General features: G+C 73.1%; 55 protein-coding genes and 1 pseudogene (1 of these 56 cut by a window edge). 37 read left to right on the top strand and 19 right to left on the bottom strand.

Annotation, left to right across the window (positions count from 1 at the left end):
* From AB0M16_RS32205 to AB0M16_RS32175, 7 genes are all read left to right on the top strand, one after another.
* Nucleotides 1-630, top strand: partial view of a DUF3152 domain-containing protein gene (locus AB0M16_RS32205; RefSeq protein ID WP_365349281.1) — the 3' portion only. Its footprint begins 150 nt before the window's first position; only the last 630 of its 780 coding nucleotides appear in the window; its start codon lies beyond the left edge, outside the window; it ends in the stop codon at nt 628-630.
* A gap of 113 nt (nt 631-743) precedes the next feature.
* On the top strand, nt 744-1,607 hold the full coding sequence (locus tag AB0M16_RS32200; RefSeq protein WP_365349279.1) for a tryptophan 2,3-dioxygenase family protein: 864 nt from the start codon (nt 744-746) through the stop codon (nt 1,605-1,607).
* Complete coding sequence (kynU, locus tag AB0M16_RS32195) at nt 1,600-2,808, top strand: kynureninase (protein ID WP_365349277.1); 1,209 nt, start codon at nt 1,600-1,602, stop codon at nt 2,806-2,808. The genes AB0M16_RS32200 and kynU overlap by 8 nt, the downstream gene beginning before the upstream one ends.
* A gap of 157 nt (nt 2,809-2,965) precedes the next feature.
* Nucleotides 2,966-3,835, top strand: coding sequence for an alpha/beta hydrolase (locus tag AB0M16_RS32190; RefSeq protein ID WP_365349275.1), 870 nt, complete (start codon nt 2,966-2,968; stop codon nt 3,833-3,835).
* A 102-nt stretch (nt 3,836-3,937) separates the two neighbouring features.
* Nucleotides 3,938-5,260 carry a histidine kinase gene (locus AB0M16_RS32185; protein ID WP_365349273.1) on the top strand — a complete coding sequence of 441 codons (1,323 nt, stop codon included), beginning with the start codon at nt 3,938-3,940 and terminating at the stop codon, nt 5,258-5,260.
* The gene (locus AB0M16_RS32180; protein WP_365349271.1) at nt 5,257-5,919 is read left to right on the top strand and encodes a response regulator transcription factor; all 663 of its coding nucleotides are present in this window, start codon (nt 5,257-5,259) and stop codon (nt 5,917-5,919) included. Before AB0M16_RS32185 ends, AB0M16_RS32180 begins: the two co-directional genes overlap by 4 nt.
* A gap of 9 nt (nt 5,920-5,928) precedes the next feature.
* The gene (locus AB0M16_RS32175; protein WP_365349269.1) at nt 5,929-7,140 is read left to right on the top strand and encodes a cytochrome P450; all 1,212 of its coding nucleotides are present in this window, start codon (nt 5,929-5,931) and stop codon (nt 7,138-7,140) included.
* A 114-nt stretch (nt 7,141-7,254) separates the two neighbouring features.
* Here AB0M16_RS32175 and AB0M16_RS32170 read toward each other — a convergent pair whose 3' ends face one another.
* Both AB0M16_RS32170 and AB0M16_RS32165 read right to left on the bottom strand, forming a co-directional pair.
* The gene (locus AB0M16_RS32170; protein WP_365349267.1) at nt 7,255-8,829 is read right to left on the bottom strand and encodes an ABC transporter permease; all 1,575 of its coding nucleotides are present in this window, start codon (nt 8,827-8,829) and stop codon (nt 7,255-7,257) included.
* Nucleotides 8,826-9,725: an ABC transporter ATP-binding protein gene (locus AB0M16_RS32165; RefSeq protein ID WP_365349265.1), complete on the bottom strand. Its 900-nt coding sequence runs from the start codon at nt 9,723-9,725 to the stop codon at nt 8,826-8,828. Before AB0M16_RS32165 ends, AB0M16_RS32170 begins: the two co-directional genes overlap by 4 nt.
* An 89-nt stretch (nt 9,726-9,814) precedes the next feature.
* Between AB0M16_RS32165 and AB0M16_RS32160 the strand changes: the two genes are divergently transcribed.
* A complete protein-coding gene (locus tag AB0M16_RS32160) occupies nt 9,815-10,399 on the top strand; it encodes a MarR family transcriptional regulator (RefSeq protein ID WP_365349263.1) in 585 nt (194 codons plus the stop codon).
* On the opposite strand, the gene AB0M16_RS32155 is transcribed toward AB0M16_RS32160, so the two are convergent.
* Nucleotides 10,396-11,532 carry a hypothetical protein gene (locus tag AB0M16_RS32155; RefSeq protein ID WP_365349261.1) on the bottom strand — a complete coding sequence of 379 codons (1,137 nt, stop codon included), beginning with the start codon at nt 11,530-11,532 and terminating at the stop codon, nt 10,396-10,398. The two genes, AB0M16_RS32160 and AB0M16_RS32155, sit on opposite strands and share 4 nt — an antisense overlap.
* Nucleotides 11,533-11,568: 36 nt before the next feature.
* Nucleotides 11,569-12,357: a diacylglycerol kinase gene (locus tag AB0M16_RS32150; RefSeq protein WP_365349335.1), complete on the bottom strand. Its 789-nt coding sequence runs from the start codon at nt 12,355-12,357 to the stop codon at nt 11,569-11,571.
* 194 nt (nt 12,358-12,551) lie between these two features.
* On the opposite strand from AB0M16_RS32150, the gene AB0M16_RS32145 reads away from it, so the two are divergent.
* Complete coding sequence (locus AB0M16_RS32145; RefSeq protein ID WP_365349259.1) at nt 12,552-13,835, top strand: adenylosuccinate synthase; 1,284 nt, start codon at nt 12,552-12,554, stop codon at nt 13,833-13,835.
* Nucleotides 13,836-14,010: 175 nt separating this feature from the next.
* Here the strand turns inward: AB0M16_RS32145 and AB0M16_RS32140 are convergent, their stop codons facing one another.
* Nucleotides 14,011-14,841, bottom strand: coding sequence for an oxidoreductase (locus AB0M16_RS32140; RefSeq protein ID WP_365349257.1), 831 nt, complete (start codon nt 14,839-14,841; stop codon nt 14,011-14,013).
* An 87-nt stretch (nt 14,842-14,928) separates the two neighbouring features.
* Here AB0M16_RS32140 and AB0M16_RS32135 point away from each other — a divergent pair, with 87 nt between their 5' ends.
* A complete protein-coding gene (locus tag AB0M16_RS32135; protein WP_365349255.1) occupies nt 14,929-15,864 on the top strand; it encodes a LysR family transcriptional regulator in 936 nt (311 codons plus the stop codon).
* On the opposite strand, the gene AB0M16_RS32130 is transcribed toward AB0M16_RS32135, so the two are convergent.
* A complete protein-coding gene (locus AB0M16_RS32130; protein ID WP_365349253.1) occupies nt 15,861-17,741 on the bottom strand; it encodes a serine/threonine-protein kinase in 1,881 nt (626 codons plus the stop codon). The genes AB0M16_RS32135 and AB0M16_RS32130 overlap by 4 nt on opposite strands.
* A gap of 324 nt (nt 17,742-18,065) precedes the next feature.
* Between AB0M16_RS32130 and AB0M16_RS32125 the strand changes: the two genes are divergently transcribed.
* On the top strand, nt 18,066-19,019 hold the full coding sequence (locus AB0M16_RS32125) for an NADP-dependent oxidoreductase (RefSeq protein ID WP_365349251.1): 954 nt from the start codon (nt 18,066-18,068) through the stop codon (nt 19,017-19,019).
* A 48-nt stretch (nt 19,020-19,067) separates the two neighbouring features.
* Here AB0M16_RS32125 and AB0M16_RS32120 read toward each other — a convergent pair whose 3' ends face one another.
* Nucleotides 19,068-19,565 carry a MarR family transcriptional regulator gene (locus AB0M16_RS32120; RefSeq protein ID WP_365349249.1) on the bottom strand — a complete coding sequence of 166 codons (498 nt, stop codon included), beginning with the start codon at nt 19,563-19,565 and terminating at the stop codon, nt 19,068-19,070.
* A gap of 96 nt (nt 19,566-19,661) precedes the next feature.
* On the opposite strand from AB0M16_RS32120, the gene AB0M16_RS32115 reads away from it, so the two are divergent.
* Together AB0M16_RS32115 and AB0M16_RS32110 are read left to right on the top strand one after the other, a co-directional pair.
* Nucleotides 19,662-20,123 (top strand): MarR family transcriptional regulator, encoded by a 462-nt coding sequence (locus AB0M16_RS32115; RefSeq protein WP_365349247.1) that lies wholly within the window; start codon nt 19,662-19,664, stop codon nt 20,121-20,123.
* Nucleotides 20,124-20,223: 100 nt separating this feature from the next.
* On the top strand, nt 20,224-21,111 hold the full coding sequence (locus AB0M16_RS32110; RefSeq protein WP_365349245.1) for a glycoside hydrolase family 19 protein: 888 nt from the start codon (nt 20,224-20,226) through the stop codon (nt 21,109-21,111).
* Here the strand turns inward: AB0M16_RS32110 and AB0M16_RS32105 are convergent.
* The gene (locus tag AB0M16_RS32105; RefSeq protein ID WP_365349243.1) at nt 21,108-21,578 is read right to left on the bottom strand and encodes a MarR family transcriptional regulator; all 471 of its coding nucleotides are present in this window, start codon (nt 21,576-21,578) and stop codon (nt 21,108-21,110) included. The genes AB0M16_RS32110 and AB0M16_RS32105 overlap by 4 nt on opposite strands.
* The gene (locus AB0M16_RS32100; RefSeq protein ID WP_365349241.1) at nt 21,579-22,205 is read right to left on the bottom strand and encodes a DJ-1/PfpI family protein; all 627 of its coding nucleotides are present in this window, start codon (nt 22,203-22,205) and stop codon (nt 21,579-21,581) included.
* A gap of 258 nt (nt 22,206-22,463) precedes the next feature.
* On the opposite strand from AB0M16_RS32100, the gene AB0M16_RS32095 reads away from it, so the two are divergent.
* From AB0M16_RS32095 to AB0M16_RS32085, 3 genes are all read left to right on the top strand, one after another.
* On the top strand, nt 22,464-23,825 hold the full coding sequence (locus AB0M16_RS32095; protein ID WP_365349239.1) for an aspartate aminotransferase family protein: 1,362 nt from the start codon (nt 22,464-22,466) through the stop codon (nt 23,823-23,825).
* 88 nt (nt 23,826-23,913) lie between these two features.
* Nucleotides 23,914-24,618, top strand: a complete 705-nt coding sequence (locus AB0M16_RS32090; protein ID WP_365349237.1) for a GntR family transcriptional regulator — start codon at nt 23,914-23,916, stop codon at nt 24,616-24,618.
* A gap of 108 nt (nt 24,619-24,726) precedes the next feature.
* Nucleotides 24,727-25,380 carry a hypothetical protein gene (locus AB0M16_RS32085; RefSeq protein WP_365349235.1) on the top strand — a complete coding sequence of 218 codons (654 nt, stop codon included), beginning with the start codon at nt 24,727-24,729 and terminating at the stop codon, nt 25,378-25,380.
* A 225-nt stretch (nt 25,381-25,605) separates the two neighbouring features.
* Here the strand turns inward: AB0M16_RS32085 and AB0M16_RS32080 are convergent, their stop codons facing one another.
* On the bottom strand, nt 25,606-26,352 hold the full coding sequence (locus tag AB0M16_RS32080; protein ID WP_365349233.1) for an SLATT domain-containing protein: 747 nt from the start codon (nt 26,350-26,352) through the stop codon (nt 25,606-25,608).
* 258 nt (nt 26,353-26,610) lie between these two features.
* Between AB0M16_RS32080 and AB0M16_RS32075 the strand changes: the two genes are divergently transcribed.
* The 3 genes from AB0M16_RS32075 (at nt 26,611) to AB0M16_RS32065 (ending at nt 28,331) form a co-directional block, all read left to right on the top strand.
* Nucleotides 26,611-26,946 carry a YbaB/EbfC family nucleoid-associated protein gene (locus tag AB0M16_RS32075; protein WP_365349333.1) on the top strand — a complete coding sequence of 112 codons (336 nt, stop codon included), beginning with the start codon at nt 26,611-26,613 and terminating at the stop codon, nt 26,944-26,946.
* Between the two features lie 84 nt (nt 26,947-27,030).
* Complete coding sequence (gene recR, locus AB0M16_RS32070; RefSeq protein WP_365349231.1) at nt 27,031-27,630, top strand: recombination mediator RecR; 600 nt, start codon at nt 27,031-27,033, stop codon at nt 27,628-27,630.
* Between the two features lie 47 nt (nt 27,631-27,677).
* Entirely contained in the window at nt 27,678-28,331 is a 654-nt protein-coding gene (locus AB0M16_RS32065; protein WP_365349229.1) for a DUF5063 domain-containing protein, read from the top strand.
* 232 nt (nt 28,332-28,563) lie between these two features.
* On the opposite strand, the gene AB0M16_RS32060 is transcribed toward AB0M16_RS32065, so the two are convergent.
* From AB0M16_RS32060 to AB0M16_RS32050, 3 genes are read right to left on the bottom strand one after another with little or no spacing between them, the layout of a single operon-like run.
* Nucleotides 28,564-29,316, bottom strand: a complete 753-nt coding sequence (locus AB0M16_RS32060; RefSeq protein WP_365349227.1) for an amino acid ABC transporter ATP-binding protein — start codon at nt 29,314-29,316, stop codon at nt 28,564-28,566.
* The gene (locus tag AB0M16_RS32055) at nt 29,313-30,227 is read right to left on the bottom strand and encodes an amino acid ABC transporter permease (RefSeq protein WP_365349225.1); all 915 of its coding nucleotides are present in this window, start codon (nt 30,225-30,227) and stop codon (nt 29,313-29,315) included. Before AB0M16_RS32055 ends, AB0M16_RS32060 begins: the two co-directional genes overlap by 4 nt.
* Entirely contained in the window at nt 30,224-31,108 is an 885-nt protein-coding gene (locus AB0M16_RS32050) for an ABC transporter substrate-binding protein (RefSeq protein WP_365349223.1), read from the bottom strand. Before AB0M16_RS32050 ends, AB0M16_RS32055 begins: the two co-directional genes overlap by 4 nt.
* Nucleotides 31,109-31,344: 236 nt before the next feature.
* Here AB0M16_RS32050 and AB0M16_RS32045 point away from each other — a divergent pair, with 236 nt between their 5' ends.
* From AB0M16_RS32045 to AB0M16_RS32030, 4 genes are all read left to right on the top strand, one after another.
* A complete protein-coding gene (locus AB0M16_RS32045) occupies nt 31,345-32,616 on the top strand; it encodes an aspartate kinase (protein WP_365349221.1) in 1,272 nt (423 codons plus the stop codon).
* A gap of 16 nt (nt 32,617-32,632) precedes the next feature.
* On the top strand, nt 32,633-33,793 hold the full coding sequence (locus AB0M16_RS32040; protein WP_365349219.1) for an aspartate-semialdehyde dehydrogenase: 1,161 nt from the start codon (nt 32,633-32,635) through the stop codon (nt 33,791-33,793).
* Between the two features lie 346 nt (nt 33,794-34,139).
* A complete protein-coding gene (locus AB0M16_RS32035; RefSeq protein ID WP_365349217.1) occupies nt 34,140-34,814 on the top strand; it encodes a SigE family RNA polymerase sigma factor in 675 nt (224 codons plus the stop codon).
* A complete protein-coding gene (locus AB0M16_RS32030; protein ID WP_365349215.1) occupies nt 34,811-35,926 on the top strand; it encodes a hypothetical protein in 1,116 nt (371 codons plus the stop codon). Before AB0M16_RS32035 ends, AB0M16_RS32030 begins: the two co-directional genes overlap by 4 nt.
* Before the next feature lie 18 nt (nt 35,927-35,944).
* Here the strand turns inward: AB0M16_RS32030 and AB0M16_RS32025 are convergent, their stop codons facing one another.
* A complete protein-coding gene (locus AB0M16_RS32025) occupies nt 35,945-36,685 on the bottom strand; it encodes an SURF1 family protein (protein ID WP_365349213.1) in 741 nt (246 codons plus the stop codon).
* 23 nt (nt 36,686-36,708) lie between these two features.
* Nucleotides 36,709-38,550, bottom strand: coding sequence for a prolyl oligopeptidase family serine peptidase (locus tag AB0M16_RS32020; RefSeq protein WP_365349211.1), 1,842 nt, complete (start codon nt 38,548-38,550; stop codon nt 36,709-36,711).
* 70 nt (nt 38,551-38,620) lie between these two features.
* Here AB0M16_RS32020 and AB0M16_RS32015 point away from each other — a divergent pair, with 70 nt between their 5' ends.
* Nucleotides 38,621-39,448 (top strand): class I SAM-dependent methyltransferase, encoded by an 828-nt coding sequence (locus tag AB0M16_RS32015; protein ID WP_365349209.1) that lies wholly within the window; start codon nt 38,621-38,623, stop codon nt 39,446-39,448.
* On the opposite strand, the gene AB0M16_RS32010 is transcribed toward AB0M16_RS32015, so the two are convergent.
* A complete protein-coding gene (locus AB0M16_RS32010) occupies nt 39,429-39,737 on the bottom strand; it encodes a DUF6191 domain-containing protein (protein WP_365349207.1) in 309 nt (102 codons plus the stop codon). The two genes, AB0M16_RS32015 and AB0M16_RS32010, sit on opposite strands and share 20 nt — an antisense overlap.
* A gap of 330 nt (nt 39,738-40,067) precedes the next feature.
* Between AB0M16_RS32010 and AB0M16_RS32005 the strand changes: the two genes are divergently transcribed.
* The gene (locus AB0M16_RS32005; RefSeq protein ID WP_365349205.1) at nt 40,068-41,087 is read left to right on the top strand and encodes a YdcF family protein; all 1,020 of its coding nucleotides are present in this window, start codon (nt 40,068-40,070) and stop codon (nt 41,085-41,087) included.
* A 43-nt stretch (nt 41,088-41,130) separates the two neighbouring features.
* A complete protein-coding gene (locus AB0M16_RS32000) occupies nt 41,131-41,412 on the top strand; it encodes a hypothetical protein (protein ID WP_365349203.1) in 282 nt (93 codons plus the stop codon).
* Between the two features lie 182 nt (nt 41,413-41,594).
* Here AB0M16_RS32000 and AB0M16_RS31995 read toward each other — a convergent pair whose 3' ends face one another.
* On the bottom strand, nt 41,595-42,770 hold the full coding sequence (locus AB0M16_RS31995; protein WP_365349201.1) for a serine/threonine-protein kinase: 1,176 nt from the start codon (nt 42,768-42,770) through the stop codon (nt 41,595-41,597).
* 123 nt (nt 42,771-42,893) lie between these two features.
* Nucleotides 42,894-43,688, bottom strand: a complete 795-nt coding sequence (locus AB0M16_RS31990) for a helix-turn-helix transcriptional regulator (protein ID WP_365349199.1) — start codon at nt 43,686-43,688, stop codon at nt 42,894-42,896.
* Between the two features lie 436 nt (nt 43,689-44,124).
* Here AB0M16_RS31990 and AB0M16_RS31985 point away from each other — a divergent pair, with 436 nt between their 5' ends.
* From AB0M16_RS31985 to AB0M16_RS31965, 5 genes and pseudogenes are all read left to right on the top strand, one after another.
* Nucleotides 44,125-44,487 (top strand): hypothetical protein, encoded by a 363-nt coding sequence (locus AB0M16_RS31985; RefSeq protein WP_365349197.1) that lies wholly within the window; start codon nt 44,125-44,127, stop codon nt 44,485-44,487.
* Between the two features lie 151 nt (nt 44,488-44,638).
* Nucleotides 44,639-44,824 (top strand): hypothetical protein, encoded by a 186-nt coding sequence (locus tag AB0M16_RS31980; RefSeq protein WP_365349195.1) that lies wholly within the window; start codon nt 44,639-44,641, stop codon nt 44,822-44,824.
* A 39-nt stretch (nt 44,825-44,863) separates the two neighbouring features.
* A pseudogene (locus AB0M16_RS31975) lies at nt 44,864-45,097 on the top strand (helix-turn-helix transcriptional regulator); the annotation flags it as partial.
* Between the two features lie 475 nt (nt 45,098-45,572).
* Nucleotides 45,573-46,040 (top strand): cobalamin B12-binding domain-containing protein, encoded by a 468-nt coding sequence (locus AB0M16_RS31970; RefSeq protein ID WP_365349193.1) that lies wholly within the window; start codon nt 45,573-45,575, stop codon nt 46,038-46,040.
* The gene (locus tag AB0M16_RS31965; protein WP_365349191.1) at nt 46,037-47,353 is read left to right on the top strand and encodes a methylaspartate mutase; all 1,317 of its coding nucleotides are present in this window, start codon (nt 46,037-46,039) and stop codon (nt 47,351-47,353) included. The genes AB0M16_RS31970 and AB0M16_RS31965 overlap by 4 nt, the downstream gene beginning before the upstream one ends.
* Before the next feature lie 44 nt (nt 47,354-47,397).
* Here the strand turns inward: AB0M16_RS31965 and AB0M16_RS31960 are convergent, their stop codons facing one another.
* A complete protein-coding gene (locus AB0M16_RS31960) occupies nt 47,398-47,580 on the bottom strand; it encodes a hypothetical protein (protein ID WP_365349189.1) in 183 nt (60 codons plus the stop codon).
* A gap of 44 nt (nt 47,581-47,624) precedes the next feature.
* Here AB0M16_RS31960 and AB0M16_RS31955 point away from each other — a divergent pair, with 44 nt between their 5' ends.
* From AB0M16_RS31955 to AB0M16_RS31930, 6 genes are all read left to right on the top strand, one after another.
* Nucleotides 47,625-48,641 (top strand): asparagine synthetase A, encoded by a 1,017-nt coding sequence (locus AB0M16_RS31955; RefSeq protein ID WP_365349187.1) that lies wholly within the window; start codon nt 47,625-47,627, stop codon nt 48,639-48,641.
* Nucleotides 48,638-49,927, top strand: coding sequence for a glutamate synthase-related protein (locus AB0M16_RS31950; RefSeq protein WP_365349185.1), 1,290 nt, complete (start codon nt 48,638-48,640; stop codon nt 49,925-49,927). Before AB0M16_RS31955 ends, AB0M16_RS31950 begins: the two co-directional genes overlap by 4 nt.
* A complete protein-coding gene (locus AB0M16_RS31945; RefSeq protein WP_365349184.1) occupies nt 49,920-51,173 on the top strand; it encodes an MFS transporter in 1,254 nt (417 codons plus the stop codon). The genes AB0M16_RS31950 and AB0M16_RS31945 overlap by 8 nt, the downstream gene beginning before the upstream one ends.
* Complete coding sequence (locus AB0M16_RS31940) at nt 51,166-52,626, top strand: amidase family protein (RefSeq protein WP_365349182.1); 1,461 nt, start codon at nt 51,166-51,168, stop codon at nt 52,624-52,626. The genes AB0M16_RS31945 and AB0M16_RS31940 overlap by 8 nt, the downstream gene beginning before the upstream one ends.
* An 82-nt stretch (nt 52,627-52,708) precedes the next feature.
* A complete protein-coding gene (locus tag AB0M16_RS31935) occupies nt 52,709-52,915 on the top strand; it encodes an MbtH family protein (protein ID WP_365349180.1) in 207 nt (68 codons plus the stop codon).
* A 38-nt stretch (nt 52,916-52,953) separates the two neighbouring features.
* Nucleotides 52,954-55,441: condensation domain-containing protein (locus AB0M16_RS31930; protein ID WP_365349178.1), on the top strand; the 2,488-nt coding region annotated here is incomplete at its 3' end.

Below are 55,441 nucleotides of genomic sequence, written 5' to 3'. Positions count from 1 at the left end.
ACGCCGCCCCCGAAGCCCACGCCCAAGCCGAAACCGAAGCCCACGGCGAAGAGGACGACGGTGCCGCAGGTCGGCGCCGGGAGCTTCACCACCGCCCAGGCGGCGGGCGAGGCCGTCGGCAGCGGCGGCTCGCTGCGCCGCTACCGCGTGCAGGTCGAGGACGGCGTCGACATCTCCGCCCGCGAGGCCGCCGAGGAGATCCAGCAGATCCTCGCCCATCCCCGGGGCTGGGCCGCGCACGGCCGGGGCCGCTTCCAGTTGGTCACGGAGGACGCCGACTTCGTCATCCGGATCGCGACCCCGGACACCGCCGACAAGCTCTGCGCCGCCAACGGCATGAACACCCACGGCGAGCTGAACTGCGAGACCACCTCCGGCGTCGTGGTCAACCTCAAGCGGTGGATGCTCGGCTCCCCGACCTTCGCCGGCCCGGCCCACGAATACCGGCATCTGATCATCAACCACGAGGTCGGGCACGAGATCGGCATCCGGCAGCACATGGGCTGCCCGGGGCCGGGCAGGCTCGCACCGGTCATGATGCAGCAGATCAAGGGCTTGAACGGCTGCCGTTCGAACGCTTATCCGTATGACGAAGACGGGATCTACATCACGGGTCCGATCGTGTCATGATGCGCTTGGGAGGCCGCGCGACGAAGCCCGCCTCCCGAGGGGACCGGGGCTCCCGTGCCGGAAGGGCCGAGAGGAGCGGACCGCTACCTGGAAGTTCGTACCAGGAGACAGAAATGTCAGCCTTCCAAGGTTCTCCCGATGCCTCCGGAGCCGGTGCGGTCGCCGAAGACGCGCCGAACCTCGACTTCGCGGGCACCACGCCGTACGAGGACTACGTCCAGGCGGACGTACTCACCCACCTCCAGCACCTCCGCTCGGACGACCCCGGCGAGATGGTCTTCCTGGTCACCACCCAGGTCATGGAGCTGTGGTTCACGGTGATCGTCCACGAGTGGGAGACCGCCGGCCGTGCGCTGCGCGGCGACGACCTCCCCACCGCCATGGACGCCCTCAAGCGCTCCGTCCGCGAGCTGGAGGCCCTCAACCACTCCTGGCGCCCGCTCGCCCAGCTCACCCCCGCCCAGTTCAACTCCTACCGAGGCGCCCTCGGCGAGGGCTCCGGCTTCCAGTCGGCGATGTACCGGCGCATGGAGTTCCTGCTCGGCGAGAAGTCGGCGTCGATGCTGGTGCCGCACCGCGGCGCGCCCCGCGTCCACGCCGAACTGGAGAAGGCCCTCCAGGAGCCCAGCCTCTACGACGAGACGCTGCGGCTGCTCGCCCGGCGCGGCCTGCCCGTCCCCGCCGAGGTCCTCGACCGCGACCGGGCGCTGCGCTACGAGCCCTCCGCCGAGGTCGAGCGGATCTGGGCCGGGATCTACGCCGACCCCGACGCCAACGCCGAACTCGTACGCCTCGGCGAGGCGCTGAGCGACGTCGCCGAACTGGTCTGGCGCTGGCGCAACGACCACCTGGTGGCCACCCGGCGCGCCATGGGCGCCAAGACCGGCACCGGCGGCTCGGCGGGCGTGGCCTGGCTGGAGAAGCGGGCGCAGAAGAACGTGTTCCCCGAGCTGTGGACGGCCCGCAGCCATGTCTGAGACCTTCGAGGAGCGCGCCCAGGCGCTCGACACCGCCGACGAGCTGGGCAAGCACCGTGAGAAGTTCGCCCTCGACGCCACCGTCTACCTCGACGGCAACTCGCTGGGCGCGCTGCCCGCGCACGTCCCCGCGCGCATGGCCGACGTCATCGCCCGCGAGTGGGGCGAGCTGCGCATCCGTTCCTGGGACGAGTCCGGCTGGTGGACCGCGCCCGAGCGGATCGGCGACCGGATCGCCCCGCTCGTCGGGGCGGCCGAGGGCCAGATCGTGGTCGGCGACTCGACCAGCGTGAACGTCTTCAAGGCGGTCGTCGCGGGCGCCCGGCTCGCCGGTGAGGGCCGGGACGAGATCCTGGTCGACGCGACGACCTTTCCCACGGACGGGTACATCGCCGAGGCCGCGGCGCGCCTGACCGGTCACCGGATCGTGCCGCTCGACCCCGCGGAGATACCCGGCGCGGTCGGCGACCGCACCGCCCTCGCCCTGGTCAACCACGTCGACTACCGCACCGGCCGGCTCCAGGACCTGCCCGGCGTCACCGCCGCGCTCCACGCGGCGGGCGCGCTCGCCGTCTGGGACCTGTGCCACAGCGCCGGCGCGCTGCCGGTCGGCCTGGACCGGCACGGCGTCGACCTGGCGATCGGCTGCACCTACAAGTACCTCAACGGTGGCCCCGGCGCGCCCGCGTACCTGTACGTCGCCGAGCGGCACCAGGGGCGCTTCGACTCGCCGCTGCCTGGCTGGAACTCGCACGCCGACCCCTTCGGGATGACCCCGGGCTACCGGGCCGCCGAAGGCGCGCTGCGCGGCCGGGTCGGCACCCCCGACATCCTGTCGATGTCCGCCCTGGAGGCGGCGCTCGACGTGTGGGACGGGGTGCGGATCGAGGACGTACGGGCCAAGTCCCTCGCCCTCACGGACTTCTTCCTGGAGTGCGTGCGGGCCTACGCCCCCGAGGGCCGGGTCGTCTCCGTGACCCCCGAGGCGCACGCGGAACGCGGCAGCCAGGTCGCACTGCGCTGCGCCGAGGCGCCCGCCGTCATGGCGGAGCTGATCCGCCGCGGCGTGGTGGGCGACCTGCGGCGTCCGGACGTCCTGCGGTTCGGCTTCACGCCTCTGTACGTCGGCTTCGCGGACGCGGAGCGGGCGGCGCGGGTGCTCGCGGAGGTCCTGCGGGACATCCCCGCGGCCACGGCGTAGCCCGGCCCCGCGACACGGCCGCCGGTACGGCCGCCGTGCATGCCTCCGGCATAGGTCAGATCATCGCCTGATCGCCTGATCTGTGGGGGCCGTACTCCTGATACGGTCCCCGCAGGTCAGGCCAATCGGCCCTGTCTGAGGAGAGGTTGGAAGCAGCATGCCGGACCCCGCCGCGCGCGATGCCGCCGAAGAAGCATCGGCCTTCTCGCACCCGGCCGTCGCCCCGGACGCCTCCGCCGCGTACGGCGCGCACCCCGACCAGGTGGTGGACTTCTACGCCCCGCGCGACGGCCGGCAGAGCGCACCGCTGGTCGTCGCCCTGCACGGCGGTGCCTGGCGGGCCCCGTACGACCGGCAGCACCTGACTCCTTTCGTGGACTTCCTGGCCCGGCGCGGTTTCGCCGTGGCGAACGTCGAGTACCGGCGCGGCAGCGACATCCCGCGGCAGGGCGGTGCGGCTCCGGTGGCCGGCCGCTGGCCGGAGACCTTCGACGACGTGGCGGCGGCGCTGGACGCCGTGCACGACCTGGCGGCGGAGCACCTGCCGCAGGCCGACCCGCGCCGGACGGTCCTGACCGGCCACTCCGCGGGCGGCCACCTGGCCCTGTGGGCCGCCGCCCGTCACGTCCTGCCCGCCGGCTCCCCCTGGCGCCTCCCCGCGGCCCCGGCCCTGCGCGGGGTCGTGTCCCTCGCCCCGATCGCGCACTTCGAGCGGGCGGCGGAACTGGCGGTGTGCGGCGGCGCCGTGACCGAACTCCTCGGCGGGACGACGGACTTCGACGCCCGCGCGGCCCATGCCGACCCGGCCCTGCTGCTCCCGACGGGCATCGCCACCACCGTCGTCCAGGGCCGCACCGACATCGTCGTCCCGCCGGCGGTCGCCGACGCCTACGTCGACGCGGCGGCCAAGGCGGGCGAGACGGTCGGCTTCACGCTGCTGGAGGACGTGGGCCACTTCCCCCTGATCGACCCGGCGGCGGACGCGTGCGCGGTGGTGGCGGAGGAGATCGCCCAGCTGGCGTGGTGACGGAGAGCGGGCGTCGGTGGCCCGCGTAGTCCTCAAGACGGACGCCGCAGGATCCGCACTCAGCCGGACGCCGCGCCACCGCCCCGCCCGTACGGTGGTCGGGTGACTTCGACCCGGACCACCGACACGAGCCGCAGCCCCGAGCTCCGCCTGACCCTGAAGGCGCTCGGCGGTCTGCGCGCCGACCTCCTCGGCGACGCCTTCGCCTACCGGCCGCTGCCACGGCTGGACCTGTCGCGCGGGCGGCTCAGGTTCCTGCCCGAGCGGATACGCGACGAACTGGGCGTGCTGCCGCACCTCCTCGTCGGCCTCAGCGCGTTGATCGTCTTCTTCCTCGGCTTCGAACGGGCCCGGGACGCCATCGGCCCGGTCGTGTTCGTGTACTCCGTCGTCCCGGCCGCGGTCGTGCTGTTCACCCTGTTCCGCCCCGTGCTCGCGTTCTGGGCCTCCCTCGTCTCCACCCCCTTCATCGCCTACCTGAGCGACTCCTACGACGGCTGGCCGTGGGCGCCGAACTCGTTCGCCGCGCATCTCGTCGTCCTCGTCGTCGTGGCCCTGCGCACCCGGCCGCGCACCGCCGGCTGGATGTGGCTGGTCACCGCCGGGTACGCGCTCTTCGTCTCGGTCTTCCTCAGCGGCCCGAGCTTCGACAACGACGCCCTGCCGCTGCTCTTCACCGCCGGGGTCCTGCTCCTGCTCGTCACGACCTTCCAGGTCCGCCGCGATGCCGCCCGCCAGGTCACCGCCGAGCAGAGCGTGACCGCCGTCGAGCGCTCGAAGCGCACCCTGCTCGAGGAGCGCACCACCATCGCCCGCGAGCTGCACGACGTCGTCGCCCACCACATGTCGGTGGTCGCGATCCAGGCCGAGGCCGCCCCGTACCGCGTCGAGAACCCGCCGCCGGAGCTGGAGCAGGCCTTCGTCACCATCCGCGAGAACGCCGTCGCCGCCCTCACCGAGCTGCGCCGCATCCTCGGCGTCGTACGGGCCGAGGACTACGAGGCGCCCGACGCGCCGCAGCCCACCCTCGCCGACCTGGACGGCCTGGTCGCCAACGTGCGCGAGGCCGGCCTGGGCGTGGAGATGACCGTGACCGGCGCGGTGCGCGAGCTGCCGCCGGGTGTGGAGCTGTCCGCGTACCGGATCGTCCAGGAGGCCCTGTCGAACGTGCTGCGGCACGCGCCGGGCGCCGCCGCGAAGGTCGAGGTCAGCCATGTGCTCGGCGGCCTGGGGATCAGGGTCGTCAACGGTCCGGCCCGCGGTCTCGTCAAGCCGTCCCCCGGTGCCGGGCACGGCATCACGGGGATGCGGGAGCGTGTCACGATGCTGGGCGGCGAGATGACCGCCGAGTCCACCGCCGACGGCGGCTACGAGGTCGCCGTCTTCGTCCCCGTGGGCCTGGACCGTGAGGAGCCGCAGCCGTGATCCGCGTGCTGATCGTCGACGACCAGATGATGGTCCGGGAGGGCTTCTCGGTGCTGCTCGGCGCCATGCCGGACATCGAGGTCGTCGGTGAGGCGGTCAACGGCCGCGAGGCCGTCGCCCAGGTCGCCGCGCTGCGGCCGGACGTGGTCCTGATGGACATCCGCATGCCGGAGCTCAACGGCATCGACGCCACCCGCGAGATCGTCGCGGCGAACGCCGACGCCAAGGTGCTTGTGCTGACCACCTTCGACCTGGACGAGTACGTGTACCAGGCGCTGCGCGCCGGGGCCTCCGGCTTCCTGCTCAAGGACGCCTCGGCCCGGCAGCTCGCGGACGGCGTCCGGGTGGTCGCGGCCGGCGAGGCGCTGCTCGCGCCGACCGTCACCAAGCGCCTGATCACCGAGTTCGCCCGGTCGGCCGCGTCCTCCCCGCGGCCGCCCGCGACCGCGCAGATCGGGGAGCTGACCGAGCGCGAGACGGAGGTCCTGGTCCTCATCGCGCAGGGCCTGTCGAACGCCGAGATCGCCGACCACCTCGTCGTCGCCGAGTCCACGATCAAGACGCACGTCAGCCGCGTCCTGGTGAAACTGGGGCTGCGGGACCGGACACAGGCGGCGGTCTTCGCCTACGAGGCGCGCCTGGTGGAGGTCGGCCGGTAGCGTCCGTCCATGGACGCCGCTGACTCCGTTGCCGCCGCTTTCGATCCCTGGTCGCCCGAGTTCGTCGCCGACCCCTATCCCGCGTACGAGCGCCTTCGCGCCACCGGCCGCGCCCACTGGTACGGGCCGACCCGCCAGTGGCTGATCCCGCACTACGCGGACGTGTCGGCGCTGCTCCGGGACCGGCGCCTGGGCCGTACGTACACGCACCGCTTCGGCCACGAGGAGTTCGGGCGGGCGGCGCCGGACGCCGCCCACGAACCGTTCCACACCCTCAACGACCACGGTCTGCTCGACCTGGAGGGCGCCGACCACACCCGGATCCGGCGGCTCGTGTCGAAGGCGTTCACGCCCCGGACGGTGGAGAACCTGACCCCGACGGTCCGGCGGCTCGCCGCGGAGCTGGTCGGCGGACTGGTCGCGGACGGCGGCGGCGATCTCCTCGCCTCCGTCGCCGAACCACTCCCCGTGGCGGTGATCGCCGAGATGCTCGGCATCCCCGAGGACGCGGAGGAGCGGGGGCGGCTGCGCCCGTGGTCGGCCGACATCTGCGGGATGTTCGAGCTGAACCCCTCGGAGGAGACGGCCCGCCGCGCGGTCCGCGCCTCCCTCGAATTCTCCTCCTATCTGCGGGAGTTGATCGCCCGCCGACGGAGGGATCCGGGGGACGATCTGATCTCGGGTCTGGTCGGGGTGGCCGGGCTGACCGAGCAGGAGATGGTCTCCACCTGCGTGCTCCTGCTCAACGCGGGCCACGAGGCGACCGTGAACACCACGGTCAACGGCTGGTGGACGCTGTTCGGGCACGAGGTCCGGCCGGATCCCGATCCCGAGAAGTTGTCCACAGCTGTGGAAGAGCTTCTGCGCTACGACACCCCGCTCCAGATGTTCGAGCGCTGGGTCCTCGACGACATCGAGCTCGGCGACGTCGTCATCCCGCGCGGAGCCGAGGTCGCCCTGCTCTTCGGCTCCGCCAACCGCGACCCCGCCCGCTTCGGTCCCACCGCCGGGGTGCTCGACCTCACCCGCGCCGACAACCCCCACATCACCTTCGGCGCCGGCATCCACTACTGCCTCGGCGCCCCGCTCGCCCGCCTCGAACTCAGTTCCGTCTTCGGAGAGTTGCTCCGCCAGGCGCCGGGCCTCCGGCTCGCTGCCGAGCCGGAGCGGAAGCCGGGCTACGTGATCCGTGGCTTCAAGGAGCTGCTGGTGGAGGTCTGACGGCCCCGGCCCCCGGCGGACACGCCGCCGGGGGCCGGATCCCGCACGGTCCGCCCGTGCGGCCCGGTCCCGTGCCGCTGGAGGGCCGGAGTCCGTGCGGGCCGCGGCGGGGGCTCAGCTCGCCATGTCCCGGCGGCGCAGCCCCGCCAGGCCGGCCACGAGCAGGGCGGCGGCGAGGGCCGTGAGGGCGAGCACCGGTGTCCAGGCCGCCTCCTGGCCGGGGAGCTTCGACAGGTGCCCGAAGGGCGAGAGGTTCAGGACCGCCTGCGGCAGGTCGAGCGCCGGTCCGATCCAGCCGAGGGCCAGGCACACCCCCGCCACGCCCCAGGCGCCCACGGCGGCCTTCGGGAAGGCGCCCCAGAGCAGCACCGCGAGGCCCGCCAGGGTCCAGACCGCGGGGAGTTGGGCGAGCGAGGCGCCCAGGATCGGGCCGAGGTCCCTGCCGTACGAGAGGTACAGGCCGAGCCCGCTGAGCAGCATGATCAGCGCCGATCCGGCGAACGCGACCAGCAGGTGCCCGGCCGCCCAGCGCAGCCGGCCCACGGAGGCGGCGAGCAGGGGCTCGGCGCGCTGCGAGGTCTCCTCGCCGTGCAGGCGGAGCACCGCGCCGACCGCGAACAGGGCGGCGACCATGCCGAAGAGGCCGACCATGGTGGCGAGGAAGGCGTCGGTGAGGGCGCTCTGGCCGCCCATCCGCTCGAAGATCTGCCGGGCCCGTTCGTTGTCGCCGACGATGTCGGCCGCGCCCTCGACCATGCCGCCGAAGACGAGCCCGCCGAGCAGGAAGCCGAGCGCCCAGCCGAGCAGGGTGCCGCGCTGGAGCCGCCAGGCGAGGGCACCCGCGGTCGCGAGCCGTCCGGCGGCGGGGCCGGGGCGGGTCGGCAGGAAGCTCATGCCGACGTCACGGCGGGCGGTCAGGACGTACGCGACCGCCGTCTGCGCCGCGGTCGCGGCGGCGAGCAGCAGCAGCACCCACCAGCGTTCGCCGGCGAAGGCGCGGACGTTCTCGGCCCAGCCGACGGGGGAGAGCCAGGTGAGCGGCGAACTCCCGTCCGCCGTACCGGCGTCGCCGGCCGCCCGCAGGACGAAGGCCAGGCCGAGGACACCGGACGTCAGGCCCTTCGCGAGCCGGGCGCTCTCGGTGAGCTGGGCGACGATCGCGGCCGCGGTCGCGAAGACCATGCCGGTGCCGCCGATCGCGAGGCCGAGCGCCAGTGCTCCGGCCGCGCCCTGTCCGGCGAGCCCGGCGGTGACGACGAGCGCGACGAGGGCGTTGGCGGTGAGCGCGGCGAGGAGGGCGGCGGTCAGCGGGGCCCGGCGGCCCACCGCTGCGGCGGACAGCATCTCCTGACGCCCCGTCTCCTCCTCCTCGCGGGTGTGCCGGACCACGATGATCAGGCTCATCACGGCCGCGAGGACGGCGGCGAAGGTGCCGAAGCGCCAGGCGACGAGGGCGCCGAGGGAGTCGTCGAAGACCGGGCCGTAGAGCGAGCGCATCGAGCTGTTGGCGGTCATCGAGGCGGCGAGCTCGGCGCGCTGGGCGGCCGTGCCGTAGAGGCCCTCCAGGGAGCCGGCGCCACTGGCGACCATGCCGCCGGTGACCAGGGCCCAGACCGGCAGCATCAGCCGGTCGCGACGCAGGGCGAGCCGGGTGAGGGCCCCGGTCCCGGCCAGGCTGACCGTACTCATCGGGCGTTCGCCTCTTCGTCCGTGTAGTGGCGGAGGAAGAGCTCCTCCAGGGTGGGCGGCGTGCTGGTGAGGCTGCGGACGCCGGACTCGGTGAGCGACCGGAGGACGGCGTCGAGCTTGTCCGTGTCGACCTGGAGCCGGACGCGGCCGCCCCGCACGTCGAGGTCGTGGACGCCGGGGAGGCGGGCGAGTCCGTTGGGCGGGCCGGCGAGTTCGGCGGCGACGCTCGTGCGGGTGAGGTGGCGCAGCTCGGCGAGCGAACCGGACTCGACGGTGCGGCCCTTGCGGATGATGCTGACCCGGTCGCAGAGGGTCTCGACCTCGCTGAGGATGTGGCTGGACAGCAGCACGGTGGTGCCGCGGTCGCGGGCCTCCTCCACGCAGCTCTGGAAGACCTCCTCCATCAGCGGGTCGAGACCGCTGGTGGGCTCGTCGAGGACGAGCAGGTCGACGTCGGAGGCGAAGGCGGCGACGAGGGCGACCTTCTGCCGGTTGCCCTTGGAGTAGGTCCGGCCCTTCTTGGTGGGGTCGAGCTCGAAGCGTTCGATCAGCGCGGCCCGGCGCGCCGTGTCGAGTCCTCCGCGCAGCCGCCCGTAGAGGTCGATGACCTCGCCGCCGGAGAGGTTGCGCCAGAGGGTGACGTCACCCGGGACGTAGGCGAGCCGCCGGTGCAGTTCGACGGCGTCGGCCCAGGGGTCCCGGCCGAGCAGTCGGGCGGCGCCGGAGTCGGCGCGCAGGAGTCCGAGGAGGACCCGGATGGTGGTGGACTTCCCGGCGCCGTTGGGGCCGAGGAAGCCGTGGACCTCGCCCGTCTCGACGGCGAGGTCGAGGCCGTCCAGCGCCTGGGTGCGGCCGAACGCCTTGTGGAGCCCGGCGATGCTGATTGCCTTCGTCATGCTTCAGAACGTACGCTACTTTCACAAATTTGTGAACCTAAGGAATCTAAGGAACCTGAGGAAGCTAAGGAAGCGTATAAAGTCGAAGGATGAGCGAGATGACGACGACCGGTGAGGGCAGGGGCGTCCCCGGCACCGACGAGGCGGTCTCCCGCTTCGTGGAGCGCTTCGCCGCGGAGATGACCGCGGCGGGCATGCAGCGCATGGCGAGCCGCGTCTTCGCGGCGCTGCTCGCCTCCGAGACGGCCTCCGCGACCTCGGCCGAGCTCGCCGAGCAGCTGCAGATCAGCCCCGCCGCCGTCTCCGGGGCCATCCGCTACCTCACCCAGGTCGGCATGGTCAGCCGCGAACGCGACCCCGGCACCCGCCGCGAGCGCTACGTGCTCCACAACGAGCTCTGGTACGAGACCTTCACCCGGCGCGACCAGGTCCTCATCCGCTGGGAGAAAGTCCTCCACGACGGCACGGAACTCCTCGGCCCCGACACCCCCGGAGGCCGCCGCACCGCCGAGACCGCCGAGTTCTTCGCCTTCCTGCACGGCGAGATGTCCGGGATCATGGACCGCTGGCGGGTGCAGCGGGCCGCCCGGGACACCTCCCAGGACCCGCACACCCCCCTGGACCGGGACGGCTCCCAGGACCCGGACACCTCCGAGGACCGGGACCGCTCCTAAGCGCGCGGGGCGCCCCTGTCGGCGACCGCGTCGGCGGCCGCTCGGCGGCGCCGGAGCAGCAGCTCGCCCGCGCCGCCGGCGAGCCCGATGCCCAGCGTGACCGCGCCGAGCACCTTCAGCGCCCGGGTCTCGACGAAGGCCCTGGTGCCCTCCCGGTCCGCGTTGTACAGCTCGCCCTTCCACGGGTCGTACGACACGACGTGCGCGGTCTCCGGCCCGCTGTCGAAGGGGCGCCCCGGGTGCTGCGCGCACGGGTACGGCCCCGACCGCAGGACGCTGTCGAAGGGGTCCTTCCAGGTGACCGTGCAGCTGCCGTCGGGGCGCCGCTCCTCCACGGTGACCTCGACCTGAGGGTCGTCCGCCACGGACATCTCGAAGAGGCGGGCGAACCCGAGCATGACCGCGCCCACCACGACGACCCACCGCCACGCCCCGCGGCGCCGGGCGGGGGCGGAGGCACCGGCCGGCACGTCCACGGGGCCGTCCGCGGAGACCGGCTCGGCCGGGGAGAGGGGCCCGCCCTCCCGGACCGGCTCGGGCGCGGTGCGTGGTCCGGCCGCGGTGGGGCGGGCGGTCGGCCAGGCCTTCGGCGCCCGTCCGATCAGCACCTCCCGGGCGCTTCCGCGCACCGGCGTCGCGCGCAGCAGGTCGCCCCCGCCCGGGCGGGTCAGGACCCCGCCGGTGTCCGGGGTGCCACACCACCACAGCTCGCCATGGGCGTCGGGCCGCGCGAGGTGGCGGCGCCACGGGACCGTCCGTACGGTCAGCGGCCGGGCCTCGCCCGACGCGGGATCGCGGACGACCAGGGTCGGGGCGGCGCCCGGCACGCGGGCGGCCGAGACCTCGACGGCGTCCACGGGCGTCCACGGGTGGGAGGTCAGGGCCTCCTCGATGCGGCGGGCGGCGGACAGGGCGCCGAGGCCGAGCGCGGCGGCGGCCAGGCCGACCACCAGCAGGCCCGGGCCGCCGTAGCCCGTCGGCCCGTCGTCGAACGGGCTGAAGGTCACCCAGCCGCCCGCGACGGCGGTCAGCGGTCCGCAGACCGCCCAGCCGCGGGCCCGCTCCCGGTAGCGCGTCAGCGCCGCCTCCGTACCCGCCGCGTACAGCGCGGCAGAGCCGCCCTCCGTGCCCACAGGAATCCCCCCACGTCCGAACCTCGGCGGCCGAGCCTATGCGGTGTCCGCCGAGGTGGGCACGGGAATTGTCAGCCCCCACGCGCCCGCCCGCACCGTCCAGGTCCGGCGCCGGACCGGGCCCGAGACCGTCGTGTCGGCGCGGTAGCGGAAGTCCGGGCCGGTCACGGTCAGGGTGTGGGCGGTGACGTGCACCGGCGGGGCGCCGGCCGGGGCCAGGGTCAGGGCGGCGGCGCCGCCCAGGGCGCGGGCCGTGATCCCCTCCACCGGCGTGTCGACGTCGCAGAGCAGCATCCCGTCCGCCTCGACCCGCAGCCGATGGGTCTGCCGGTGGGTGCGCTCGGCGAGGGCCGTCGGCGCCGGGCGGACCAGGGTGCGCACCAGGGAGCGGCAGGTGTCCCAGACGGTGGGCGGCGCGACGGCGAGCGTGCGGGCGGCGGGGACGTCGAGGCGGTCGAGGACGACGCCGTCGCTGTCGTCGACGAGCAGGTCGAGCCGGCGCACCGCGCCGTCGAGGACGGCCCGGGCGGCGGCCACGGTGCCCGGCGGCACGCCGAGCGCGTGGGCCGTCCGCAGCCGGTCGGGGGCGCCGATGGGCACGAGGGCCAGCGCCCCGCCCACGCCCGCCCGCCCTGCCGCCGCCTCGCGGTGCAGCAGGGTCACGGTGCGCAGCAGCGCGCGGTCGTCGCCGAGGACGACGGGGCGCCGGGAGCCGCGCCGGGACAGGGCTCGGGAGAATTCCTCTGGGCTGTCCGGCAGGCAGATCTTCGCTGCGGCGCCCGCTGACAGCACATCTTTCGCGATCCGTACGGACTCGCCGTCCATTCGGCGGGCGACCGGGTCGACGATGACCAGCAGCTGGTCGTGATCCGACACCTCGGTCCTTCCTCGGGTAGTCTCTTTGTGCAAGAGCCCCTTGCGCTATTGCGCCAGGGGCTTCGTCTATTCCGGGGCACATTGGTGAGGCGGCGTCGGCCCCCTGACCTTGGTCTTGCCCCGCCCGGAAGGGGTGTACGCCTGTGCCCGCACTTGTGCTGCTCGGTGCTCAGTGGGGTGACGAGGGCAAGGGAAAGGCCACCGACCTGCTCGGTGGGTCCGTCGACTACGTAGTGCGTTACCAGGGCGGCAACAACGCCGGCCACACGGTCGTCGTGGGCGACCAGAAGTACGCGCTGCACCTGCTCCCTTCCGGAATCCTCTCCCCGGGGTGCACCCCGGTCATCGGAAACGGCGTCGTCGTCGACCCGGCGGTCCTGCTCTCCGAGCTGAGTGGGCTGAACGAGCGCGGCGTCGACACCTCGAAGCTCCTGATCAGCGGCAACGCCCACCTGATCACGCCGTACAACGTCACCCTCGACAAGGTGACGGAACGGTTCCTCGGTAAGCGCAAGATCGGCACCACCGGCCGCGGCATCGGCCCGACCTACGCCGACAAGATCAACCGTGTCGGCATCCGGGTCCAGGACCTGTACGACGAGTCGATCCTCACCCAGAAGGTCGAGGCGGCGCTGGAGGGCAAGAACCAGCTGCTCGCCAAGCTCTACAACCGTCGTGCCATCGAGGCCGCGCAGATCGTCGAGGAGATGCTCCAGTACGCGGAGCAGATCAAGCCGTACGTCGCGGACACCACGCTGATCCTCAACAAGGCGCTCGACGACGACAAGGTCGTGCTCTTCGAGGGCGGCCAGGGCACCCTGCTCGACGTCGACCACGGCACGTACCCCTTCGTCACCTCCTCGAACCCGACCGCCGGCGGCGCCTGCACCGGCGCGGGCGTGGGTCCGACGAAGATCAGCCGCGTCATCGGCATCCTCAAGGCGTACACGACCCGCGTCGGCGCCGGCCCGTTCCCGACCGAGCTGTTCGACGAGGACGGCGAGGCGCTGCGCCGCATCGGTGGCGAGCGCGGTGTGACCACCGGCCGTGACCGTCGCTGCGGTTGGTTCGACGCGGTCATCGCCCGCTACGCGACCCGCGTGAACGGTCTGACCGACTTCTTCCTGACCAAGCTCGACGTGCTGACCGGCTGGGAGCAGATCCCGGTCTGCGTCGCGTACGAGATCGACGGCAAGCGCGTCGAGGAGCTTCCCTACTCGCAGACCGACTTCCACCACGCGAAGCCGGTCTACGAGATGCTCCCGGGCTGGTCCGAGGACATCACCAAGGCCAAGACCTTCGGCGACCTGCCGAAGAACGCCCAGGCCTACGTGAAGGCGCTGGAGGAGATGTCCGGCGCCCCGATCTCGGCGATCGGCGTCGGCCCCGGCCGCACCGAGACGATCGAGATCAACTCGTTCCTGTAGGCCGCACGGGCGAGCCGGCGAGCCGGCGAGCGGTCCGGCCGCCCGGGCAGCCGGCAGGCGAGCGGGCCGTGCAGGCCGGCAGCCCGCGCAGCCGACAGCCCGCGCAGGCCGTGCGCACACGGGAAGGGCCCGCACCCCGGCTTCTGCCAGGGGTGCGGGCCCTTCCCGTGTCCGGCTAGGCGTCCACCTTCGTGTCCCGGCCGACCTTCTCCCAGGTGGTCAGGTCCGCGCGGACCTGGTCCAGGTGGGCGTGGATCATGTCGATGGAGTCGTCGCCGAGGGCCAGCCGCAGGGGCGGCTCGTCGGCGTTCAGCGCGGTCAGGACCGCCGCCGCGGCCTTCGCCGGGTCGCCGGCCTGGCCGCCGTCCCCACCCTTGACGAAGGCGCGGGTGGCGCCGACCGTGTCGGCGTAGTCGGCGATGGTGTCCACGCTGAGGCTGCCATTGCCGAAGAGGGAGGTGCGGAAGGCGCCGGGCTCGACGATGAGGACGCGGATACCCAGGGGCTTCACCTCGGCGGCCAGCGCCTCCGACAGGCCCTCAAGGGCGAACTTCGTCGCGCTGTACGCCCCGAAGCCGGGCATCGAACCCTGGCCGCCGACGCTGCTGAGCTGGACGATCGCGCCGGAGCGGCGGGCCCGCATGTGGGGCAGGACGGCGCGGGTCAGCGCGGCGGGGCCGAAGACGTGCACGTCGAAGAGCGAGCGCAGTTCGGCGTCGTCCGTCTCCTCGACCGAACCGACGTGCGTGCGGCCCGCGTTGTTGACCAGGACGTCGATGCGGCCGTGGCGCTCGACGATCCCGGCGACCACCCGGTCGACGGCCGCGTGGTCGGTGACGTCCAGGGTGACCGCCTCGACCTGGTCGGGGTGGGCGGCGACCAGCTCGTCCAGGGTGCCGGCGCGGCGGGCCGCGGCGACCACGACGTCGCCGGCGGCGACCGCGGCCTCGGTGAAGGCGCGTCCGAAGCCGCTGTTCGCCCCGGTGATCAGCCAGACCTTGCTCATGTTCTCGGATTCCCCTCGTCGTTTGTGCAACCAGCCTGCATCCGCGCGGAGTTGCCCGTCCAAGATCCGTCGTGATAGCCCATGGGCATGACCACCAGGGACGTGCACGGACGGGATCTGCGGTACTTCCTCGCGGTCGCGGAGGAGCTCCACTTCACGCGCGCGGCCGAGCGTCTCTACGTCTCGCAGCCCGCGCTCAGCAAGCAGATCCGGGCCCTGGAACGGCAGCTCGGCGCCCCGCTGTTCGACCGGGACCGGCAGGGGGTGCGGCTCACCGCCGTCGGCGCCGCCCTGCTGCCGCACGCGCGCGCGGTGCTCGCCGCCTGGGCGGAGGCCGACGCGGCCGTACGGGCGGCCCGGGCGGCGACCGGTGCCACGCTGGTCGTCGGGATGAGCACCAGCCCGGGGCGGGGCGGGCTGCTCCCCGCGATCCGGTCCCGCTTCACCGAGAACCACCCGGCGGCGCGGACACGGCTGCGGCAGGTCGGCTGGGAGGATCCGACGGCCGGTCTCGCGGACGGCGCCAGCGACGTCGCCTTCGTGTGGCTGCCGCTGGCCGGCCCGGAACGCTTCCGCTGGGTCGTCGTCGCCACCGAGCCCCGGCTCGTCGCGCTGCCCGAGTCGCATCCGCTGGCCGCCCGCGAGAGCCTCGACTTCGCCGAGCTGCTCGACGAGCCCTTCCTCGCGCTGCCGGACACCGGGCCCGAACTGCGCGACTACTGGCTGGCGTCGGACGCCCGCGGCGGGCGCCCGGCGGTCGTCGGCGCCGAGATCGCCAGTGCCGACGAGACCTACGAGGCGCTGGTCGGCGGCCTCGGCATCTGCCTGGTCGCCACCGGCAACGCCCCGCTCCTCACCCGCGGCGGGGTCGTCACCCGCCCGGTCCGCGGCGTCACCCCCAGCCGCCTCGTCCTCGCCTGGCGCGCCGACGACACCCGCGAGCTGGTCCGCGACTACGCCCGCGCGGCGGCGGCCGTGGCGGGGCGGGCGGACGCTGGGACAGGTCCGCGAACGCCCCTCTAGTCCTTGTGGAACTCGCCCGGCTCGGCGTCCGTCATCGGATAGACCAGGAGCCGGTCCTCGCCCTTGTAGCGGACGATGTCGACGTAGCTCGCGAGGCCGGCGGTGGGGCCGCACTCGGGGTCCGAGCCCGGTTCCGCGGTCTGCGGGCCGATGACCAGCGGGCTGCCCGAGCCGGCGAGGAGCGCCGTGAAGGTGCAGCGGACGGACTCCGAGGTGGGGTTCCCCTCCTGGTCGGTGCGCGGATAGCCCTGCTCGTAGCGGAAGACGGCGGAGCCGATCGGCCCCTGGGTGAGCGTGACCTCGTCGGTGTAGCGGTCGACGTTCTTGCCGAACACGGCGGGGTCGTTCCGCATCCGCCAGCTGCCGAGGAACTTCGCCGGAAGGATCTCCGAACCGGTCCTGCCCTTGCGGAAGGTGGCCTTCACGGCGCCCGAGGTCCACTCCAGGACCTCGGGGGAGCGCAGCGTGAGGGTCTGCTGGGCGGAGGGCGTGCAGCGCTGGGCGGGCACGCTGGTGGTGACGTCGGACTCGCCGAGGAGCAGCTTGTCCTCGTCGGCCGAGACGAGCCGGGACCGGCCCATGCACAGCCGCTCGTCGGTGACGTGGACGTAGACGGCGGCCTTGCTCCCGGCGGCGCCCTGGGTGATCTCGAGCCGGAAGGTCTCGCGGGGGTGGCTGGCGGAGCCCTGCAGGATGCCCTCCCAGGCGCCGAGGAAGGTCGCCGGGACGATCCCCGAGGGCCGGGCGGAGGGCGTGCCGGTGCCGCCGCGCGCCGTGTTCTTCTGCCCGTCGGTGCCGGCCCCGGCGGTCGCGCCCGGCCAGTACGTGTAGCCGAGCGCCCCGGCGGCCGCGACGACGAGCGCCGTGAGGGCGGTGACCAGGGCGCCGCGGCGGCGGCGCCGCGGCGCGGGGGCGGTGCCGGTGCCGGCACCGGCGCCGGGCGGCAGCGGGGTCGCGGGGGTGGGGTCGCCCGCGTCGGCGGCCGCAGTGCCCTCCGCCTCCAGGAGCTTGGCGGCGTGCCGGCCGAGGCGGGCGAGCACGTCGGCGGGCAGCCACGGGTCGGTGACCTGGAGGGTGTCGACGAGCTCGGTCGCCGAGGGGCGCCCCGCCGGGTCCTTGCCGAGGCAGGCCCGGATGAGGCCGGCGAGTTCGGGCGCGAGTCCGGTCAGGTCGGGCTCGTCGTTGGCGATGCGGAACATGGTGGCGTGGACACCGCTGTCGGAGCCGCCGAAGGGGGAGCGCCCGGTCGCCGCGTAGACCAGGACGGACCCCAGGCAGAAGATGTCGGAGGCGGGGGTGAGCCGCTCGCCGCGCACCTGTTCGGGGGACATGAAGCCGGGCGAGCCGACGACGGCGCCGGTGCTGGTCAGGCCGTCGTCGGTGACGGTGTCGAGGGCGCGGACGATGCCGAAGTCGATGATCTGCGGACCGTCGACGGTGAGCAGCACGTTGGACGGCTTCAGGTCGCGGTGGACCAGGCCGGCGGCGTGGATGTGGGTGAGCGCGCGGGCGAGTCCGGAGGCGAGGGTGCGGACGCTGTCGGGCGGCAGCGGCCCGTAGTCCTCGTTGACGACGGTGCGCAGCGAGGGGCCGGGCACGTAGCCGACGGCGACCCAGGGGACGTCGGCCTCGGTGTCGGAGCCGAGGACGGGCGCGGTGCCGGTGCCGCCGACCCGTTCCAGTGCGGCGACCTCGCGGGCGAAGCGGCGCCGGAACTCGTCCTGGGCGGCCAGCTCCGGGTGCACGACCTTCACCGCGACGGCGCGTCCGCCCGCCGAACGTGCCAGGTACACCCGGCCCATGCCGCCCGTGCCGAGCCGCCCGAGCAGCCGGAACGGTCCTATGGCGACCGGGTCTTCCGCGTTCAAGGGATCCACGTCGAAAGAGAATGCCAGACCTGCCCTCCGCGGGCCCGCCTCATCCCTCCCCGCAGATCGTCCGTGGCGCGGGGCAGGGGCCGGTGGTTGACGACCGCACCGAGCGGCGCGGTGAGGACGGCGATGACGTCTCGGGGCCCACCCGGTCCACGGACGCCACCGTGCGGACGGGTGTGCGGTTCGGGGTGGCAGTCTCGTTCCGGCCACGTGGAGTGCGTCCTTCCGTCAGTCGTCTCGCTGTCGTGTCCCACCACGTCCCTGTTGCCGGGGGTGGCGGGCGTGGGTGTAATGGCGACGAGGGGGCTTCCGCAGGAGGAGATCCCCATGCGTGTCGTCGAAGTCACCGCCTTTGGCGGACCCGAGGTGCTGAGCATGGCCCGCCGCCCCGAACCCGAGGCCGGCCAGGTGCCGGGCAAGGTGCGCGTACGGCTCAAGGCGGCCGGCATCACCATCGCGGACATCAGGATCCGGGCCGGTCTGTACGTCGACCAGATGGGTGATCTGCGCCCTCCCTTTGTCCTCGGCACGGACTTCGCCGGCAGGCTCCTCGACCCGGCGCCCGGCCCCGGGGGCACCCTGCCGGCCGGAACGCGGGTGGCGGGCACCGTGCCCTGGTACACGGACCTGACGGGGCAGGGCACCTACGCGGAGGTCATCTGGGCCGACCCCGAGTGGCTGGCCCCCGTCCCCGACGACGTGGACTTCACCGCGGCCGCCTCCGTCCCGCTGGCCGCGCTCACCGCCCAGCACGGCATCGAACAGCTGGACCTCCCGCCCGGGGCCGTCCTGCTCGTCACCGGTGCCAGCGGCGTGGTGGGCCGCTTCATGGTCCAGCTCGCCTCGGCGGCCGGACTGCGGGTCATCGCCGTCGCCTACGAGGGCGACGAGAGCGAGCTGAAGGTCCTCGGCGCCAAGGAGTGCGTCCCGCGCGGGGAGCCGCTGGAGGTCCTGCGCCAGGTGCGGGAGCACGTCCCGGACGGGGTCGACGGCATCTTCGACGGGGCTCTGCTCGGCACCGTGGCGATGGCCGTCCTGAAGGACCGCGGTGTCTTCGTCTCCATCGCCCCGGACCGCGTCCCGGTGTCCGAGCGCGACATCCGTGTCGAGTTCGACCGCGCCATGCCCGACGCGGTCCGATTGAAGGGGATCCTGGAGAAGGTGGCGGAGCGGGAGCTCATCACCCGCGTGGCCGATGTCATGCCCCTGGAAGAGGCCGCCGAGGCACACCGCCGCGCGGAGTCGGGCCACCGGCCCGGGCGGATCGTCCTGATGATCTGAGCCGCCCGCCAGGGCACGGGGCCCGGCCGAGCGCTCCGGGCCCGGTCGTCACGCCGTCAGCGCCGCGAACTCCGCGTCGGCCCGCTCCGTGACCAGCGCGAGCACGCGGCCGGCGGCGGCGAGGTCCTCGACGGGTATGCCGCCCCAGATCCGGGCCGAGACGGGGGCGGTCGCCGCCGTGAGAGCGGCGAGCAGCTCGCGCCCCGCCGTCGTGGGGCGGATGTGCGCGCCGTCCTCGACGAGCAGCTCCTCGGCCTTCAGCTCGTCGAGCGTGGCGCGGATGTCGGCCGGGTCGGCCTTCAGGGAGCCCCGGACCTGGGCGACCAGCTCCTCCGGCGTCTGCGGGGCCTCGGCGGTGACGGCGGCGCGCAGCGCGATCTGCTGCGGGAACGTCGTGCCGTGCCGGGCCAGGACGACCTCCAGGACGCCCCGGGCGGCGTAGTGCGCCAGACCGAGGGCGCGGGCGTCGGCGAGAGGTCCGGTCGTGGCGGCAGCGGTGGCGGGCGTGGACGTGGAAGACACGGAAGACACGGAAGACACGGACATGCTCGTTCACTCCTCTAACGTTTGGGTCACTAACGTTTGTCGCACCAACGACATTAGATCGTTCGTGCCACTAACGCAAGAGGTAATCTGCACGGCATGACCGAGACCCCGCAGGGCGCCGAGATGGACGAGGCGCAGACCCCCGACCGCCTCCGCGGCCTCCCCAGCCGCCTCCTCGCCATGACCGCCGCCCGGGCCGACCGCGTGGTGGGTGAGCGCCTCGCCGTCGAGGACGCCCGCAAGTGGCACTACGCGGTGCTCGCCTCGCTCGACGAGCGCGGTCCGACCAGCCAGGCCGGCGTCAGTCGTCGCACCGGCATCCATCGCAGCGATCTCGTCGCCGTCATCAACGAGTTGGAGGAGCGGGGCCACGTCGCCCGCACCCCCGACCCCGCCGACCGCCGCCGCAACGTCGTCACCCTCACGCCGCAGGGCCGCAAGCACCTCGAGCGACTCGACAGGGTCCTCGCGGACGCGCAGGACGACCTGATGGAGCCACTGTCCGTCGCCGAACGCGCCCTGCTCGTCAGTCTGTTGGAGCGTGTGCTCGCACGCTGAGCGAAAAGGTCCGGTCCGGTTCGATCTGGTCCAGACCTATTGACAGGTACAGACCAATCGCGGTTCGCTCGTCCTTCCCCCACACCGGAAGGACGAGCGCATGCTGCGACGTCTGCTCACAGTCCTCGCCGCGATCTGCACGGTCGTCGGCCTCGCCGTACTCCTGCCCACCGGCACCGCGGGCGCGGCCCCCGCCTGCGTGGCCGCCTGGAACTCCTCCGCCGTCTACACGGGCGGCATGACCGCCTCGTACAACGGCCACAACTGGTACGCCAAGTGGTGGACGCAGAACGAGCGTCCCGGCACCGCGGACGTCTGGCGCGACGAGGGCACCTGCGGCGGGGGTGGCACGACCCCGCCGCCCACCACCGGATTCGTCGTCTCCGAGGCCCAGTTCAACCAGATGTTCCCGAGCCGGAACTCCTTCTACACCTATGCCGGGCTCACCGCCGCGCTCGGCGCGTACCCCGGTTTCGCCACCACCGGCAGCGACACCGTGAAGCGGCAGGAGGCCGCGGCCTTCCTCGCCAACGTCCACCACGAGACCGGCGGCCTGGTGTACGTCGTCGAGCAGAACACCGCCAACTACCCCCACTACTGCGACGCCACGCAGCCCTACGGCTGTCCCGCCGGTCAGGCCGCGTACTACGGCCGCGGCCCCATCCAGCTCTCCTGGAACTTCAACTACAAGGCCGCCGGTGACGCCCTCGGCATCAACCTCCTGGCCGACCCCTACCGCGTCGAGCGCGACGCGGCCGTCGCCTGGAAGACCGGCCTCTGGTACTGGAACACCCAGAACGGCCCCGGCACCATGACCGCGCACAACGCCATGGTCAACGGCGCGGGCTTCGGTGAGACGATCCGCTCCATCAACGGCGCCCTGGAATGCAACGGCGGCAACCCGGCCCAGGTGCAGAGCCGGGTCACCAAGTACCAGCAGTTCACCCAGATCCTGGGCGTCCCCGCCGGCGCGAACCTGTACTGCTAACCCGCCCCCTCCGGGTCGCCCGGGCCCTCCAGGGACTCCAGCGCCCTGGACAGCCGCTCCAGGACCCGCACCGTCTCGTCGAACGCCTCCTGGCCGCCCAGCTCCTTCATGAGCCGGGCGGCCAGTTCCGCGTGGCCCGGGTCGATGCGGCGGACGGCGGCACGGCCGGCGTCGGTCGGGGCGAGGAGCTTGGCGCGGCGGTGGGCGGGGTTGGGTGCGTAGGCGGCCAGGCCCTCGCGTACGAGGAGGTCGGCGACGCGCTGGACGCTCTGGCGGGTGATGCCCATGACGCGGGCGATGCCGGAGACGGGGAGCGGCTCGGGGAGCACGGCGCCGAGGACCTGCCACCAGGCGGCCGTCAGGCCGGCCGGCTCGGCCAGCCTCTCCGAAACGGCGAGGAGCTGGCCGTTGAGGCGGAAGACGCCCAGGGCGGTGCGGCTGAGCGCGTCCTGTTGTGCTCGGGTCATCTATGCATCATCGTCCGCGTTCAGCTCGGCGAAGGCCGCGGGGTCCGAGTCGTGGAAGAGGCGGTACCAGGCGTCCCGCCGGCCCTCGTACGCGCCGAGCCGGGCGAAGACCTCGCGTGCGAAGGCCACCGGCTCGGTCGGGCCCGCCGTGATCAGGTCGCCGTCGGTCACGGCGTCCGCCTCCACGTAGTGCTCGCCGCCCCGGTAGCCCGTGGCGGCCAGGTAGAAGGAGGCGGCGCTGGTGTGCGGTCGGGAGTCCAGCAGGCCCTCCTTGGCGAGGCCCGCCGTGGCGCCGCAGATCGCGGCGACCGGCACGCCGGCGTCGAGGAAGGTGCGGGCCTTGGCGGTGAAGGGGGCGAGTTCGTCGCCCTCGTCGTACTTCTCGGCGCCCGGAAGGATCAGCAGCGCGCTGTCCTCGGGGTTCAGGTCGGCAAGGGAGAGGTCCGGGACGATCCGGACGCCGGCGATGGTCGTGACGGGCTCCCCGTCGGAGCGGGCGTCCGGACCGACGGTCCGGACGGTGTACCCGGCCCGGGCGAGCCAGGCGGTGGTGTGGCCCGTCTCCCAGTCGGCGAGGGTGTCGTAGACGGCGAGATGGACGGTCGTGGGTGCCTCGATCTCAGTCATGACAGCAGACTGTCACTGTGACAGCTTGCTGTCAATGTCGAGAGGGGGGTGGGGGTGCACGAGAGCCCCGCGGGCGCCCTTGGAATCCGGGCGCCTGCGGGATCCGTGTCTCTCCGGAGCCCGCGGCCCCCGCCCCCGTCCGGGGCCCTGCGGAATTCGTCGCGGGACATGCTCCCGGCAATCTGTCTCGTCCCTCCCGGTCTCGGTGGACAAGATGGTCATGGCCCGCCCTACCTGCGGTTCCTTACCCTCGGAGCCATGACCCCTCATGTCGTACCCGACCCGCAGGCCGGAGCGGCCGTCAAGGCCGCCGACCGTGCGCACGTGTTCCACTCCTGGTCCGCCCAGGGCCTGATCGACCCGCTCGCCGTCGCCGGCGCCGAGGGTTCGTACTTCTGGGACTACGACGGCAACCGCTACCTCGACTTCACCAGCGGTCTCGTCTACACCAACATCGGCTACCAGCACCCCAAGGTCGTCGCCGCGATCCAGGAGCAGGCCGGCAAGCTCGCCACCTTCGCGCCCGCCTTCGCCGTGGACGTCCGCTCCGAGGCCGCACGCCTCATCGCCGAGCGCACCCCGGGCGACCTGGACAAGATCTTCTTCACCAACGGCGGCGCCGAGGCCGTCGAGAACGCCGTCCGCATGGCCCGGCTGCACACGGGCCGCCACAAGGTGCTCTCGGCCTTCCGCTCGTACCACGGCGCGACCTCCACCGCGATCAACCTGACCGGCGACCCGCGCCGCTGGGCCTCCGACACGGGCTCCGCGGGCGTCGTGCGCTTCTGGGCGCCGTTCCTCTACCGCTCCCCGTTCTACGCCGAGAACGAGCAGCAGGAGTGCGAGCGCGCCCTCGCCCACCTCGAGGACACCATCGCCTTCGAGGGCCCGCAGACCATCGCCGCGATCATCCTGGAGACCGTCCCGGGCACCGCCGGCATCATGACCCCGCCGCCGGGCTACCTCGCCGGCGTGCGCGAGATCTGCGACCGGTACGGCATCGTCTTCGTCCTCGACGAGGTCATGGCCGGCTTCGGCCGCACCGGCAAGTGGTTCGCCGCCGAGCACTTCGACGTCGTGCCCGACCTGATGACCTTCGCCAAGGGCGTCAACTCCGGCTACGTGCCGCTCGGCGGCGTCGCCATCAGTGCGAAGATCGCCGCCACCTTCGAGACCCGCCCGTACCCCGGCGGTCTCACCTACTCCGGGCACCCCCTCGCCTGCGCGGCCGCCGTCGCCACCATCCAGGTGATGGCGGACGAGAAGGTCGTCGAGCAGGCCGCCCACCTCGGCGAGAACGTCATCGGCCCCGCCCTGCGCGAGCTCGCCGAGCGCCACCCGTCGGTCGGCGAGGTGCGCGGTCTCGGTGTCTTCTGGGCGCTCGACCTGGTCAAGAACAAGGAGACCCGCGAGCCCCTCGTCCCGTACAACGCGGCGGGCGAGGCCAACGCGCCGATGGCCGCCTTCGGCGCGGCGGCGAAGAAGCACGGCATGTGGCCCTTCATCAACATGAACCGCACGCACGTCGTCCCCGCCTGCAACGCCTCCGAGGCGGAGATCAAGGAGGGACTCGCGGCCCTCGACGCGGCGCTGTCGGTCGCCGACGAGCACACGGTCTGAGGCCCCCGGCCTCACGGTGCGTGAGGTGATCGGCCCTCTCCGCGGTCTGGACTAGGGTGTCCGGAGCCGGACGGAGGGGGCCGACCACATGCCCGCGAGCGGAGCTGTCACCCGCAACACCCTGCGGCAGCAGATCGCGGACGCGCTGCGTGACGAAGTCCTCGCGGGGCGTCTCCAGCCCGGCGAGGAGTTCACGGTCAAGCAGATCGCCGAGCAGTACGGCGTGTCCGCGACGCCGGTGCGCGAGGCCCTCGTCGACCTGTGCGCCCAGGGGCTGCTCGACTCCGACCAGCACCGCGGCTTCCGCGTGCACCAGTTCTCGGTCGACGACTACCGGGGCATGGTCGAGGCCCGCATGCTCGTCGTCGACGGCATCTTCCGCCGCCACGCCCCGCAGACCACCCCCGTCGACCCCGAGGTCTCCGTCGGGCTCGCGCTCGTGTCGATACGGCGCAGGGGCGAGGCGGCCGCACGCGCGGCCCGGGCCGGCGACCTGGACGTCCTCATCGGCTACGACATCCGCTACTGGCGCGAGCTGGGCCGGCTGGTCGCCGCGAACGACCACATCGCCGACTTCCTGCACCGCTTGCGCGTCCAGGCCTGGGTCTTCTCCGTGCCCTATCTGCGCTCCGACCGTGATCTGGTGGGCTGGCTGTGGAGCGGGCACGTCGATCTGGTGGACGCGATCACCCGCGGCGACGCCGAGGGCGCCGTCGCGGTCGTACGGGACTACAACGCGCGGTCGCTGGAATGGGCGGACCGGCTCGACCGGCGTTCGGGCCGTACGGGTTGAGGACGCCCTTCCGGGGGCAGGCACCCAGCGGGTGGGCGTGGAGTGAAGGCCCGACTACCCTGGCCGTCCCTGCACCCGACCCCGCAACTGACGGAGAGCGAGCCTCCCTTGGCCTGTGACCTGTGGCTGGTCCCCCTCGTCGACGTGCTGTGCCACAGCCCCGACAACCCCTTCGCCGAAGAGATCGCCGTCTACGACCAGGCGCTGACCGCGGCCGGCCTGCCCACCGTGCCCGTCTACGCGTACATGCCGGGGCTCTCCGGGGACGTCGCCCCGGTCGCCGGGTTCGACTACGAGGCCCTGCACTTCCTGCGCCGCGCCTATCTGCTCCAGATGTGCGGTCTGCCCGTCGAACCGGTCGGCGAGCTCGGCGGGGACTACGAGCAGCTCCTGGAGATGTTCGAGGCCACCGCCCAGCAGTCCCACCTGGTGTGGCACTACGACCACGCCGGCGCCTACGTGCCGGTCGACTTCCCCGTGCCGCTGACCAACGACGAGCTCCTGGAGGGCGGCGGGCCGCTCGGCTCCTCGCACGGCCTGCTGCGCGAGCTGGAGTTCGTCGCGCCCGCGATCGGCATCGACCCGGCCAACCCGCCGTCCGCGCCGCGGCCCCCGGAGCGGCCCACCGCCCTGGACGAGCCCGCGGCTCCCGCCCCGTACCAGGACGACAGCCCCTTCGCGCGCGAGCGGCACGTGTGGCTGGGACTCCACGCGGCGGCGACCCGGAGCCTCGGCCAGGGCTCCATGATCATCCTGAGCTGACACGCCGGCCCTCCGCAGGGTCGGGCGTCAGCCCCCTCCCGTACGGGTACGGATACGGCCAGGGGCCCGCCGTACCCGTACGGGACCGCCCGTAAGGGCCTCAGCCCGCCCCCGCCACCCCCCGTTCCTGGGCGGCTCCGGCTGCCGCGGCGCGTTCCGCGCCTCAGCGGGGCTTCCGGCTGCCGCAGCGCGACCTCCGCCGCCCTCAGTAGGGCTCCGGCTGCCTCAGCGTGGCTCCGGCGGGCGCTGGCGGGGCATGTTCGGGCGGGTGCCCGGCGGGAGCGGGAAGCGACCGGAGGGGTGGCCGCTCTCCGGCCGGGCCGGGGTCGTGCCGACCGACTGCAGGGCCAGCGGCGCCGGGCCCGAGCGGAACTCGACCATCCAGTCCGCCGTCTCGGCCCGCACCAGCTCCGTCACGTCCTCCGAGAAGCGGCGCAGCACGCCCAGGCAGCGCTCGGCGGCCTCGCTGGCCGTGCCCTCCGTGGGGCCCAGGACCTCGCGCACGCTCTCCGACGCCCAGTCGAACTGGAGCGCCTGCAGCCGACGCTGCACGGCCTGCGCGGTGGCCACGTCCCTGATCCAGCCCGAGGTCAGGCCGAAGTAGCGGTCACAGGCCAGACAGGCCGCGCCGAGCAGCAGCGACAGATAGCCCCAGCCGGCCGTCCCTTCGGCCGCCCCGGTCAGGTCGAGCAGCGGCAGCGCGGCACCCGCGATCACGCCGAGGGCGGTGCCGATGCGCAGCGCGCGGGCGCAGCGGCGCTTCCAGACGCGGTCGGAGAGATACCACTCGGCGGTGCGCAGGGCGTTGGACTCGACCCAGCGGTAGAGCTCGTCGAGACGTTCGGCGGGCTCGCCCCAGTCGCCCAGCGGGAAGGGCGCACCGGTCAGGTCCCGGTGCGCGGTCGGGCCACCGGGCCTGCCCGGTCCTTCGGGATTCCCCGGCTGCGGCTGCATGTCCGGCTGCTGGCTCACCGGGGAACTCCTCTGTTCAGCTCAGCGCTCGTGTCCTTCTGTGACGTGCGGTGCACGTGGTGCCTGCCCTTCCTACCGCCGAATGGTGGGCTGTGGGCCCGGAATCCCGGGATTTCCGCCCGCAAGAGGGTGTTGATCAGGTAGAGGAGCCCGCAGTTTCTCACTCGAAAGTGTTGTGTCGGCACCCCGGTCGGGGACCACGTAGGCTCGGTTTACCGATCCGCATCCGCGTACGCAGACCAGCAGGAGTGAGTGACCGTGATCCCCGGTGGTGGCCAGCCCAACATGCAGCAGCTCCTCCAGCAGGCGCAGAAGATGCAGCAGGATCTCGCTCGCGCGCAGGAGGAGCTCGCCCGGACCGAGGTCGACGGGCAGGCGGGCGGCGGCCTGGTGAAGGCGACCGTGACGGGCTCCGGCGAGCTGCGCGGGCTGGTCATCGACCCGAAGGCGGTCGACCCGGAGGACACCGAGACCCTGGCCGACCTGATCGTCGCGGCCGTCCAGGCCGCCAACGAGAACGCGCAGGCGCTCCAGCAGGCCAAGCTGGGCCCGCTCGCGCAGGGCCTGGGTGGCATGCCGGGCCTGGGCTTCTGACCCGGACAGCATTCCCGTACATCTTCTGCGGCTGGTTTCCAGCCACTACCGTAAGAATCAAGCACTCCCGAGAAGGGCGTTCCGTTGTACGAAGGCGTGGTTCAGGACCTCATCGACGAACTGGGCAGGCTGCCCGGCGTCGGTCCCAAGAGCGCGCAGCGGATCGCCTTCCACATCCTCCAGGCCGAGCCGACGGACGTGCGCCGGCTCGCCCAGGCGCTCCTGGAGGTCAAGGAGAAGGTCCGGTTCTGCGCGGTCTGCGGCAACGTGGCCCAGCAGGAGCAGTGCAACATCTGCCGTGACCCGCGCCGGGACCGGACCGTCATCTGCGTGGTCGAGGAGCCCAAGGACGTCGTCGCGATCGAGCGGACCCGTGAGTTCCGCGGGCGCTACCACGTGCTCGGCGGCGCGATCAGCCCCATCGAGGGCGTCGGCCCGGACGACCTGCGGATCCGGGAGCTGCTCGCGCGGCTCGCGGACGGCACCGTCACGGAGCTGATCCTGGCCACCGACCCGAACCTGGAGGGCGAGGCCACCGCGACGTACCTGGCGCGGATGATCAAGCCCATGGGCCTGAAGGTGACCCGTCTCGCCAGCGGTCTGCCGGTCGGCGGCGACCTGGAGTACGCCGACGAGGTCACCCTGGGGCGTGCCTTCGAGGGGCGGCGGCTGCTAGATGTATGACGACCGGGTCCGTGCGCACGACGGCGCACTCTCAGGGAGGCTCCTCGATGTCTGACGCCACGCTGCACTCCATCACGCAGGACCCGGACGACTTCGCCGTCCAGATCGCGGACTCGATCGAGAGCTTCATCGTCGCGACGACCGAGGTCGCCAAGGGCGACGAGCCCGACAGCGCGGTGCCGTTCCTGCTCCTGGAGGTCTCCCAGCTGCTGCTCGCGGGCGGGCGGCTCGGCGCGCACGAGGACATCGTCCCGGACGAGCGCTACGAGCCCGACGCGGGTCCCGACATGGACGTGGACGACCTGCGCGAACGCTTCGCGGTCATGCTGGAGCCGGTGGACGTCTTCTCGGAGGTCTTCGACCCGTACGAGCCGCGCAAGGCGCCGGTGCCGGCCCGGATCTCCGACAACCTCGCCGACATCGTCCTCGACCTGCGGCACGGCCTCGCCCACTACCGGGCCGGCCGGACCAGCGAGGCGCTGTGGTGGTGGCAGTTCTCGTACTTCTCCAACTGGGGCCCCACCGCCTCCGCGACCCTGCGCGCCCTGCAGTCCCTGGTCGCCCACGTCCGCCTCGACCAGCCGCTCGCCGCGCTCGACGGGCTGGACACGGACGAGGACCTCACGGAGGAGGACCTCGCCGAGGAGGCGGGTCGCGTGATGGCGGCGGAGCTGGGCGGCCTGGGCCGGCCCCAGGCCTGACGGGCCCCTGCAGCCCACCGGGGTGGGAGCGGGCCCTGAAGCCGCCCCACTTCCACGGGGTGCGAGCGGGTCCTCCGGCCGACCGTGGTGCGAGCGGGTCCTTCAGGGCCTTCAGGGCCTTCAGGGCCTTCAGAGCCGCCCCGCCTCCACTGTGGGCCGAGCGGCCTTCAGCCGGCCGGGGTGCGAGCGGCTCCTCCGGCCGACCGCGGTGCGGGCGGTTCCTGTAGGGCCTTCAGAGCCGCCCCGCCTCCACGATCCGGCTCAGGAAGCGACGGGTGCGCTCGTGCACGGGCGCACCGAAGACCTCGGCCGGGGTGCCGCGCTCCAGGACGACGCCGTTCTCCAGGAAGCAGACCTGGTCGGCGACCTCCCGGGCGAAGCCCATCTCGTGGGTGGCGATGACCATCGTCATGCCCTCCTCCTTGAGGTCCCGCACCACGTTCAGGACCTCGCCGACCAGCTCAGGGTCGAGCGCCGCGGTGACCTCGTCGAGGAGCAGCAGCCGCGGCCGGCTCGCCAGGGCGCGGGCGATCGCCACGCGCTGCTGCTGGCCGCCGCTGAGCCGGTCCGGGTACTCGCCCGCCTTGTCGCCCAGTCCGAGCCGGTCGAGCAGCTCGCGGGCCCGCTCCTCGGCCGCCCGCCGCTCGGCCCGGTGGACCCGGCGCGGGGCGAGGGTGATGTTGTCGAGCACGCTCATGTGCGGGAAGAGGTTGTACGCCTGGAAGACGACGCCGATCCGGCGCCGTACGGCGTCGGCGTCGACGCGCGGGTCGGTGATCTCCTCGCCGTCGAGGAAGATCGCGCCGTCGTCGACCTCCTCCAGCAGGTTGGAGCAGCGCAGCAGGGTCGACTTGCCGGAGCCGGAGGCGCCGATGAGGACCGTGACCGTGTGCTGCGGGACCGCCAGGTCGACGTCGCGCAGGACGACCGTGGGCCCGTAGGTCTTGCGGACGGACTCCAGGCGGAGGACCGGGGTCTGCGTCATACCGTGCCTCCCTGCGACTGGCGCCGGTTCATGCGGGCCGTGACCCAGTCGGTGAAGCGGGTCATGGGGATGGTGAGCACGACGAAGACGAGGCCCGCGACGACGTACGGGGTGTAGTTGAAGGTCTTGCTGGACAGGATCTGCGCCGCGTACACGGCGTCGACCGCGCCGGCGATGGACACCAGGCCGGTGTCCTTCTGCAGCGAGACCAGGTCGTTGAGGAGCGGCGGCACGACCCGGCGTACGGCCTGGGGCAGCACGACGAAGCGCATGGTCTGCGCGCTCGACAGGCCGAGCGAGCGGGCGGCGGCCCGCTGGCTGGGGTGGACGCTCTCGATGCCGGCCCGGAACACCTCGGCCATGTACGCCGAGTAGGTCAGCACCAGGGCCGCACCGCCGAGGACCACCGGGTCGGTGGGGACGCCCTGGAGGCGCAGCGCGGGCACGCCGAAGATCACCGCGAGCAGGCAGATGATGAGCGGCAGGCCGCGGAAGAAGTCGACGTACGCGGTGGCGAGGGCGCGCAGCGGGAAGAGGGCCGGACCGCGCAGGGTGCGGGCGACGGCGAGCAGCAGGCCGAGGACGAGCGTGACGGCGCCGCAGACGACGAGCAGGCGCAGGTTGAGCCACAGGCCGTCGAGGACCTGGGGCAGTGCCTGGCGCGCGTACTCGGCGCTGAAGAAGGTCTCCTTCGTGCGCGGCCAGCCGGGGGAGCCGGTGACGACGAAGTAGAGCACCGCCAGGGTGACGGCGGTGCTGAGGGCGGCGACCGCGGTCGCGCGGCGGGTGCGGGAGCGCTTGTGGCGCTCGCGCTCGATCCGCCGCGCGGAGGGCGTGTACGCCTCCTCGGGCGCGCCGCCGGGAGCGTCCCGGGGTGCGTCCTCGGACGCGTCTTCCTTCGTGACGGTCACTTGAGCACCGGCGCGCCCGCCGCCTCGGACAGCCACTGCTTCTCGATCGCGGCGAGGGTGCCGTCCTTGCGGAGGGCGTCGACGGCCTGCGAGACGCAGGAGGTCAGCGCGGAGCCCTTGTCGAGGACGAGGCCGAACTGCTCCCGGGCGCCGCCGGTGGTCTCGAACTGGCCGACGACCTCGGCCTCGGGGACCTCGGCGCCGGTGATGTAGAACGCGGTGGGCAGGTCCACGACGATCGCGTCGACCTGGCCGTTCTTGAGGGCGGCCTTGGCGAGGTCGTTCTTCTGGAAGACGGCCGGCTGCTGGTCCGGCGCGATCTGCTGGTTGATCACGTCGAGGCTGGTCGTGCCGACCTGTGCGCCGAGCTTGGCGCCCTTGAGGTCGGCGAGGCTCGTGGCCTTGGCGGCCTTGGAGGACTTGAGGGCGATGACGGCCTGGCGGACGTCGTAGTAGCCGCTGGACAGGTCCACGGCCTTGCGGCGGTCCTCGTTGATCGACACCTGGTTGATGTCGAAGTCGAAGCTCTTCTCGCCGGGCGCGAAGGCGTTGTTGAAGGCGACCTTCTGCCAGGCGACGTCGCCCTCGGCGAAGCCGAGCTTCTGGGCGACGGCGTACGCGACGGCGGACTCGTAGCCCTTGCCGTTGGCCGGGTCGTCGTCCTGGAACCAGGGGGCGTACGCGGGGGTGTCGGTGCCGACGGTCAGCTTGCCCTTGGCCTTGGTGGCCAGCGTGCCGGGGGCGCAGGACGCGGGCTTCCCGGCGGCCGACGCGGAGGCGGAGGGGCCGCCGGTGCTCTCGGGCTGCGGCGCGCAGCCGGACGCGGCGAGGGCGACGAGGACGGAGGCCGCTGCCAGGGTGAGGCTGTGACGTGGACGCATGCCCGGAGATTGGCACCCGTCCGGGCGTCTGTCCAGGTCACGAGGGTGCCGTCTCGTATGCCGAAACGTTTGTTGAGGGGGTGTGACGGCGGTGTTGCCGGAGGACCGGGCGGGCCGGTGATCACGTTCTGAGCCGCGCGTCTCACCATGCGATATACCGGTGGCGTTTCAGCGTCCCTCGTTAGACTGAGCCGACCGCAGTGCCAGCTGTGGCTAGGACTGAGCGAGGAGCGCACGTGGGCCTTGTCGTGCAGAAGTACGGAGGCTCCTCCGTTGCCGATGCCGAAGGCATCAAGCGCGTCGCCAAGCGGATCGTGGAAGCCAAGAAGAACGGCCACCAGGTGGTCGTCGTGGTATCCGCGATGGGCGACACGACGGACGAGTTGATCGATCTCGCCGAGCAGGTATCCCCGATGCCGGCCGGCCGTGAGTTCGACATGCTGCTGACCGCCGGAGAGCGGATCTCCATGGCCCTGCTGGCCATGGCGATCAAAAACCTGGGCCACGAGGCCCAGTCGTTCACGGGCAGCCAGGCCGGTGTCATCACCGACTCGGTCCACAACAAAGCGCGCATCATCGATGTCACGCCGGGCCGTATCCGCACGGCGCTCGACGAGGGCAACATCGCCATCGTCGCCGGCTTCCAGGGCGTGTCCGCCGACAAGAAGGACATCACCACCCTGGGCCGCGGCGGCTCCGACACGACCGCCGTCGCCCTGGCCGCCGCGCTCGACGCCGAGGTCTGCGAGATCTACACCGACGTCGACGGCGTGTTCACGGCCGACCCGCGCGTGGTGAAGAAGGCGAAGAAGATCGACTGGATCTCCTTCGAGGACATGCTGGAGCTCGCCGCCTCCGGCTCCAAGGTGCTGCTGCACCGGTGCGTCGAGTACGCACGCCGCTACAACATCCCGATCCACGTCCGCTCCTCCTTCTCGGGGCTGCAGGGCACGTGGGTCAGCAACGAACCGACAGGGGATCTGAAGGTGGAGCAGGCCATCATCTCCGGTGTCGCGCACGACACCTCCGAGGCCAAGATCACGGTCGTCGGCGTGCCGGACAAGCCGGGCGAGGCCGCGGCCATCTTCCGGGCCGTCGCGGACGCCGAGATCAACATCGACATGATCGTGCAGAACGTGTCCGCCGCCTCCACCGGGCTCACGGACATCTCCTTCACCCTCCCCAAGGCCGAGGGCCGCAAGGCCATCGACGCCCTGGAGAAGACGAAGACCACGATCGGCTTCGACTCGCTCCGCTACGACGACCAGATCGGCAAGATCTCCCTCGTCGGCGCCGGCATGAAGACGAACCCCGGCGTCACCGCGGACTTCTTCAAGGCGCTGTCCGACGCGGGCGTGAACATCGAGCTGATCTCCACCTCGGAGATCCGCATCTCGGTCGTCACCCGCGCCGACGACGTCAACGAGGCCGTCCGCGCCGTCCACACCGCCTTCGGTCTGGACAGCGACTCGGACGAGGCCGTCGTGTACGGCGGCACCGGCCGCTGACCGCCGGAAGCCTCCGATGAGCGGCAAACCGACGCTCGCGGTCGTGGGAGCGACCGGGGCCGTCGGTGCGGTGCTGCTCCAGATGCTCACGCACCACGCGGACGTCTGGGGCGAGATCCGACTCCTCGCCTCCTCCCGCTCGGCCGGCCGGAAGGCAGCCGTGCGGGGGGAGGAGTGCGAGGTCCTCGCGCTGAGCGAGGAGAACCTGACGGGCGTCGACGTCGCCCTCTTCCTCGTGCCCGACGACGTCGCCGCGCGCTGGGCGCCGATCGCCGCCGCCAAGGGCACGGTGGTCGTCGACACCTCCACGGCCTTCCGGGCCGACCCCGACGTGCCGCTCGTGGTCCCCGAGATCAATCCGCACGCCGTACGAATCCGGCCGCGCGGCATCGTCGCGAGCCCCGGCTGCACCACCCTGGCACTGATCGTCGCCGTGGGCGCGCTGCACGCCGAGTTCGGCCTCACGGAGCTCGTGGTCACCGCCCAGCAGGCCGCCAGCGGCGCCGGACGGGCGGGTACGGGCGCACTGCGCGAGCAGCTGGCCCTGGTCGCCGACGGGGAGCTCGGCACGCACCCCGGCGACGTACGCCGGGCCGTCGGTGATCACACCGGGCCCTTCCCCGGTCCCCTCGCCCTGAACGTGCTGCCCTGGTCCGGGGCGCCCGCCGCCGACGGCTGGTCCTCGGAGGAGCTGGGCGTCCGCGAGGAGACCCGCAAGATCCTCGGTCTGCCGGGCCTGCGCGTCGCCGCCACCTGCGTCCGGGTGCCCGTGGTGACCGGGCACTCCGCCTCGGTGCACGCCCGCTTCGAGCGCCCGCTGACCGTCGAGCGCGCCCATGAGGTCCTGGCGACCTCGCCCGGTGTGGTGCTGTACGACGACCCGGCCACGGGCGACTTCCCGACCCCCGCCGACGTGGTGGGCACCGACCCGACCTGGGTGGGCCGGGTGCGGCGGTCGATGGACGACGAGCGGGCCCTGGAGTTCTTCGTGTGCGGCGACAACCTGCGCAAGGGTGCGGCACTGAACGCCGTGCAGATCGCGGAGCAGATCGCGGGACAACGCGCGGAACAACCCGGGGAACAACTCGCGGAACAATTCGGGGAACAACTCGCGGAACAATTCGGGGAACAACCCGGGGAACGACGCGCGGACCGGGTCGCCGAGGACGGTGTCTGACCGAACGTGGCCGGATCTGTCGGTCCGCCCGTTCCCCGGTGTCCGGAAATCGGCATCGCCTCACCGTTGAAGTTTGTAGGATCTGTGAAAGCCCTGTGAGCAAATCGGCTTCAGATGGCTCTTGATCAGGTCATATGTCCTGGACGACGATGCTGTTCCGTCCCCTCTGCAACCGGTGGCCGGGCGGGAGGCGTCTTCGCGTGCACCCAGGAGCATGTGACGTGGAGCACGCCGCACACAGCGGGGCATCGGGGGAGAACGGGTACGCAATGAGGGCATACGACGCGCCGCGAAAACCGGTGCCGTACGCGTACAACCCTGACGGGGGGAAGCGTGTCCAACAGGCGTGGCAGAGGTACTCGACATCGCAGCGGTCATCCCGTTGCACGGCACCGCGGTGCGACCGCTCAGGCGGCCGCGCCCGGTCGGCGGCATCCCGGTGATCGCGCCCGTGCCCATGAGGACCCGTCCGGCCGCGGTGAGCGGCATCCCGGCGCCCCGCGACGGCGCTGACGACACGATGGCTGCCGGCACCACCGTCGACCACCTCACCGAGACCTACCGCGCCCACTACCGCTCGCTGCTCGGGCTCGCCGCGCTCCTCCTCGACGACACCGCCTCCTGCGAGGACGTCGTGCAGGAGGCCTTCATCCGGGTCCACTCGGCGCGCAGCCGGGTGCGCGACCCCGAGAAGACCCTGGCCTATCTGCGCCAGACCGTGGTCAACCTCTCGCGCTCCGCGCTGCGCCGGCGCATCCTCGGCCTCAAGCTGCTCTCCAAGCCCATGCCCGACATGGCCAGCGCGGAGGAGGGCGCCTACGACCAGCTGGAGCGGGACGCGCTCATCAAGGCCATGCGCGGCCTCCAGCGACGGCAGCGCGAGGTCCTCGTGCTGCGATACTTCGCGGACATGACGGAGGCGCAGGTCGCGGAGACGCTCGGGATCTCCCTCGGGTCGGTCAAGGCCTACGGCTCGCGCGGCATCGCCGCGCTGCGGGTCGCCATGGAGGCCGCGTCATGAGCGGGCCGTCGGCCGGACACGACCGGCAGGACCAGCACGACCAGCACGGTGACCGGGACGATCTGAGTGGACGCGGGATGGTGAACGAAGCGCCGGAGAACGGCACGCCCGACGAGCTGGCGCTACGGCGGCTGCTCCAGGGCGCGGTGTCCGGTCTCGAACCCTCCGACGGCGCCCTCGAGCACCTGCGCCGCGCCGTGCCGGCCCGCCGGGCCCGCAAGCGCCAGGCGGTCGTCGGCATGGCGGCCGCGGCCGTGCTCGTCGGCACGGCCGTCCCGGCCCTGGTGCACGTGGCCTCCTCGGGCGGGATCTCGGCCGACAAGGCGATCAACGCCGGGCACGGGGAGCAGGCCCAGGGCGGCACCGGCGCCGAGACCGGCATCGAGGGCGGCCGGCAGAGCTCCACGCCGCCCGCCGGCACCGCGTCGCCCGCTCCGGGAGGCTCCGCCGAGGGGGCCGGGAAGCCCACCGCGTCGGCGCAGGGCCCCGGCGGCAGCGGCGGTGACAGCACCCCGTCCGGCGGCGCCCCGGACTCCCGGCCGGTCTGCGCGGCCGACCAACTGGGCATCAGCTCGGTGCAGACCGGCGCACCCGACGCGAGCGGCAGGGTCTACGGGACCTTCCGCATCGCCAACGTCTCCGGCCGCGACTGTGTGGTCGGCGGCGCCGGCCGGGTCGGTTTCGCCACGCGCGGTGCGGCCGACGCGTCGAAGATCGCGGTCGTCGCGCACACCCCCGGGGACGCGGCCGGCGGACTGCCCGACCCCTCGCAGGAATCGGCCTCGCTGATCCTGACCCCGGACAACGCGTACGAGGTGCGGTTCGCCTGGGTGCCCAGCGAGACCTGCCCCACCACGGCCCCCAGCCCGACGCCGACCCCGAGCCCGACGACCGGCGGCGGGTCCTCGACCAGCGGCGGGGCCACCGGCTCGACCGGCACGAGCCCGGGGGAGAACACGGTCTCCACGCAGCTCGTGACGGACGGCACCCCGGCGGACGGCAGCGTCGAGGTCACGCACACGGCGGACCCGGGCGGCCCGGTGGCGGCGGCGACCATCCCCAACGCGTGCGCGGGCACGATCTACCGGACCGGGGTCCTGGACGCCTCGTGAGCGGGCCCGTGGCCCGGCCTACAGCCCGAGGGCGGCGTCCCGGGAGGCTTCCCGCTCGCGGCGCAGCAGCCGGAACCACATGAAGACCACGAAGCCGGCGAAGACGAACCACTCGGCCGTGTAGCCCAGGTTCTGGAAGGCCTTCATGTCGAGGCTCGTGCCCGCGGCGGCCGCCGCGGGCACCGGGGTGAGCCCGGCGGGGGATTGGGTCAGGGTGAGCCAGGCGTCGTAGACGTCGTCCTGCACCACGTTCACCAGCGAGGCGGCGCTGATCATGCCGAGCTGTCCCTCGGGCAGCCCGCCGGCCGCGCTCACGCCCTTCGTGCCCGCGCTCTCCGAGGCCTGCAGGGCGCCCGTCACGGTGACCTCGCCGGACGGCGGGGCGGGCGCCTTCGCGCCCGCGGGCAGCCAGCCCCGGACCACCGGAAGGGCCTTGCCGCCGTCCGTCTTCAGCAGCGTCAGGACGTACGCGCCGGAGCGGCCGTCCAGCTCGCGGCCGGGCACGAGGAACTGCTGCCCGAACCGGCCGCTGGCCCGCGCGATACGGCCCGAGGTCTCCTTGTCCACCGGCAGCAGGGAGTCCAGCGCCTCGGCGGGCCGTGCCTCCGCGTCGGGTCGCCGCTCGGCCTCCTCGTGGGATGCGACGCGGTCCTCGAACTTGCCCATCTGCCAGGTCCCCATGAACAGGCAGAACGGGATCGCCAGCAGGACGAAGACGTTGATCCCCCACCAGCGGGGCGTTCTCAGGAACCGGTACACACCCCCACGGTACGCAAGCGGGCTCAGTCCTCCGTCGGCCGGGTCCCCCGCGTTCCCAGGTGCCGTGCGGCGAAGGCGAGGTCGAGCCCGACCTGCTTGATCCGCTCGTCCACCACCAGCGAGCCGTGCCCCGCGTCGTACCGGTACACCTCGTGCACGGCGCCGCGAGCCGCGAGCCGGTCCACGTAGTTGTCGATCTGACGGATCGGGCAGCGCGGGTCGTTGACCCCAGCCGAGATGTGCACCGGTGCCTTCACCGCGTCGACGTACGTCAGGGGCGACGAGGCGGCGAACCGCTCGGGGACCTCCTCGGGCGAGCCGCCGAGCAGCGTGCGGTCCAGCGCCTTCAGGGCCTCCATCTCGTCCTCGTAGGCCGTCACGTAGTCGGCGACGGGCACGGCGGCCAGGCCGACGGCCCAGGCGTCCGGCTGGGTACCGAGGCCGAGCAGGGTGAGGTAGCCGCCCCAGGAGCCACCGGCCAGGACCAGCTTCTCCGGGTCGGCGAGGCCGCTCGCCACCGCCCACTCGCGGACCGCGGCGATGTCCTCCAGCTCGATCAGGCCGACCCGGTGCTTCAGGGCGTCCGTCCACTCCCGCCCGTAGCCGGTGGAGCCGCGGTAGTTGACCCGCACCACCGCGTAGCCGTGGTCGACCCAGGCCGCCGGGCCGGAGGCGAAGGCGTCACTGTCGTGCCAGGTCGGGCCGCCGTGCACCTCGAAGACCGTCGGGAAGGGACCCTCGCCCTCCGCCGGGCGCTGCACCAGGGCGTGCACGCGGCCGCCGGGGCCCTCCACCCACACGTCCTCCACCGGCACCGACGGCGGCGCCTTGGGGCCGGGAGGGTCGAGGACGACCGAGCCGTCGGTGGAGCGCACGACCGGCGGCCGGGCGGCCGAGGACCACAGGTACTCCACGGAGCCGTCCGGGCGGGCCGTCGCGCTGGACACCGTGCCGGCCGGGGTCTCGACCCGGACCAGGGCGCCGGTGCCGATCTCGTACCGCCAGAGCTCGCTGCGGGCCTCGAAGCTGTGCACGACCAGGAGGCCCGAGCCGTCCGGATACCACTCGGCCGACACGTCGCCCGGCAGGTCGAGCCGCAGGTCGGTCTCGGCGCCCGTGGCCACGTCCCACAGCATCGGCTCCCAGCGCCCGCGCCGCTGGTGCCCGACGAGCAGCCGGGTGTCGCCGGCCACCGGGGCGAAGCCGAGCACGCTCAGGCCCAGTTCCTCGGTGCCGCCCTTGGTGTCGTCGAGCTCGGCGAGCACCGACGCGTCCGCCGCGCGCAGCACCCGGATCGCCGAGTGCATCGCGTCCCCGTGCTCGGTGTGCTCGACGGCGACCAGCCGCGCGTCGTGCGACAGGTCGCCCACGCCGGCCGACTCCCGGTGCCGGTAGATCTCCACGGGGGCGTCGGCGCCCGGGCGCAGCAGGTGCACGGTCGAGCCGTCCTCGTCCGTCGAGCGGCCCACCACGACCGTGCCGTCCCGGCCGAGGGCGAGGCCCGCGGGGTAGGACGCGGCGAGCCCGGGCACGGAGGCCTCGTCCGGGCCGCCGGCGAAGGGCTGGCGCATCCACACGCCGAACTCGTCGCCGTCGGTGTCCGCGAACCACCAGATCCACTGCCCGTCCGGGCTCAGCGTGCCGTCCGTCGTGCCGTTCGGCCGGTCGGTGACCTGGCGCTGCGCGCCGCTCGCGCGGTCCCACGCGTACAGCTCGTACGTCCCCGTCGCGTTCGACACGAACAGCGAGCGGTCCGGGGCCTCCTCGGCCCACTCGGGCAGCGAGACCCGAGGCGCGCGGAAGCGCTGCTCCCAGGCCGGGGCTGCGGCGAAGTCCTTGTCCCTGCTGTCGTTGCTCTCCGTCATGCAGCCATCATGCTCCGCCCGGCCGACAAATCGTTCGCCCCGTCCGCAGCCTGTGGATAACCTCCCGGGCATGTACGCACCCACCCCCGACGACTGGCACGCGGCCAACCGCGCCCGCTGGGACGAGCGCGTCCCCCTCCACGTCGCCAGCGAGTTCTACGACCTCGACGCCTTCCTCGCCGGCAAGGACGCGCTGCGCGACTTCGAGCTCGCGGAGGTCGGTGACGTCACCGGACGCTCGCTGCTGCACCTCCAGTGCCACATCGGCCTGGACACCCTGTCCTGGGCGCGGCACGGCGCGGCCCGCGTGGTCGGCCTGGACTTCTCCGAGCCGGCCGTGGACGTCGCCCGCTCCCTCGCGGCCGACCTCGGCCTGTCGCAGGAGCGGGCCGCGTTCGTCGCCGCCGACGCCTACGACGCGGCCGAGGCGGTGCCGGACTCCTCGTACGACGTCGTCTACACCGGCGGCGGGGCGCTGAACTGGCTGCCCGACATCGAGCGCTGGGCGGAGACGGCCGCCTCGCTGGTCGCGCCCGGCGGCTTCCTCTACGTCGCCGAGTTCCACCCGATCACCGACTCGTTCGACGACGAGACGGCGACCCGGCTGGTCAACGACTACTTCGTGCGCGAGCCGTGGGTGGACACCTCGTCCGGCACGTACGCGGACCTGGACGCCGCCACCGTCCACAACCGCAGCGTGGAGTGGGTGCACCCGGTCGGCGAGGTCGTCACGGCGATCGCGAAGGCGGGGCTGCGGATCGAGTTCCTGCACGAGCACGACGTGACGCTGTTCCCGCGCTTCGAGGCCCTCGCGCGCCACGAGGACGGCTACTACCGCTTCCCGTCCGACCGGCCCCGCTTCCCGCTGATGTACTCGATCAGGGCCTCGAAGGCGTAGCCGGCGGCGTGAGCCTGATGACGGCGCGCCCGCCCGCCAGATCCACCGTGGAGCGGTGCGGCGGGGCGCCGTCCTCCTCGTCGTCGCGCATCACGAGGGAGCTCTGCCGCTCCTTCAGCTCGTTCTGCTTGCCCTGCGAGAAGGTGGCGTGGAGCTGCTCGAAGCCGGTCGACGACACCTGACCGCCGCGCCGCCCCCGCCCGGTGGCGCGCAGGATCTGATCGCCGAAGGCGATCGCGGTCAGCAGGATGACCAGACCGGGCAGCGTCACGAACACGGCGAACTCCATGCCCGCCATTCTGACCCGCCGGGGGCCCTGCCGCACCGGTCCCTCGGAGGACCCGGGCGGTGGACGTCCGGCCGCACGCGGTGCGTCCGGCGCCCGTCCGTCCGGACGCCTCGACGCGCGGTGCGCGGTGCGCGCACCGAACTCCGCCACGGGGAAGGCGAGATGGCCCGCGCCGCGGACCACGCCACGCGCGCGTGCGGCGGCCGACCGCGGTGCGGCGCCGTCATCGGAGCCACCCGCACCCGTCGCCCTCCCCGCCCGGAAGCGGAGCCCGCGCGGTCGCCCCGCGGAACAAGTCCGGCTGTCGGCAACGGTGTCTACGATGACGGCATGTTCGCCTATGCCGTGGCCGCCGTCTTCCTCCTCCTGTTCGGAGCCGGTGTGCTGCGCGACCGGCGTCGCTTCAGCAACGCGGTGTACCTGGGCCTCGCCGTCACGTTCCTCGGTCTGGGGCTGCTCGCCGGGCTGGCGGACGCCCCGCCCGGTGTCGGCGTGACGGTCGTGGTGATCCTGCTGCTCGTGCTGTCGCTCGGGCCGGTGGCGCTGGCCGGGCTGCTGTGCGCCAACGGCGTCAAGATGGTCCGCAAGGAGGGCAGGCGCCCCGCCAACCTGCTGTCGCTGCTCGCCGGGCTCGGCATGTTCGGCGTGATGGGCCTGATGGGCGCCGCCGTCCTCTCCCGCTCCACGACCCTCGGCATAGTCGTCGGCACCCTCCTGATGGTCCTCGGCTACGTCTCCTTCCTCTTCCTCTGCTTCGTCGGCTACGCCTTCCTCTACGGCCGGATGCGCATCCGCCGCGACGCCGACTACGTCGTCGTCCTCGGCTCCGGTCTGATCGGCGGCCGCCGCGTACCGCCTCTGCTCGCGAGCCGGCTCGACCGCGGCCGTGAGGTGTACGCGACGCTGGCCGAGCGCCGCGAGGTGGACCGGCAGCCGCTGCTGATCACCTCCGGCGGACAGGGCCCCGACGAGGAGCTGCCCGAGTCGCACGCGATGGCCGACTACCTGGTGGAGCGCGGCTTCCCGGCGGAACGGATCGTGCGCGAGGACCGTTCGCGCACGACCGAGGAGAACCTGCTCTTCAGCCACGCCCTGATGGAGGCCGAGCGTCCCGGTTCCGAGTGCGTGATCGTCACCAACAACTTCCACGCCTTCCGGGCCGCCCTGATGGCCCGGAAGGCGGGGGTCAACGGTCAGGTGGTCGGCTCGCCGACCGCCGCCTACTTCTGGCCGAGCGCGACCATGCGCGAGTTCGCGGCGGTCTTCCTCCAGTACAAGACCGTCAACCTGGCGATCTGCGGGGCGCTGGTCCTCATGGGCGGGCTCGCGTACATCGCCGCGGCGGTCTGACCGTCCTACCCTGGAGGGAGCGGCTCTGCGCGGAGGCGACGACATGAGAGCTCGGCACCACTTCCACATCGAGTACCGGGGCCACTCGGTGAGCGCCACCGTCCAGACCGGTCACCACCCGGTCGTCGAGGTCCTGGTGGACGGCAAGGAGACGGGCCACGCCACGACGCGTGACGACCGCCCGGTCACCGTCCACGTCGAGCTGCCGAGCGACCCGCCGATCCCCGTGAGCATCCGCGCGACCCCGGGTCCGGGCGTACCGCGCTGCCTGCTGCTCGGGCCGGAGGAGCCCGAGGGGCATGTCATGGCGCCCCGCATCTATTAGGGCGGTCCGCCGGGAGCCGGGAGCCGGGAGCCGGGGGCCGGGAGCCGAGGGCCGGGAGGTGCGCGCCGGGAGCCGCGCGCTTCGAGCCGGGAGCTGGGAGCCGCGCGCCGGGAGCCGCGCCCACGAGTCATCCGGACGGAGCACCGGCCGGCGTACCGGACGGGTGCACCGGCCGGTGTCGGCTAGCTGAGCCAGGCCATCCCGATCAGCAGGAAGACCACGAAGGCGACGGCTCCGGCCACGGCGGCGGTCCTGCGGGGGCGGCGCCGTGAGATCGCGGCCAGCGGGTTCTCGGCGGGAGCCTGGGCCCGGCGGGACCGCGCGGGAGCGGGTGCCGCGGCCTGCTGGGGCGCGGGCTGTGCGACCGGCGGACGGCCGGGCTGCGGCGCGGGCGGCCGGTGGTGCGCCCGGGGCCGGTGCGCCGAGGGCCGGTGCGTCGTTTGCGCCCCGGCGTGGTGCGCGGGCGGGACGGCCCTGGGCGGGGGCGCGGTCCGGTGCCCGGTCGGGGCGGGGCCGGGCGGCACCGCCTGCGGGAGCGGCAGCGGCTGGTCGCGCCAGGAGCCGGAGGCGAACCAGTCGGCGATGGCCTGCGCGGCGGGCCGCTGCTCGGGCTGCTTGGCGAGCAGCGTCAGCAGGAACGCCTCGAACGCGGCGGGCATCGCGGTGCCGAGCTGCCGCGGCGGCGTCGGCGGGGTGTCGATGTGCTGGTAGAGCAGCGCGGTCGCGGTGTCGGCGCGGAACGGGGTCTGCCCGGTGAGCAGTTGGTAGAGCACGCAGCCCAGCGAGTACACGTCCGAGGCGGGCGACGCGGGGTTCCCCAGGGCCCGCTCGGGCGCCAGGTAGAGCCCCGTACCGACGATCTGCCCGGTGGTGGTGAGTGCGGCCGAGGGGTCGTCGACGAAGCGCGCGATGCCGAAGTCGGCCAGTTTCACGGTGCCGTCGGAGTCCCTCAGGAGGTTGCCCGGCTTGATGTCCCGGTGCACCACGCCCTGCCGGTGCGCCGCGGCGAGGCCCGCCGCCGCGTGCGCGGCCACCGTCGCGACCTGCTCGGCGGAGAGGAACACGGGCCGCCCCGGGGCGGCCGCCAGGCTGTCGCCCTGCACCAACTCCATGACCAGGTAGAGCTTTCCGTCCCAGGTCCCGAAGTCGAAGACGCCGACCACGTGCGGATGGCTCAGCCGGGCCGCGGTCTGCGCCTCCAGGCGGAAACGGTCGGCCGCCGACGGGTCGTGCTCGTGACCCAGCATCAGCTTCACGGCCACATCGCGCCCGAGCACCTCGTCGGTCGCCCGCCACACCTCGCCCATGCCGCCACGTCCGACACACACTTGGAGCCGATATCGGTCCGCGACCAGCACCTGTGACCCACCCTTCCCTCTGGACGCCTCATCGTAGAGCGGCTCTTGGAGGGGCCCTGCGGCGCGTCCGCCGGTACGGCGCCGGTCCCCGGGTCCGGCGCCCTGCCCTGCCGATGCGCGGGATCAGCAGAGGTCGGCCGGCAGCCAGCCCTTGGCCACCGCACGGCAGCCCGCCTGGAAGCGGCTGCGGGCTCCCAGGAGTTCCATCAGGTCGGCGGCGATGCGGCGCGCCGTGCGGGGCGAGACGCCCAGGCGTTTGGCCACGGCCTCGTCGGTGAGCCCCTGGCCGAGGAGGTGGAGTGCCGCCTGCTCCTGGGCGTTCAGGCCGTGCGCGTCGCGCTCGCGGGTCGGCGTGCCGAGCGGGGTGGCGCGGGTCCAGATGGTGTCGAAGAGCGCGCCGAGCGCGGTCAGGGTGCCGGTTCCGGTCAGCACCAGGGCGCCGGCCGAGGTGTTCTCGTCGTCGACGGGGACGATGGCGATCCTGCGGTCCAGGATGGTCAGCCGGACCGGGAGGGAGGGGGCGGTGCGCACCTCGCCGCCGTGCTCCGAGAGCCACTTCGCGTAGGAGACGGTCGCCGGGCTGTTGCGGACGCTGTCGAGGTACAGGGTCCGCATGCGGACGCCGCGTTCGAGGAGCGCCTGGTCCTGCGGGCGGGCCGCCGCCATGTTGGCCGCCTGCTGGCCGCCGCCGGGGGCCAGGGCGAGGACCTCCTCGCGTACGTCGCGGACGAGGAGCCGGATGCGGTCCCTGATCTCCTCCAGGCCGTCGAGCCGCTCGATTCCGTCGATGTTCTGATGCGCCCTGGACGTGGTGAAATCCGCGGCCAATTGCGCGGCGGCCAGTCGGATTTGTTCGATCCGGTGCTGCTCGGCCGCGACGCGTTCTTCCTGGCGGGCCATGAGGGCCTGAATCGCCATCTCCGGATTGACCGCGCGGAATGTGTGCGGACTGTCGAAAGGCGTTCTTACCAAAGCCAGTTCACTGAGTTTGTCAAGAGCGTCGCGAAGTTCGTTCTCTGTCAGGTTCAACGGGCCCTGAAGATCGAGCAGATCGGCCTGTGGATGGGCGAGTATCGCCCGATAGACCCGTGTGCAGGTTTCGTCTAACCCCAGGACATGCAGCAAGAGGTTCCCCGTTTGTGTCGGTCAAGACTGTCGCTGGCGTGTGCGCGGCGGGTGATGAAGCGTTTCTGCGCAGTGTGTGCACAGTGTGTGCGTCAGGAGGAGGATCGCGGAACCCGGCGGGCCGTGCAACTGGTCCGCCCTTGCGGCGGCATGGCATATTCCGGCCATGGCCTCAATGGTCCCGGTTTGGCACTTGATGCCGGGTGTGCCGCCGTCCGACGCTCGACGGATGATTCTCGTGCACGTTCGCATTCGATCACCCGAGGCCCTTCCCGAACGGGATGTGCTCGTGCGAATTCTTTCCGGGCAGGTAACCCCCGGGGAACGCGTGGAACACTTCAGCATCCACCCCGCCGGACCCGGCTCCGTCACCGTCGGCTGTTTCGTGCCGGCCGAATCCCTCTTGATCGCGGAAAGCGTGGCGCTCGCCGTCGTCCAGCGTGCCGTGCGGGCCTCTCCGGTCCTCAAGGGTGCGTGGATCACCAGTAGTTCGGGCGCCATCGTGGGGGAGTACTTCGAGCGGCTCCGCGATTCCGCAGGTCACGATGGACGGTCTATGCGATTGCCGGATCAGGACATCGCGGATTGCTGACAGGGGCCCCGGCCCCGGGCGAATCTCTTCTCACCGACAGCGCACCGGCCGGGAACGAACGGCCGGGGCGGTCGGTGGCCGGGACCGTCACCGCGGGACGTACCGGCCGGAAGCGCCGTCAGCAGACCCTCAGAAGCCAAAGGAGTACGTCGTGTCTCGCAGCCGTGTCCTCTTCCCCAAGCTCGCCGCGGTCGTCACCCTCGTCGCCCTGCCCGCCCTGGGCGGCGCCGGCCTCGTCGCCACCGGCACGACGGCGGACACCCGGATCACCGCCGACGCCACGCCGGCGCCGACCGCCACGCCGTCCACGGGCAAGGACACCACGGGCTGGGAGTGAACCCCGGCGCCGAGCCGCCCCGCCCCTCCTGGAGGTGACATGAGCACGTCTGTCGTCGAACGGCCCGCACGCTTCGCGACGCTCCTCCAGTCCTACCGGGCGACCGAGGGGCTCACCCAACAGCAGCTCGCCGACTTCGCCACCCTCAGCGTCCGGGCCGTCCGCGACCTGGAGCACGGGAGGGCGGAACGCCCCCGACGGGACACCGTCCGCCTGCTCGCCGAGGCCCTCCGGCTCGATCCGGCCCGACGAACGGAGTTCGAACGGGCCGCCGCCGCCCGGAGCGGCCCCCCGCCCCGCACCGCCGACGCATTCGCCGACGCGTCCGCAGACACACCCACCGACGCACTTGCCGTCGCACCCGCTGACGCATTCGCCGACGCGTCCGCAGACACACCCGCAGACACGCCCGCCGACGCGACCAGCGGTACCCGTACCCGTCCTCCCGACCTGATCGACCGGCCGTCCTCCGCAGGCCCCCGCACCTACGAGTACAGCACCGTCCTGCTCGACTCGCTCGCGTCCGACTCGAGCGACGGCGAGTGGTCACGCGCCCTCAACGACCTGGCCGGACAAGCCTGGCGCCTGGTCTCGGTGGACCGCGGCGTGGCCTTCCTGGAGCGCCGGCTCGGCTGACGGCCGGGCCCGCCCGCACCCCGCGCGCCGCGATCCGGCGCCGGCCCGCGCTCGAAGGGCCCGCGGTCCCTCGCGGCCCTCGTTCCCTCGGACTTCCCTTCTGAAGGTTGATATGCAGCTATCACAGGCCGGGGCACCCCCCGCCAGGAATGCCCTGCACGTCGTGGTCACCAGCGTCGCGTCCGACTCGCACACCTGGAACCTCATCTACCTCCAGCTCCTCCTGGAAGAGCTCGGCCACCAGGTGACCAACCTCGGAGCCTGTGTCCCGGACGACCTCATGGTCGACGAGTGCCGCCGGCTGCGCCCCGACCTCGTCGTCATCAGCAGCGTCAACGGCCACGGCCACCACGACGGCCTGCGGGTCATCGGCCGGCTCCGCGACTGCCCGGAGCTCCGGGAGACCCCGGTCGTCATCGGCGGCAAGCTCGGCATCACCGGCGGCGGCGACCACGGCCCCCTGGAGGAGCTGCGCGCCGCCGGATTCGACGCCGTCTTCGAGGACGGCACGGGCATCGCACGGTTCCAGGGCTTCGTCCGCGCGCTTCCGCCCAGAGTGATGGCGAGAGTGACGGCATGAGCGGCGGCTTCGGGGCCTTCGTCAAGGAGGCCCAGGACGTGGGCGACCTCGTGGTCCAGCCGCGCATGGGGATGAGCGACCCGGCCGAGATGCGCCGCGGCCTGCTCGCCACCAAGCACGCGACGGCGACCACCGTCGGCACCATCACCCTGGACAGCTACACCCGGGTCAACGACATCGAGGCCGCCCGCCGGGCCCTCGCCGCCGGGGGAGCCCTCAACGGCTATCCGATCGTCAACCACGGCACCCACCTCACCCGTGGGGTCCTCGACGGCGTCATGGACCCCGGCTTCCCGGTGCAGGTACGGCACGGCTCGGCCCAGCCGGAGGCCATCTTCGGCGCGCTCGTCGGCTCCGGGCTCACCGCCACCGAGGGCGGCCCCGTCTCGTACTGCCTGCCCTACAGCCGCGCCCCGCTCACCCGGTCGGTGGACAGCTGGTCCCGCTGCTGCGAGGTCTTCGCCCGGCTCCGGGACGCCGGCGAGGAGCCCCACCTGGAGACCTTCGGCGGCTGCATGATGGGCCAACTCTGCCCGCCGGGCCTGCTCGTGGCGCTCAGCGTCCTCGAAGCGGTGTTCTTCCGCGCCCACGGACTGCGCAGCGTCTCGCTGAGCTACGCCCAGCAGACCAGCACCGCCCAGGACGAGGAGGCGCTGCGCGCGCTCGGCCGCCTCGCCGGCGAACTGCTCCCCGACGTGGACTGGCACATCGTCCTGTACGCGTACATGGGCGTGTACCCGCGGACCGAGGACGGCGCGCTGCTGCTCCTGGACCGGGCGGCCCGCCTCGCGACCAGGGCCGGCGCCGCCCGGCTCATCGTCAAGACGGCCGCCGAGGCGCACCGCATCCCCACCGTCGAGGAGAACGTCACCGCCCTCGAACTGGCCTCGGCGGCGGCCGCGGACGAACGCGCCCGTGTCCTGCCGGGCAGTCGGCCGCCCGCGGCCCTGGAGTCCGGGATCTACGACGAGGCCCGCACGCTCGTGCAGACCGTCCTCGACCTGGACCCCGACATCGGCCGGGCCCTCGTCCGCGCCTTCGGCCGGGGCCTGCTCGACGTCCCCTTCTGCCTGCACCCCGACAACCCCGGCCGGTCCCGCGCCCGCGTCGACACCGACGGCCGGCTGCGCTGGACCGCGATCGGCGCGATGCCGATCGCGGACGTCGCGGAGATCACCCCGGGCGCGGGGATGACGTCGGACGCGCTGCTCAGCTCGCTCTCCCACGTCCAGCGCACCTACGACGAGCTCGCCCTGAAGGCGGGCGACCCGCGCCGCGCCGTGGCCGGCCGCCAGCCGGCGCTCCTGCCGTAGGGCCCGGCCCCCAGGGCAGCGCCCGACGCCCCCGCCCGTACCCCTCAAGGCGCCCACGAGCCCAGGACGCCTCCGACGTCCATGACGCCTCCGACATCCATGACGCCTCCGACGTCCATGACGCCTCCGACGTCCATGACGCCTCCGACGTCCATGACGCCTCCGACGTCCACGACGCCTCCGACGTCCACGACGCCTCCGACGTCCACGACGCCTCCGACGTCCACGACGCCTCCGACGCCCACGAACTCAACCGACAGGACGCGACATCATGACCCTGACCTCACCCGAGACGGCGAACCGTGGCGAGCTGCTGCCGCCCGCCGACCCCCGGGAGCACCTCAGCTCCCCGGTGACCCGGGCCGCGCTGCGGATCCAGCAGCAGCTGCTCGCCGGTGCCCGCGAGTACCTCACCGGAGCCGGGTTCGCGGAGATGATGCCGCCGATCATCGGCCCGGTCACGGACCCCGGCATCCGCGGCTCCAAGCAGGTCGACCTGGACTTCTACGGCCACAAGTACAAGCTCATGACCAGCGCCATCCTGTACAAGCAGGCCTCGCTGCTCGCCTTCGACAAGATCTTCTGCATCGCCCCCAACGTGCGCATGGAGCCGCTGGAGACCGCCAACACCAGCCGTCACCTGGCCGAGTTCCACCAGATCGACGTCGAGATGGCGGGCGCCTCCCGGGACCGGATCACCCAGGTCGTCGAGGAGCTCGTCCGGCACATGATCGGCCGCGCGATCGTCGAGTGCGCCGAGGACTTCGAGCTGCTCGGGCGGGACACCGGCGCCTTCGACACGCTGCTGGGCGAGGCCTTCGGGCGCCGCACCCATGCCGACGCGGTGGCCGAGCTGCGTGCCGCCGGCCACCCGCAGAGCCCGGACGCCGAGATCGACTGGCAGGGCGAGGTCATCGTCTCCGAGGCCGCCGACCGGCCCTTCTTCCTCACCGACTACCCCAAGGGATCCCGCGGCTTCTACGACCGGGAGAGCGCCGAACAGCCGGGCGTGCTGCGGAACTTCGACCTGATCGCCCCCGAGGGCTACGGCGAGCTGTGCAGCGGCAGCGAGCGCGAGTTCGACTACGGCCGGATCGTCACCCGGATGCGCGAGACCGGCGAGAACCCCGCGAAGTACGGCTGGTACCTGGCCATGGTCCGCGAGGGCATCCCCGGCTCGGCCGGCTTCGGCATCGGCGTCGAGCGGCTCACCCGCTACGTCACCGGACTCGACGCCGCCTGGCAGGCCAACGCCTTCCCCAAGCTCCCGGGACGGGTGTCGCCGTGACCGGATTCCGCACCCCCGCCTTCCCCGAGGAGCGGATACGCGAGCGGGCCCGGCTCGGCACCGCCGCCGCCTTCCCCGACCTCGCCGCCTACGGAAGCACCGCCTTCGGCCAGGACACCGCGGACGGCACCGGCCAGGACGCCCTCGACGCGCTCCGGATCACCCCGCCGGTGTTCATGCCGCTGCGCCTGGAGAAGCTCATCGACCTGGGCCGCGAGCCGCTCCACTCGGACGTCGAACTCCGCACCGCGATCGGCGGGTTCACCTCACCGCTGCCCGTCTACCTGTCCGCCTTCGGCTCCACCAGGGCCGCCGGCACCGACCACGTGCTGGCCCTCAGCCGGCAGGCCGGGCGACTCGGCATCCCCATGGGCGTCGGCGAGAACATCATGCCCATCGCCGGGTACGGGCGCTCCGGAGAGGACAGCGGGCGCACCGTCCTCGACCGCGTCCGCGCCTACACCGCGGAGCTCCCCGACGGCCTCGGCGGACTCGTCGTCCAGCAGAGCACCGAGGACGCCGACGCCGAGGTGTGGAACCTCGTCTACAGCGACCCGGGCGCCCAGGCGCTCCTCGACAGCGGACGCCTGGCCTTCGAGCTCAAGACCGGGCAGGGTGCCAAGCCGGGTCTCGGCGGACTCACCGTGCTCGACCGGGCCGAGGCGCGGCGGGTCGACGAGCAGTACGCCATCGAGCCGGTCTACGGCACCGAGGCCGAGCGCGTCCTGCGCTGCAGCAGCCCCGGCACCTTCACCGACGAGATCCTGCGGCAGCAGATCCACCTCATGCGCAACAACTACCCGCGCGCCAAGGTGTGGGTGAAGCTGCACCCCGGCCGGGACATCGGCCACGCCGCGGCCGTCGCCTGGGCCGCCGGCGCCGACGCGGTCACCGTCGACGGTGCCGAGGGCGGTTCCGGCTGGGCGCCGCGCGCCTTCCTCGCCCAGGTCGGACTGCCGCTCGGCGAGTGCCTGACCCGTATCGGCCGCCCCGACGGCAGCCTGCTGGCCTCCGGCCGGATCTGGGAGGGGAGCCGGGCCGTCAAGTGCCTGGCCCTCGGCGCGACCGCCGTCGGCCTCGGCCGCGGCGCACTGGTCGCGGTCGCCGAGGACGCCGAGAACGGCCTGGTCAACCTGGTCGACTGCCTGGCCCTGGAGCTGCGGATGCTGATCAGCGCCCTGGGCAAGTACACGCCGCAGGCACTCGGCCCCGAGGACCTGTGGGCGCCCCAGCCGCTCGTCCCGGCGGTCGCCGGGGACCTCCGGAAGGCCGTCGCCCATGAGTGACACCGACACCGGCACCGAGACCGCCACCGCCCCCGCCGGCCGGTCCGCCGGCCACTACCTGGGGCTCAACTACCTCACCTTCACCGGCGCGATGGGGCTCTCCGCACTCGGCGACGCCGCCTGGTACGTGGCGCTCACCTGGACCCTGTCGCGCGAGGTCAGCGCCGCCGCGGCGGGCACCCTGCTCGCCCTGGCCGCGCTGCCCCGGATGATCGCGCTGCTCGGCGGCGGCGTCCTCGCCGACCGTACCGGGGCACGCCGACTCATGGTCCTGACCGACCTGGCGCGCTGCGCGGTGATGGTCGGGGCGGCCGGGCTGCTCTTCCTCACCAGCCCGTCCGTACCGCTGCTCTTCGCCACCGCCGCCCTGATCGCCCTGCTCAGCGCCTTCTTCATCCCCGCGTCGGGGGCCATCAAGCCGCTGCTCCTCGACGAGGCCCATCTGCTGCGCGGCAACGCCCTGTTCGTCCTCGGACTGCGCGGCGGCCAGGCGGCCGGCGGACCGATCGGCGCCTCCCTGATCGCGCTCGGCGGCCTGCCGCTGATCGCCCTCACCAACGCCGTCGGCTACGCCGTGTCCGCCCTGGCGAGCGCCAAGGTGAAACTCGTCCACGACGTGCCGCCGCCACCGGAGCGCAAGCCCTTCCTGCGCGAACTCACCTTCGGCCTGCGCTACCTGCGGGGCGAGCGGCACCTCGGCCTCATCCTGGTCGTGCTCGCGCTGAGCGAGCTCAGCTGCGCCCCGCCGGTCAACCTCGGCCTGGTCGTGCTGTCGGACCGGGCCGGCACGGGGGCGGCGGGAGCCGGCTATCTGCTCACCGCCTACACCGTCGGTGCCGTCGCCAGCTCGTTCGTCACCATGCTGCTGCCGAAGGCGAAGCGGGTCGGGATCGCCCTGATGGCGGAGACCGCCCTCGCCGCGGCCTGCCTGGCCGCCCTCGGCAGTGTCGACGGGCTGGCGGCGGGGCTCGCCCTGTATCTGGTCCTCGGCCTGGTCACGGGCCTCTCGGGGGTCATCCTCGTCTCCCTGACGCAGCAGTGGACCGGGGCGGAGGTGCGCGGTCGTGTCATGGCCGTGCTGTCCCTGGTCATCTTCGGTGCGGCCCCGCTGGCGAACGCCGTCTACGGCATGTCGCTCGACTGGCTGGGCTTCGCCCCCACCCTGCGCGTCTTCGCCGCCCTGTGCCTCGCGTCCACGGCGATCATCGCGCTGACCCCGACCCTGAGGAGCGCCCGCCTTGGCTGACAACCCGCGCGGGGTCCCACGCGTCAGCGGCTTCCCCGCCCTCCCCGACCTGCACGAACGGCTCCGCGGCGGCACCCTCACCAGCACCGCCCTCACCCGCCTGTGCCTGGACCGCATCGCCGCGGTCAACCCCGTCCTGGGCGCCGTCCTCGCGATCGACGCCACCGCCCTGGAGCAGGCCGCCGAGGCCGACCGGCGCTACGCGGCCGGCACCCCGCTCGGCCCGCTCGACGGCATCCCCGTCCTGATCAAGGACAGCATCGACACCGCCGGGTTCGCCAGCACGGCCGGCTCCCGGCTGCTCGCCGCCGCCCCGCCCGTCCGGGACGCGACGGTCGTGGAGCGGCTGCGCCGGGCCGGCGCGGTGGTCCTCGGCAAGACCAACCTCACCGAGTGGTCCAGCTTCCGTACGACGCAGGGCTGCGAGGGCTGGTCGGCGGTCGGCGGACAGACGCTCAACCCGTACTCCTCGCAGCGCACCGCCTCGGGTTCCTCGTCCGGCTCCGCGGTGGCCGTGGCCACCGGCATGGCGCCGCTCGCACTCGGTGCCGAGACGGACGGCTCGATCGTCAGCCCGGCCGGGATCTGCGGGGTCGTCGGCCTCAAGCCGAGGCCCGGCACCCTGCCGCTCGACGGGGTCGTCCCGGTGTCGGACACCGAGGACTCGGTGGGGCTGCTCGCCGGGCGCGTCGCCGACGCCGCCCTCGCCCTCGACGTCCTCACCTCGGGCGCCCCGGTGTCGGGCGCCCCGGTGTCCGGCGCGGCCTCGGCCTCGGCCCTCGGTGCGATCGGCGGCGCGGGACGGCGGCTCGGCCTGTGGCGGGTGCCGCGGATGCCGGCCCAGGTGGGTGCCGTCCTGGACGCCGCCGCCGGCTCCCTGCGGGCCGCCGGGTTCACCGTCGTCGACGTCGAGATCGACATCGACCGGGAGATCCTGGTCGACGGACTGCGCGCCATGTACGCCGAGTTCACGCCCAGCCTGGAGAAGTACCTGGCCGGCCGGGACGGCGTGCCGCGCACCCTGGCCGAGATCGTCGAGGCCAACCGGGCCGACCCGGTGGAGCTCTCCCTGTTCGGCCAGGACCTGTTCGAGACGGTCCTCGGCCTGTCCGACGCCGACCGCGCCAAGGCGGAGGGCGGCCGGGCCCGGGCGGTGGAGCGCGCCGTGGAACTGCTCGACGGCACCCTCCGGCGGTACGGCGTCGAGGCCGTCGTCGCCCCCACCAACGAGCCCGCCTGGCTCGTCGACCACCAGCTCGGCGACCCGTACTCCCCGGGCAGCTCCACGCTGCCGGCGCTCGCCCGCAGACCCAACGTCACCGTGCCGGCCGCACACGGCGGACTGCCCGTCGGCATCTCCCTGTTCGGCCCGGCCGGGGAGGGACCGCTGCTCAGGCTCGCCCTGGCGGCCGAGCACGCGCTGGCCCGGCAGCCGCACGCGCTGCTCGTCTGACCCGCACGCCGCGGTCGCGGCCGCGTCCGGCCCGACCCGTACCCCCGACATCCGGAATCCGGAATCCGAGGAGGAGTCCGTCATGACCAACCCCTTCGACCGTGACGACATCGAGTTCCTCGTCGTGGTCAACCACGAGAACCAGCACTCGATCTGGCCCGCCCGCACCGACGTGCCCGAGGGCTGGCGCCAGGTGCACGGCCCGGCCGGCCGCGCCGAGAGCCTCGCGTACGTCGAGGAGCACTGGACCGACATCCGCCCGAGCAGCTCGCTGACCGGCGCGGCCTGACCACCGCCACCGTCCCTGAAAGACCGATGGGAAGACCGATGACTCCGCTTTCCTACGCACAGGCACGGCTGTGGTTCCTCCAGCAGGTCGAGGGCCCCGGCCCGACCTACAACGTTCCCCTGACGGTCCGGCTGCGCGGCACCCTCGACACCCGGGCGCTGCGTGCGGCGGTCCACGACGTCGTGACCCGGCACGAGGTGCTGCGCACGGTTTTCCCCGAGGTCGACGGCGAACCGCGCCAGCAGACGCTGGACGCCTCGGAGAGCACCGTGCCCTGGGCGGTCACGTCCGTCACCGAGGACGCGCTGCCGGACGCCGTGCGCCGGGCCGCGGCCCAGGGTTTCGACCTCGGGCGCGAACTCCCGCTGCGCGTGCACCTGTTCCGCCTCGCCGACGAGGACCACCTGCTCCTGCTCGCCATGCACCACATCGCCACCGACGGCTGGTCCCTGCGCCCCCTCCTGCGCGACGTGGCCGCTGCCTACGAGAGCCGGCTCGCCGACCGCGCGCCGATCTGGGAGCCGCTGCCGGTGCAGTACGCCGACTACACGCTCTGGCAGGAGGACCTGCTGGGCGCCGCCGACGACCCCGAGAGCACGGTCCGCCGTCAGCTCGACCACTGGCGGACGGCCCTGGACGGCCTGCCCGACGAGCTGCCCCTGGTCTTCGACCGCCCCCGGCCGGCCTCGCCCTCGTACCGCGGCGGAGTGCTGCGCGCCTCGCTCGACGCGGACCTGCACCGGCGGATCACGGCCTTCGGGCGGGAGTCCCGGGCGACCGTGTTCATGGTCGTCCAGGCCGCGTTGTCCGGTCTGCTCGCCCGGCTCGGCGCGGGCACGGACGTGCCGCTGGGCACGCCCGTGGCGGGGCGCACGGACGAGGCGCTCGACGATCTCGTCGGCTTCTTCGTGAACACGCTGGTGCTGCGCTCGGATGTGTCCGGCGACCCGACCTTCCGCGAGTTGGTGGCGCGGGTACGGGTCACGGACCTGCAGGCGTACGCGCACGCCGACGTGCCCTTCGAGCGTCTGGTGGAGGAGCTGAACCCGCCGCGCTCGCTGGCCCGCCACCCGCTCTTCCAGATCATGCTGCTGCTCCAGAGCCACGAGCCGCCGGCCCTCCAGCTGCCCGGCCTCACGTCGACCGCCACCGAGGTCGTCGAGCTGGACGTGGCCAAGTTCGACCTGACGGTCGAGCTCGCCGAGACCTTCGGCCCCGGCGGCGAGCCGGCCGGCATCAGCGTGCTGCTCAAGTACGCCACCGACCTCTTCGACCGGCCCACGGTGGAGCGCCTCATGGAGCGCCTCACCCGCGTCCTCACCCAGGCCCTCGCCGCACCGGACCTGCCGGTGGGCAGCTGGGACGTACTGTCGGCGGAGGAACGGACCACCCTGCTCGCCCAGTGGGCGGGCGGCGAGGCGCGGTTCCCGGCCGAGTCGTGCGTGCACGAGGTGTTCGCCCGGCAGGCGGCGGCCACGCCGGACGCGCCGGCCCTCGTCTCCGGCGGGGCCCGGATCCCGTACGGGGAACTGGAGGCGCGGTCGAACCGGCTCGCGCGCCATCTCCTCGCCGCGGGCGTCACGCGCGGCGACGTGGTGGGCGTGTACCTGCCGCGCTCGGTGGACCTGGTCGTGGCCGTCCTCGGCGTCCTCAAGGCCGGCGGCGCGTACACGGTCCTCGACCCGGAGTTCCCGGTGGAGCGCGTCTCCTCGGTGCTCGGGCAGACCGGCGGCCGGCTCGTGGTCACCGAGAGCGCCCTGGCGGGACGCCTCGCCGGGTTCGACGAGCTGGTCCTGGACCGGGACGCGGACGCGATCGGCGCCCTGGACGCCTCCCCGGTGGAGCGGATCGCCGGCCCGGCGGACGCGGCCTGCGTCATGTTCACCTCCGGCTCGACGGGCACGCCCAAGGGCGTCGTCTCCCCGCACCGGGCCATCGTCGGCACCCTGGCCGGCCAGCGGTACGTGGACTTCGACCCCGGCCAGGTGTGGCTGCAGTGCGCCCCCGTCTCGTGGGACGCCTTCGCCCTGGAGCTGTTCGGGGCGCTGCTCACCGGCGCGACCTGTGTCCTGCAGCCGGGGCAGCGGCCCGAACCGGCCGTCATCTCCCGCCTGGTGGCGGAGCACGGCGTGACGACGATGCACGTGTCGGCGAGCCTGCTCAACTTCCTCCTCGACGAGTACCCGGGCGTCTTCGCCGGTCTCCGGCAGGTGATGACGGGCGGCGAGGCGGCCTCGGTCGCCCATGTGACGCGCCTGGTGCGGGAGTTCCCGCAGGTGCGGCTGGTCAACGGCTACTCGCCGGCCGAGTCGATGATCTTCACCGTCGCCCACCGCATCACCGAGGACGACGCCGGCTCCGCCTCCATCCCCGTCGGGCGGGCACTGTCCAACAAGCGCCTCTACGTCCTCGACGAGCAGCTCGGTCCGGTCGCCCCCGGGGTGATCGGCGAGCTGTACATGGCGGGCGTCGGCCTCGCGCACGGGTACGCCGGGCAGCCGGGCCTGACCGCGGGCCGGTTCGTGG

It is taken from the genome of Streptomyces sp. NPDC051921 (assembly GCF_040680975.1).
Classification (GTDB): Bacteria; Actinomycetota; Actinomycetes; order Streptomycetales; family Streptomycetaceae; genus Streptomyces.
The sequence above is the reverse complement of the archived record's forward strand: the minus strand, read 5'-3'. Positions and strand labels throughout refer to the sequence as shown.

Excerpts from the sequence above, each read along its gene's own strand:
- AB0M16_RS32200 (WP_365349279.1), top strand. The coding sequence starts at position 744 with ATGTCAGCCTTCCAAGGTTCTCCCGATGCCTCCGGAGCCGGTGCGGTC.
- kynU (WP_365349277.1), top strand. The coding sequence starts at position 1,600 with ATGTCTGAGACCTTCGAGGAGCGCGCCCAGGCGCTCGACACCGCCGAC.
- AB0M16_RS32190 (WP_365349275.1), top strand. The coding sequence starts at position 2,966 with ATGCCGGACCCCGCCGCGCGCGATGCCGCCGAAGAAGCATCGGCCTTC.
- AB0M16_RS32175 (WP_365349269.1), top strand. The coding sequence starts at position 5,929 with ATGGACGCCGCTGACTCCGTTGCCGCCGCTTTCGATCCCTGGTCGCCC.
- AB0M16_RS32170 (WP_365349267.1), bottom strand. The coding sequence starts at position 8,829 with ATGAGTACGGTCAGCCTGGCCGGGACCGGGGCCCTCACCCGGCTCGCC.
- AB0M16_RS32165 (WP_365349265.1), bottom strand. The coding sequence starts at position 9,725 with ATGACGAAGGCAATCAGCATCGCCGGGCTCCACAAGGCGTTCGGCCGC.
- AB0M16_RS32160 (WP_365349263.1), top strand. The coding sequence starts at position 9,815 with ATGAGCGAGATGACGACGACCGGTGAGGGCAGGGGCGTCCCCGGCACC.
- AB0M16_RS32150 (WP_365349335.1), bottom strand. The coding sequence starts at position 12,357 with ATGGACGGCGAGTCCGTACGGATCGCGAAAGATGTGCTGTCAGCGGGC.
- AB0M16_RS32140 (WP_365349257.1), bottom strand. The coding sequence starts at position 14,841 with ATGAGCAAGGTCTGGCTGATCACCGGGGCGAACAGCGGCTTCGGACGC.
- AB0M16_RS32135 (WP_365349255.1), top strand. The coding sequence starts at position 14,929 with ATGACCACCAGGGACGTGCACGGACGGGATCTGCGGTACTTCCTCGCG.
- AB0M16_RS32125 (WP_365349251.1), top strand. The coding sequence starts at position 18,066 with ATGCGTGTCGTCGAAGTCACCGCCTTTGGCGGACCCGAGGTGCTGAGC.
- AB0M16_RS32120 (WP_365349249.1), bottom strand. The coding sequence starts at position 19,565 with ATGTCCGTGTCTTCCGTGTCTTCCGTGTCTTCCACGTCCACGCCCGCC.
- AB0M16_RS32115 (WP_365349247.1), top strand. The coding sequence starts at position 19,662 with ATGACCGAGACCCCGCAGGGCGCCGAGATGGACGAGGCGCAGACCCCC.
- AB0M16_RS32110 (WP_365349245.1), top strand. The coding sequence starts at position 20,224 with ATGCTGCGACGTCTGCTCACAGTCCTCGCCGCGATCTGCACGGTCGTC.
- AB0M16_RS32105 (WP_365349243.1), bottom strand. The coding sequence starts at position 21,578 with ATGACCCGAGCACAACAGGACGCGCTCAGCCGCACCGCCCTGGGCGTC.
- AB0M16_RS32100 (WP_365349241.1), bottom strand. The coding sequence starts at position 22,205 with ATGACTGAGATCGAGGCACCCACGACCGTCCATCTCGCCGTCTACGAC.
- AB0M16_RS32095 (WP_365349239.1), top strand. The coding sequence starts at position 22,464 with ATGACCCCTCATGTCGTACCCGACCCGCAGGCCGGAGCGGCCGTCAAG.
- AB0M16_RS32090 (WP_365349237.1), top strand. The coding sequence starts at position 23,914 with ATGCCCGCGAGCGGAGCTGTCACCCGCAACACCCTGCGGCAGCAGATC.
- AB0M16_RS32065 (WP_365349229.1), top strand. The coding sequence starts at position 27,678 with ATGTCTGACGCCACGCTGCACTCCATCACGCAGGACCCGGACGACTTC.
- AB0M16_RS32060 (WP_365349227.1), bottom strand. The coding sequence starts at position 29,316 with ATGACGCAGACCCCGGTCCTCCGCCTGGAGTCCGTCCGCAAGACCTAC.
- AB0M16_RS32050 (WP_365349223.1), bottom strand. The coding sequence starts at position 31,108 with ATGCGTCCACGTCACAGCCTCACCCTGGCAGCGGCCTCCGTCCTCGTC.
- AB0M16_RS32040 (WP_365349219.1), top strand. The coding sequence starts at position 32,633 with ATGAGCGGCAAACCGACGCTCGCGGTCGTGGGAGCGACCGGGGCCGTC.
- AB0M16_RS32030 (WP_365349215.1), top strand. The coding sequence starts at position 34,811 with ATGAGCGGGCCGTCGGCCGGACACGACCGGCAGGACCAGCACGACCAG.
- AB0M16_RS32020 (WP_365349211.1), bottom strand. The coding sequence starts at position 38,550 with ATGACGGAGAGCAACGACAGCAGGGACAAGGACTTCGCCGCAGCCCCG.
- AB0M16_RS32015 (WP_365349209.1), top strand. The coding sequence starts at position 38,621 with ATGTACGCACCCACCCCCGACGACTGGCACGCGGCCAACCGCGCCCGC.
- AB0M16_RS32010 (WP_365349207.1), bottom strand. The coding sequence starts at position 39,737 with ATGGAGTTCGCCGTGTTCGTGACGCTGCCCGGTCTGGTCATCCTGCTG.
- AB0M16_RS32005 (WP_365349205.1), top strand. The coding sequence starts at position 40,068 with ATGTTCGCCTATGCCGTGGCCGCCGTCTTCCTCCTCCTGTTCGGAGCC.
- AB0M16_RS32000 (WP_365349203.1), top strand. The coding sequence starts at position 41,131 with ATGAGAGCTCGGCACCACTTCCACATCGAGTACCGGGGCCACTCGGTG.
- AB0M16_RS31990 (WP_365349199.1), bottom strand. The coding sequence starts at position 43,688 with ATGGCGATTCAGGCCCTCATGGCCCGCCAGGAAGAACGCGTCGCGGCC.
- AB0M16_RS31985 (WP_365349197.1), top strand. The coding sequence starts at position 44,125 with ATGATTCTCGTGCACGTTCGCATTCGATCACCCGAGGCCCTTCCCGAA.
- AB0M16_RS31970 (WP_365349193.1), top strand. The coding sequence starts at position 45,573 with ATGCAGCTATCACAGGCCGGGGCACCCCCCGCCAGGAATGCCCTGCAC.
- AB0M16_RS31965 (WP_365349191.1), top strand. The coding sequence starts at position 46,037 with ATGAGCGGCGGCTTCGGGGCCTTCGTCAAGGAGGCCCAGGACGTGGGC.
- AB0M16_RS31955 (WP_365349187.1), top strand. The coding sequence starts at position 47,625 with ATGACCCTGACCTCACCCGAGACGGCGAACCGTGGCGAGCTGCTGCCG.
- AB0M16_RS31945 (WP_365349184.1), top strand. The coding sequence starts at position 49,920 with ATGAGTGACACCGACACCGGCACCGAGACCGCCACCGCCCCCGCCGGC.
- AB0M16_RS31935 (WP_365349180.1), top strand. The coding sequence starts at position 52,709 with ATGACCAACCCCTTCGACCGTGACGACATCGAGTTCCTCGTCGTGGTC.